A 56,359-nucleotide genomic window follows, 5' to 3' on the forward strand; every position below is an offset into this window, starting at 1 on the left:
TGCTCGCGATCAGCGGGGACGTTCCGGCGGTGACGATCCGACTGTTGGCGTGGGCCCGCAGGCTGACCGTCCCATCAGGATTGGTGATCAGGTCGAACGTCTCGTTCTTGCCGTTCGTGGCCGAGTCGGCGATCAGCGCGGAGGCCCCGGTGTTCGCCGCGTCGACGTAGTCCCGTTGGCGTGGGCTTTCAGGCTGACCACGGAAGCGGTCGTCGGCACGCCGGTGACATTGTCGGCGTATCCGGCCGTGACCAGGCTCGCCTGCACCGCGTTCTCCGTGGCGTCCGACGGATAGCCGGTCGTGACCGCGCCTTCGAAGAACTCTCCGTTGCCCCAGATGCTGTTGTCCCCGCCGGTGCCCAACTCGATGGAGTTCTGTACCTTCATCGGGTTGTAGCCACCGGGCGGCAAGGGTCCCGAATAGGACTGGGTCAGGCCGCCTCGCTGCCCGTTGCCGTATTTCAGGGCGAAGTTGGTCGTGCCGTTGTTCTTCTCCCACGCGGAGAGGAAGGAGCCGTACTCCCCGGGGATCGTCGACGGATTGGCGCCGGTGTCGCTGAAGAACATGCCGTTCTCGAGGTCGCCGCCCACCCAGGGACCGGGTCCGCTGCAGTTCTTCGTCCAGCAGTCGGTGCCGTAGTAGATGGCGTTCATGGTGGCGTTGCCGTCGTCGGTGTCATTGGCCTCGGCCGAGCCGAAGTCGAAACAGCAGCCGTTGCTCGTGATGTTCGACGAGGTCAGCATGTAGATGCCCTCGGGCTGCGAGCCGGTCGGCACGTTCTTGGCGTTGTTGATGCGATATCCCATCCCCTGCGCGTTGAACAGCGCCCCGAAGGCCGGCCGGCCGCCGACCGTCACCGGCAGCGCCATGGCGGGCGTGCCGATGTCCGACCCGTTCGGACCGGGGCCCGGGATCCCGCCCGAGCAACCGGAACACGACGTGCCCGGCGAGACCGGCATGTGGTTGCCGTTGGCGGTCTGGTCGTACAGCTCGGAGATGGTGCAGGTCGTCCCGGAGCAGAACGAGACCTGCGGTGCGGAGTCGACCACCCCGCCGGCGGCCGCCAGGCCGATGTTCAGATGGCTGCCGTCCGAGGCCCGCTGGATCTGGTACAGCGGCCCGTTGTAGGCCGCGAACAGGGCCCGGGTGGTGCTGTACGCCGCCGCGCACGGCGTACCGCCGGCGGCGTAGATGTCGCACGGCAGCGTCGGCGCCGCGGCGGTGGCCGCGGTGGAGGTCGCGGCCGCTGCGGACGCGATCACGGCGAGCACCATCAGCACGCACGCGGCGGCCCGCCACGCACGCCGCCGAATTGCGATCAGAAAGGACATACACATCTCCGTCATGGCCGGTCGGTCGGGTGGAGAACTGGGCACGCGCGGCGGTTCGGCGGCCGGCGGGTGCGGCGCGTCGGGCCCCCGCGGCCAGGTACGCACCGGACACCCCGCGCGGCGACCGACCGCACACCGTCGGGAACGCAGGTGCCGGGCGCGGGAGAGCGGGCGCAGCCGGCGGGCACAGGCCCCGCACCCGGTCCGCGCAAGACAGGGGCGTCAGTGCGTGGCGATTCAACTCCTGCGCCCCGGGGGCGTCAAGGGATCCGACGTCTGAAGGAAATACGTCCGGATCAAGGAGTATGGGCCTGGAAAACGCCGTTGCGTTCCCTTGGACAGCGGTCGAAAGGTCCGATCACGCAGCCGTCGGCGGGGCTTGCTGGCGGCCTTCATGCACCCGGCCCGGGGGAGGACAACCCGCGGCCCGTCCCGTGCCCTACGTGCTCGGGACGGCCGCGGGCGGGCGGACCGAGGAGTAGTACAGCTGCCCCTTGCCGAGCGGCTGCGCCTCGACCCGGCCGCGCCACAGGAGCAAGCCGTGCCTGCGCTCCCAAGAGGCGGTGTAGGCGGCGTTGCACATCCAGCCCGCCACGAGCGACAACGGCCACAGGGACACCCACGGCTCCCAGACCAGGGAGCCGATCAGGGTCGGCACGAGCAGGGTAGCCAGGAACCTGCCGTCGAAAAGGTGATGGCGCAGGGCGTCGTCGGCAGGCAGGACCGCGCCGGGGTCGTCAAGGGCGACCGCCGAGTCGAACGCGCGCTTCTCGATGGGGATCTCGGCCGCCAGCACGAGGAGGACGAGGCCGGCCGCTGGCCACGTGAACTCCCACTTCCACGTCAGCGTGGGAAGTCCGCGAACACCGAACGCCACCGCCGCACTGACAACGGCGGCGCACACCGCCGAGCAGACGCCCATCAGCTCGTGGTGCAGATGTCTCTCCATCGCCGTCCCCCCGACGCCGCTCGTGCCCGACGGTTCCAAGTCTCCAGGTTTTCACCGGCCGCGCAGCCGAATCGGCGCCACGGGTGCTCAGCTCAGGGCCGGCTGCACGGTGAGGGTGCCGGCTGCGCTGTCGAGGGTCGCCCAGGTGCCCAGCGGCAGTGTCGGCGGGTGGTCGCCGTGGCCGATGGGCAGGCCGCCGAGCACGGGGATGCCGAGGTCGCCGAAATGGTCCCGCAGGACGTCGGTGACATCCCAGCCGCCGTCGTGCGCTGTGGCCGCGTCGTGCGCGAAGCCGGTGAACTGGCCCAGCGCCACACCGCGCAGTCCTTGCAGGGCGCCGCTGCGGGCCAGTTGGGTCAGCGCCCGGTCGACCAGGCGCAGTTGGCCGAGGGGGTGTTCCAGGAACAGGATCGCCCCGTCCAGCCGGGGCAGGCCGGCGCCGGCTTCGGTGCTGAGCGCGGTGAGCAGGCCGCCGAGCAGGATGCCGTGCGCCGTCCCGCCGACGCCGACGGCGGCGGTGGCCTCGCCCGGGTCCCGGCGCAGTGTGACCGCCTGCGGGGCGGTGAGTGCCTGCCGCAGCCGCCGCACGGTGTCCTCGTCCAGCACGTCGTTCCCGTGGGTCAGATACGGGCCGTGCAGGGTGGCCAGGCCGCAACGCCGCCACAAGGCGAGATGCAGGTGGGTGCAGTCGCTGAAACCGATCAGGGGTTTCGGGTCCCGGCGTACGGCCCGGGTGTCCAGCCGGTCGGCGATCCGATAGGCACCCGCCCCGCCCCGGGCGGCGAACACCGCCCGCACACCGGGATCGGCGAACGCCGCGTTCAGATCGGCCAGGCGGTCCTCGTCCCGGCCGGCCATCGGTCCCCACTGGTCGAATACGTGCTGTCCCAGCTCCACCCGCAGCCCCCATGACGCGAGCGCCGCCACGCCCCGCTCCACATCCGCACGCCGGGGCGGGCTGGACGGCGAGACGACGCGTACCCGGTCGCCGGGTCGCAGTCGGGGGGCCCGCAGCATGGGCGGGCGGGCCGGGACATCCATGGTGCGATGGTCGCACGGCGGCTCGGCCCGCAACGCAGCCCGCCGAGGTCGCCGGCGTCGGGGCAGCCGGCCGGCTGGGTGGCTGGCCGGCCGGCTGGGTGGCTATAGGGCAGTGTGCGGCGGCATGGCACAGTAGCGTTATGCCTCGTACCAATGCGCGTATAGTCCTCTTGACGTCCTATCTGCCGAATTACCAGCTTTTTGAGACCTGGGCGGGGCGGCACGGCCACCAGATCGTCCTGGTCGTGACGCCCTCGGGCAGCACCGACGGCCGCTACGGCGACGCCGACCTGGTGGGCGGCCTCGGAAAGGGTGCCAGTCTGCTGATCAGCGGAAAGCTCCGGACGGTTGTCGCGCCGGTGATCGCCGCGCTGGCCCCCGATCTGGTGATATCCGCGGCCTTCTCCCGCCTGATCCCGCAGGAGATCCTTGACATCCCGACCTACGGCGCGCTGAATCTGCACCCCTCGGTGCTCCCGGCCGGCCGGGGCCCCAACCCGATGCGGCTCGTCTACGAGGGAGCCGAGACCATCGGGGCAACCCTCCACCGGACCGAAGCCGAGTTCGACACGGGCGCCGTCCTGAGCCAGCGCGAGCGGCCGCTGCCCGACGATCCGAGCGGACCGGCGCTGCTGGCGGGGTGGCTGGCCATGTTCGCCGAGGTCATCGAAGAGGGCACCGCCAAAGCCCTCGCCGGGGAGCCGGGCACACCCCAGGACCCCGCGCGCGCCTCCTACGCCCCCGCCTTCACCGCGGCGGAATGCTCGGTCGACTTCACCGAGCCGGCCGCGGTGATCTGCCGCAAGGTGGCGGCCCTGAATCTGCTGACCCCCCGCGCGGTGGTACGGCTCCCCGACTACGAGGGCACGATCCGGCAGGCACGGGTGGCGGCGTCCGGCGGCGGGGAATCCCCGGGAACGGTCCTGACCCGGCACACCGACGGGTGGACCGTGCAGGCGGCCGACCACGCGGTTCGCCTGGTCGCCTCCTAGGCCGTGTCTGACAAATCCCGCCTGCCCCGCGACGCCTGGCACGCGCGCTCGCTGCGTTGTCGGGGTCGTCCGAGTAGCCCACTACGAGGACGACCCTCCGCCTTGCGATCGCACGCACCAGACGCCGCGGGGCCCCGCCCTGCGGGCGGACGGCGCTATTTGTCAGACACGGCCTAGCGGCGCGCAGCCACCGCCCGGCACCGCCCTGCCTGCCCCGGGAGGTCAGCGGTAGGTCAGCGGGAGGCGCTCACCGGTGGCCGAGATCCGCGGGCGGACCTCAGCTCTTGACGGCCTCGGCGATCCGCAGGGCGACTTCGGCAGGCGTGACGTGCGCGGTGTCGATGACCTCGGCCGCCGCGTGCAGCCAGGTGCGGGCCGCCTCGGCGTAGGGCTCGAGGTATTCGAGACGGAACGAGGAAGGGCCGAGATCGGTGTCCCCCTCGATCCGCCTGCGGAGGGTGTCCTGGTCGGCGTGCAGGACGAAGTGCCGTACCGGGATGGCATGGTGGGCGAGGCCCGTGCTGATCTCGCGCCAGTACTCCTCGACCAGGACGGTCATCGGCATCACCAGAGTGCCGCCGGTGTAGTCGAGCACGTGGCGGGCGGTCTCGACGACGAGCGGCCGCCACGGCGGCCAGTGCTGGAAGTTGGTCGTCCGGGGCAGCCCCGGGCTGATGTCCATGAGTGTCTCGCCGACCTTCTCGGCGTCGAACACCCGTGAATCCGGGATCAGTTGCTGTACGAGAGCGCTGGTCGTCGTCTTGCCCGCGCCATGGGTGCCATTGAGCCATACGATCACGGGACCCAACGCTAGCGCCCTGCAGGCCGCGGAAGCGCCGGCAGGAGGAATCCGGTACGGCGCTTCGGCGTTTTCGGCCGCCGCCGCGGCTACGGTGTCCGGCGGCAGCCCGCGAGCAGGCGGGCGACCATCTGCTGCGCGTCGGCGCGGTCGTAGTCGCCGCCGAGGATGCACAGATTCCCCACGGCTCGCAGCAGCGTGTACGCGTCGAGGTCCGGGTCGAGTTCGCCGGCCGCCGCGCCGGCGTCGATCAGCGTCGCGCACGCGGGCACCAGTTTGTCGAGCATGAGCGTGTGCAGATTCTGCAGGCTCGGGTCCTCGGACCGCAGCGCGGCGCCGAGGCCGTGCTTGGTGACCAGGAACTCCACGAATGCGTCGATCCACCGTGTCAGCGCCGCGGCGGGGGAGCGCTGCTCTCGCAGCAGCTCCGGCGCGAGTGCGGCGCACGCGTCGACCTGGTGCCGGTACACGGCGGTGACGAGATCCGCCCGGGTGGGGAAATGCCGGTAGACGGTCCCGAGGCCGACGCCGGCGCGTCCGGCGATGTCGCGGATGGGCGCCTGCACTCCCTGGTCCACGAACACGGCCGCTGCCGCTGACAGCAGAGCCTCACGGTTGCGCTGCACTCCCGCTCGGCGCGTCCCGGACGGTTCCGGCACAACGTTCTCCTTTGTTCGCGGAACAATGTTCCGCTAAGCTGGCGGAACGGCGTTCCGCTCCATTGTGGCAGAACCGCCAACCCCAGAGAAGCCGAGGTCACCATGCCCACTGTCACTGTGCCCACCACCCGGCTCGGCCGGCAGATCACCGCGGTCAAGCCCGTCACCGTCCCCACATCCGGCCGCGGCACCGAGCTGCAGGTCAAGGTCACCGCCCCGGTGTCGGGCGAAGACCTGCCGGTCATCGTGTTCTCCCACGGCAACGGATGGTCGCTGGACGGCTACGAACCCCTCGTCGACCGGTGGGCGGCCGCCGGGTTCGCGGTCGTGCAGCCGACCCACCTGGACTCCCGCCGCAACGGCATCGGATTCGACGACCCGCGCTTCGGCACCATCTGGCGCGTACGCATCACCGACCTCCACGCGGTCCTCGACAACCTGGACGGGATACTGGCCCGGGCCGGCGGCCTGGACGCCCGGATCGGACCCGGCCGGATCGCCGCTGTCGGGCACTCCTGGGGCGCCCAGAGCGTCGGCGCACTCCTCGGCGCGCGCGTCGTGGACGCCGACGGCGTGCCGGGAGAGGACTTCTCCCACCCCGCGGTCACGGCCGGCGCACTGATCGCGGCGACCGGAACCGGCGAGACCCTCACGCCGTTCGCAGCCGCCCACCTGCCGTTCATGAAGCCGGACTATTCCACCATGACCACCCCGGCCCTGGTCGTCGCCGGTGGCAAGGACCAGTCGGCGCTGTCCACCCGCGGACCGGACTGGTTCACCGACGCCTACCGTCTCAGCCCGGCGCCCAAGAGCCTGCTCACCGTCACCGAGGGCGAGCACACGCTCGGCGGCGTCGCCGGCGAGAAGGTCGCCGAGACCACCGATGAGGACCCGGCCCGTGTCGCCCTGGTCGCGGACGCGATCTCCGCCTACCTGCTGGACGCCTTCGGGCTCGACGGCGCCGCCTGGGCCGCCCTGCGGGGCGCCACCGCCGAGGACAGCGCCTGGAGCATCCGCGGCAAGTGACCCCGCGCGCCTGAGAGGGGGTCAGGGGATCGTCAGGGCCGCGCCCGGCGCGCCCTCCTGGCCTCGGGCGTCCCGGTCTGCTGGGCGAGATGCTCCAGGGCCCGCGCCTTGGGATCGGACAGCTCGCCCACCGGTTTGAGGGACCGCCACAGCAGCGCGGACGCGTAACTGCGGTACGGGGACCACGCCTCAGCGGCGCTTCGCACCTCGCCGGCCGTGGGCGGCTGCGCGCGGCGCCACTCCTGGGCGACGGCTTGGCGGATCCCCATGTCTTCCGGCGGCAGGACGTCCGGGCGGTGGAGTTGGCGCATCAGGAATGCCTGGGCGGACCAGCGGCCGATGCCGCGGATCGCGGTGAGGGCTTCGAGCACGGTTGTGTCGTCGTCCTTGTCCATGGCCTCGACGTCGATGCTGCCGGTGGTCTGTGCGTGGGCGAAGTCGAGAAGGCACTGGGTCTTCGTCTGCGGCAGGCCGAATCCGCGCAGTCGGTCGGCTCCCAGCCCCAGCACACCCTCGGCGGAAGGGATGCCTCCGGTGGCGTCGGCGATGCGGTCGAACAGGGTGAAGCCGGCGAGAGCGGAGGTCCGCTGTCCGACGATGTGCAGGACCATGGCGGCGAACCGGCTGGAGCCGGTGCGGCCTCCGTCGTGCCACGCGAACGGGTTCTGCGGCCCGTAGGTATCGATCAGCCGGGCGAACACCGGTTCGCTGTCGGCGAGGTAGGCGTGGGCGGCGGTGGCGGTGGCGGTCATGAGCGGTGCCCTTTCTGGCCGTGGCCCGTTACGGGACGTGGCAGCGCGGCGGGTGTCGTTCGGCAGGCGCCGCCCGTCCCGCTGCCGCCGGGTTCCGAGGTCCGGGTTCCGAGGTCCGAGGTCCGGGGTCCGGGGTCCGAGGCGGGGTCTGCTGCCCCTGGCGGTCCGTCGGTCGGGTCAGTGCGGGGTGCGGTCGTAGTCGGTCAGGCGGCGTTGCAGGTCCGGGTAGGGGGTGGCGGCGGGGAGGTCCGGGTTGCCATCGCGGACGGCGGTGGCCGCGTGCGTGGCGGCGTGGATCGCGGCCCGGTAGGGGAGGGAGCCGGTGCTGATCCGGCGTACTCCGAGCCGTCCGAGGTCGGCGACAGTGAGGTCGGGGATGACGAGGACGTTCAGCGGTACCGGGATGTTCGCGGTCAGTTCCCGCAGGACGGCCGGGTCGCTCGCGCCGGGGACGAAGATCCCGTCCGCGCCGGCTTCGACGTAGGCGTTCGCGCGGTGCAGTGTCGCTTCGAGGCCGGCGTCCTGGTTGAGCCAGTAGGTGTCCACACGGGCGTTGACGAACAGGTCCGGTGACAGTTCCTTGACGGCGGCGATTTTGGCCGCGTGGGCCTGCGGAGCGATGAGCCTTTCCGCGGTGCTGTCCTCGATGTTGATGCCGGCCACGTCCAGCCGGGCGATGTAGGCGGCGACATCGCGGGGGTTGTCGGCATAGCCGTCCTCCACGTCCACGCTGATGAAGGCCGGCAGCCGGGCGAGCTGTCGGGCCAGCGCCAGGTTGGCGTCCTTGCTGGCACGCGCCCCGTCCGGGCGGCCGAGGCCGGAGGCGACGCCGAAACTGGTGGTGCCGATCGCCTCGAAGCCGGCATCGACGAAGGCCAGTGCCGACGGCACGTCCCAGGCGTTGGGCAGGACCAGCGGAGCATCCCGGTGGTGCAGTTCGTGGAACGTCATGGCGCGTTCTCCTTCGGCGACCTGTGAATGGTTTGCGTTATATGTCCGAGTTTAGGGGCGCGCCCCGTCGCTCCACGTCCGCCCCGCGTCGCACCGGTCGGCCCGATCACCTGGGCCCGAGTCGGCGCCGTGGAAGCGCGTCGAGAGCGGCGGTCAGCGCTCACCCTCGGCACGTGCGTCAACCTACGGCGTGCGGTGAACGGCTCATGGCCGCGATGCCGGCGGTCGCCACCAGGCCGTACACAGCGGGCGCGAAGAACACATGCGGCAGTCCGAGCAGCCCCACGCCGAGGCTGCCGGTGAGTCCGCCCAGCGCGCTGGCGATCGCGGTCGAGCTCATGAAGACGGCCGAGGCGGTCGCGACGGCTTGGGGCAGCAGGCGTTGGGCGACGATGATTCCCAGGGCCGCGAACACGCCCCACACCCCGCCCATGAAGATCTGCCCGGCGAACATGCCGATCGCGCTGCCGGTCAGGGCGAAGCAGAGGTTCGCGCAGACGCCGAAGGCGGCGCCGAACACCATCAGGCGCATCATCCCGATCCGGCGGGCGACCACCACGGCCACCGGCATCAGGATCAGCTCGATCAGCGGCTGGATGCCGATCACCGCGCCACTGACCGCCGTCGGGAGGTGCAGGTCGTTGTGCATGTAGATCGTCAGATAGCCGTACTTGATCGGCTCGCCGGCGTAGACCAGCACGTACAGCCCGGTGAACGTCAGCAGGGGCAGCACGGCCCGCCTCCCCAGGCGCCGCCCGGGGCGTTCGGCCGGTGGTTCCGCTTCGGACACGGCTGTCGGCTCGGCACGCGATCCGCCACGGCGTTCACGCGCGAAGCCCATGGGGACGATCTGCGCGAGAGTGCACACCCCGGTGGCCAGGAGCATCGCCCGCGGACCGGCGGCGGTCGCCAGCAGCGAGCCGGCGACCGGGCCGACGATCCAGCCGGCCGTCAGCGCCATGCGCACGACCGAGACGACCTCGTCGCCCACTGAGCTGCCGGCGGCCTGCAGATCGTCATGCACCGCGGCGAACAGCTGCGAGCCGGCGGCACCGGAGAACGCCAGCACCACGGCGCTGATCACGAAGGGCATCCACACCTGGTGTGCCAGCGCCATGGCGGACCAGCCGAGAAATCCCGCCAGGGCGCACAGCCGGAAGAGCCCCAACCGTCGGCCCGTACGGTCCGAGCGGGCGCCGATGAAGTATCCGGCGACAGGGGCGGTGATGCTCGTGAGGTAGTACAGGCCGGCCGTGGCCAACGAGACATGCAGGTCGTCGACGAGGAACAAGGTGATCTGCGGTGCAGCGGCAGACGTGCCCAGCCCGGACAGGAACAGCGCGACGGTCGCGCCGCGGTGCAGCGGCGAGTTCCACACCGACCGCAGTGCGGACGGAGCGGCCGCGACATCGGCCGGTACGGATGACAAGGCAGGCTCCCGGGGGATCGGGTCACAGGAGGCCACACCGTATCTTTGAACATAACGAACAGCAACAGTGTTCGTTGTCTCATGGCGGGGACGGGCCTTGTGTTTGGACTGCGGCTGGCCCGAAACCGGGAGCCGGACCACAGGCCGCCGGCGCACCCACGCGGCATCGGCGGGCGTCACGGCCGCCCGGGGCGCGGCAACGTGCCACTTGTAGGCTGCCGTTCCGCGAATGTCACCTCCGGAAAGCTGGTAACTCTCGTGACCACACTGCGTTTCACTCTTCCCCCGGCGCAGAACTGGGCCCCGGTCATCGGGGCCGGCGTCATGCTGGCGGTCGCCGGCGGGGCGGCCGCACTCGGAGGTGTCGGCTTCGCCATTCCCGTCGCACTGATCGCCCTCATCTTGCTGGTGGTCTACTTCCTGGTGATGTTCGGCTCGTACGGGCAGTTCGACGAGGACGGCATACGCTCCCGGCGGGGCATCTTCCGGAACCATCTGACCTGGGCGGAGGTGCGCGAGGTGAAGCTCGACCCCAAGTCCGGTCAGTGCCTGATGGCTTACAAGAACCACGGCCGGCCCTTCAAGATCGGTGCCCCCGTCAGTGGCGGCTTCTCGCAGGACCCGCAGTACCGGGCCAAAGTCGCCCAGATCCTGGAATTCACCCGGAGCCACCTGGGATGAGCCCCACCGGATGTCCCCGGTGGGGGCGGCCGAGCCGAGAAGAAGCCCGCCGCCGTTCCGCTGCACGGAAGGTCGTCTTGCCGCGGCGGTGTGATCCAGTGATGCTGGGCCGATGCCAGGACAGCGCAGGCGGCGCCGACGACAGGACCAGGGGCGCCGGGACACCAGTGGGTCGGCTGAGCCGACCGACCACCTAGCGCTTGAGCCCTGGTCGTGGCGGATCCGGACCCGGAGCCCGCCCCTGGCTCGGGGTCGCCCCGATCATCGATCGTGTGGCTTCGGGGCGGACCGCGCCGGCCATCGGCGCCGCACTGATGGGATCCGACCGTTACCGTTCAGGCGCACGCCCGCCGGCCTTCCCGTGTCAGGCTTGCCAGACCGACAACTGTTCGACTCTGGAGCGTTCATGGACTCTTCCGCCGGTTCCGCGTCCCGGCGCGGACCACTGCTGGCGGTGACCTGCGCCCTGGGAGAGCCGAGTGTCGTCACTGTCACCGGTGAGGCCGACCTGGACGGCCTCACCCTGCTGCAGGACGCGGTGGACCGCGCGCTGCGTCACCATCCCCATCTGGTCTTCAACCTGGCCGGTGTGGCCTTCGCGGACTCCACCTTCCTCAGCCTGCTCGTCCAGACCCGGCTGACCGCCCTGGAACAGGGCGGAAGCGTGCGTCTGCTCGCACCGAGCAGCAGCGTCCACCACCTGCTGAGCCTGACCGGCGCGCTCGCCCTGTTCCCGGTGATCACCCCCGAGCAGCTCAAGCAGCCCTGAGCGGCGCCCCGCAGGCCGGTCGGCCGTGATCCGGCGGCCGGCGCGGGCGCCGGCAGGGCGCCTGCCGCGGCGAGGTCGGCCCACACCTGCTTGCCGCCGAGGTAGGGCACCACGCCCCACGATCCGGCCAGCCGGTCCACGATCACCAGTCCCCGCCCACCGGCCGCCCGCGGCGACGGAACGGGCTGGGCACGGGAGTCGTCCCGGACCATGATCCGCAGGCGCCGCGCGTCGAAGATCAGCGTCAAGCCCACCACGCCACCCGCGTACCGCAGGGCGTTGGTCACCAGTTCCGACACCAGCAGGGCGACCGCCGCGTCGTCCGGGCGCCAGCGCGTCGGCCACGCGAAGCCCGACACCTGCTCACTGGCCCAGGTCCGGGCCCGCCGCACCTCGCCCGGGGCCGTGGACACCGCGAGGAATCGTTCAACCACCACTGGTCACCGTCCTTCCACCTTGCTGGACTACCGGCAGGGGGCGGACCGGTCGCGTCTCACTACGGAGCCTGCCCCCGGTTCACCACCACATCAGCTTCGGGCCGGCAGGGTCTTGGCACGGTCTTGGTCCGCAGCCTAGGTCGCGAGGCCACAGCTTTGCTACAGGCGGCCGCGCGGCGGCTTCCGTGCGAGTCCCCGGAAAGCGGCCGGGGGTGCCGGCGGGGAGCGCAGGGGCCACGGGGCGCCGCTGCCCGGCCACCTGGCGCTTCGAGGTCGACCACCGACACATGGCAGACGCCGCCCACCGGCTCGTAAGCTACATCCGCAGCACCGTACGGCTACTGGAGCCTTCCGGTGCGGCAGGCGGCAGCAACGTCGGTGGCACAGCGGATCCCGAGCGACTGAGGCCCCATGGCACGGAGTTCGGCTTCGGAAGGACCGCACGTGGTGACAGAGCGTGATCTTGTGATCGGTTACATCGACGATCTCCACGCGGTCGGTGTGGCCGTGCGAGCGGCCATCACCCCGCTCGAACGGCTGGCCGACGTGCTCGGCCTGGTCCGTTCGCACCGGATCATCAGCGGGAGCGGTGAAATCGGCGCCTACTCCTACCGGGTTCACGGAGCTGGCTGCCTCTTCATCACCGACAACGGCACCGAGATCGACGTGGACTTCGCAGCCGACGGCAGGGAGATCTTCGATTTCTGGCGGCTGCGCTGCTACGGGCGGAGTTTGCCTGAGCCCCATGACCCCACTGAGGAGGACCTGCGGTCCGCGGTGGAGTCGCTGAAGCCACCGCTGGTCGAGGTGCGGCCGGGGTGGTTCAGCGTGGCTGAAGCCGGGGCTTCGGCGCGAGGCCGGGCATGACGGCCGGGAGCGTGCAGCCCGACAGGACGCACCCACGCCCGCGTCGGGCCGCTCAGGAGTGGCCGCACGGCGCCGACAGCGGGACCGGACCGAAGCCGGTGTGTCCGGCCCCGACGCCAAACTCAACTTCGTGCCGAACGACATGACGTGACGCCGGCGATCCGCTGCTGGACGCGATCCCCCGAGTGTGGGGGTTCGGGGATGTCCGCGCAGCAAGCCCGAGCGCATGTCCGCCGACCGCGGCTACCGCTACGCCAAGTACCGCCGACACCCGCGACGGCAGGGACCGGGCCGCCGGCCCCTGCGAAGCAGCCAGCGCACCCCGACCCGGAGAAGGGATCTCCCGGCCCCGCAGCACGCGTGGGCGCTCTGGCTGCGCCGGGCGGCCGGCGATGTGCCGGGTTCTTCCCGCGTGGGGGTCTCAGCGGGCGCGGGCGAGGAAGACGTCGGTGGCCTGGAGCAGATCGATTCCGCCGCCGTGGGCGTCGAGCAGGCGGCCGGCTTCGGCGAGGGCGGCTTCACGGCGTGGGGAGGGCAGGTTGCGGTAGGCGGACAGCGAAGTGAGGTAGCCGAGGTAGCGGTCGGTGTCGTACCGCAGATTCTCCTGGAACCGCACCGAACGCCGGTCGCTGAAGCGGCCGTCGCGGCGGCACTCGGCGTCCGGCCAGGCCTGATCCCAACTCCCGGGCTCGCCGCCGCCGATGTCGGAGGCCAGGAAGCGGTGCGGCGACCCGGTGACCCCGTGGCGGTCGCCGATGGCGGCGAGTTCGGCGCGCAGTCCGGCGTCGTGTATCCCGTGCGGGTTTCGGACCAGCGCTACGGCCCCGCCGGGTGCGAGCGCGGCGTGGACCAGGTCCCAGCGCCGGTCGTGGTCCACGAAGTGCCAGGAGGAGGCGGCGAGCAGCAAACCGTACCGCCGCCCGCCGGACTGCCACTGCTCGAAGTCGCCGACCTCGACCCGGACGTTCGGATACCCGGCGGTGTTGCGTCGCAGCACCTCGGCCATGCGCGCGTCGGGCTCGACGCACACCAGCGGGATCCCCCGCGCGGCGAACGGCACGGTGGCCTTGCCGGTACCCGCGCCGACTTCCACTGCCGCACGGTCTCCGAGTGCCGCATACGCCAGCACCTCCGTGACCATCGCGTCCGAGTAGCCGGGACGGGCGGCATCGTAGAGTTCGGCCACCTCACCGAAGACCCTGCCACGAGCCGTGCCGGCGTCGTCCTCCGGAGCCATGAGCCCCCCTTCGACTTGCTGATCCGCCGGCGGCCACCTTACTGACCGCGCTTCGTCACGGGCCGCCGCCGAAGTACCGCGGCCGGTCGTGGACGGCGTGCCGTCGCAGCCGGATCGGGACTGCCACGGCCTCGGATCGCGGGGCCGCCTGCGTGCTGACCGCGTACAGAATGACCGCGCGCCGGGAGACCGGCCGGGGCCGGTGCCGAGCGGCCGTGCCGCGCAGCACCCCGGGTGTCGGTGGTGGCTGGAAGGCTGGTGTTCATGGATGCCAGGTGGATGCAGCGGCGGGTGTACGGAACCGACCACGACGACCCGGACCCCGGGCCGCGGCTCGGCCACGAATACGCCGAACTCGTGGGCGGGGCCCTGGACGGGCTGCTGCTGGACGTGACCGGCTGGAGCGATTCCGAGCGGACCGGCGGCGCCGGGCTCATGACCGAGATCGGCGCGTACGGTCCCGGCGGAAGAGCGTGGTATCGGCCCCGCGCGGGCGACCCGTCGTTCTGGGAGTGGGACGCTGACAGCCCCTGACCCTCTTGTCCCGGCCGGTCCGTGCGGTCCGGCCGATTCCGCCTCGCCGGGGCCGGGCTACTCCGCGTCGGGGCAGCGCAGGCCGGTCCGGCGGGAGAGCGGGGCGGGGCGCGGGGGTGCCCAGGTCCAGCACGGGCCTGCTCGAGGGTCTGCAGGCCGGGGGATTTCGTGCACCGCGCGGTGCCGGCGCGACGCGCGTTCCGGGCGGGGCCGATCTCGGGTCGGAAGCGGACGGGCTGTTCGACCTTCCGGGCCGGAGCGCCTTGCGGCTCGGTGGGCACCTGCTCGTACGGCTGCCCGTCGGTCGGCTCGCCGAGGGTGGCCGGTACGTCGGGCGGGGGAGTCGGCGGCGGCCAGGAGGGCCGGGAGCCGGCCGTGCTCGCTGCCTTGGCTCGCGGTCCTCGTCGCCCGCGCGGCGCCGGCGCGGACGCCTCAGCCCATTCCCACCCTGGCCTGCCGCTGCGGCAGTTCCGTCGACCCGCCGGCGGCTTCCTCCGCGACCCGCTTGCACACCTGGCAGTCGGCGTGTGGCCGACGTCCGAACGGACCGGCTGACGGTCGCGGGAAGCCGTGAGCGCGCCGACCGTCGTTCTGTGGACGTGAGTTGGCGGTTCATCGCTTCCGCCGGCAGTAGAGGGCGTAGAGATACATCGCCAGCAGGAGCAGGAGAAACACCAGGACGCACACGAGTGCCCCGTGGGTGGAGTGGACGTACTGGCCGAGGCCCCGGCCGCGTCCACTCACGGCGAGTGGATGCCGCGCTGTATCTGTCACGCCGGACGTTTTCCCCCGTGGAGCGGGTTCAGTGCTACCTGCTCGCCGCCCCGGCCACGAAGGCCCTCGGTAGGGAGCTGCGCCGCCAAGCCGTCCTCGCCCGCACCGGCAACCGAGGCGCCACCGCGAAGGCCGTCGCGGACGGACTGTGGCAGCGGCTCGGCGACCACGGCAGAAGCGTCACGGCCAACGAACGGGACCGCCTGCGCCGGGTCAGCGCGCTACGCGGCCACAGCCCGTCCGACTCCCATCCGCCGAGCCACCTACGCTGCGCCCGGATCGCCGCGGGCCTGCAATTCCCCGCCGCGGTCACCCTCGCCGACGCTGACCCCGACGCCGTTACGATCGACACGGAACGCTCCGCACCCGCCGCCCGGCTGGCCGCCGCGACGCTCCGCGACATCCATCTCTGACCGCGGCGGCGCCTCTGCCGCATCCCGCGCGGGGGTCCCCGGTGTGTTTCGTCAAGCCGAGCGAGGGCGGTTGGTATGACGGTTGGGGATCGGCTGGGGCGGACGGCGGTGCACTATGCCGTTGTTGACGGGGATGCGGCCGGACTGAGCGTGCTGCTGGCGAGCGGGGCAGACCCGGGGGCGGTTGATGCTTCTGGCTGGACGCCACTGCATTTTGCCGCGCAGGCTCAGGATCTCGATGCGGCCGAGGTGCTTCTGGGCGCTGGTGCATCCGTCGACGCGGTGGATCGGCAGGGCAATACGCCGTTGTGGAGGGCCGTGTTCTGCTGTCGTGGGGACGGTTCGATGATTCGGGTGCTGCTGGAGGCCGGTGCCGATCCCAGCCTGGTGAACGCGCACGGGATCAGTCCGCGGTGCACCGCGACCACCGCGGCCGGCGACTGAAGCGGTTGGCTGACACCACGGCCCGGCCGGGGCCAAAGCAGTACAGGGGATGGCCCATGGCAGCCTGAGCCGTCGTCAGACCCCCGGTGGTGCCGCGGCCCGGAACCGCTCCTGGTGGACCGGCTCGGACAAGGGCTGCCACTCCCGCCTGATCAGCCCGTAGACCCACGAGTCGGAGACCTCGCCGTTGACGACGCAGTCTTCCCGCTGCGTCCCCTCCCGCACGAAGCCGAGTTTCTCCAGCACGCGGGCAGAAGCCACGTTGCGCGTATCGGTCTCGGCCTGGACGCGGTTGAGGTCCAGCGTGCCGAATGCCCACCGCAGCAGAGCGCGCGCGGCCTCGGTCGCGTAGCCGTGGCCCCACGCGGCATTGTCGAAGCAGTAGCCGAGCGACGCGCTGCGGTAGTCCGGATTCCACCTGTTCAGACTGCACCAGCCGATGAACGCCCCGTCGGAGAGACGATCCACGGCCAGCCGCGCCCCGGTGCCCTCCTGCGCCATCCGTCGGCAAGCCGCGATGAACCCCTCGGCGCGTACAGGTTCGCTCCACGGTGGCGCGTCCCAATAGCGCAGTACGTAGGCACTGCTGTGCAGAGCGAAGAGGTCGTTCGCATCCGCGTCCTCGAAGGCACGCAGTCGAAGGCGGGCGGTGTGCAGCGAGGGAGTGGGCAGCGACGTCGTCATGTTCCCTCCCCTGATCGGTGGCCGCCCAATCAGACATCCGATGCGGGTCGTTCGCAACGGGTTTCTCGGCGGGGCGGGGCGAATGACGTGTCCGCCCATTGGCTCGACCGAGCGCCGCCGACAGGGCGGCACTTGAGGTGATGCCCGGTTCGGCCTTTTCGTTGGGCTGAGCGGCTCGCCTCGCCTGACACCGCCCCCCGCCCCGCGCCGCAGCGGACGTCGGCCGCAGGTTGGCAGACCCCGGCCCTCCGCCCCGCCGACCTGGAGTCGGCGGGGCGGCCGTTACGTCGCCCGGGGAGGGTCAGATGAGACTGGCCAGGGCGCCGCGGATGACGCGGGTCACGGCGTCGGGCTGGGAGATCATGATGACGTGGGAGCCCTCGATCTCGGTGATGTCGGCTCCGGCGCGCTGGGCCATCGTGCGCACGACGTCGCTGCCCGCCGCGAGGTCGGCGGTTCCGACGGCCGCCCAGACCGGCAGGTCGCTCCGCCAGGCGGCCGGGCCGTTCTTCTCCTCGAAAGCGGCGGCCGCGATGGGCCGCTGGGACAGACCGAGCACGTCCGACTGCAGTTGCGGCAGGTCAGCGGTGAAGACCGCGCGGAACCTCGCGGGATCGATGATCAGCTCGGTTGCGCTCTCCCCACCGCCGGTCGGGTACTGGCTCGGCTGGACCGCCGAGGTCAGGACGCTGTCCTTGGAGCCCGCCACGATGTCGGCCAGGGCCTCGCCCTCGTCGGGTGCGAAGGCCGCGACGTAGACCAGGCCGACGACGTTGGTGGTCTGCGGGACGGCGTTGGTGATGATGGCGCCGCCGTAGGAGTGTCCGACCGCCAGCACCGGGCCGGGGATCTGGTTGATGACGCCGGCCACGTAGGCGGCGTCCACCGCCACGCCGCGCAGCGGGTTGGCGATCGCCCGCACCGGCACGCCGGCGGCCACCAGCCGCTCGGTGACGGCCGCCCAGCTGCCGGCGTCGGCGAACGCGCCGTGCACCAGGACGACGGTGGGGGTGGTTACTTCGGTCATGGCTGTTCTCCTTTGAAGGTGTGACGGATATGTCTGTTCCGGACAGCGCCGGGCCCGGGTGCGGCGGCGAGCGCGCAGGGCCGCGGCCGGCGCTCAGCCGGCCGTGCTGGTGGCGGCGTCCTCGATCACCCGGGTGGAGACGCCAGCAGGCGGGAGGGAGCACGCATGGCAGAACTCCTGGGAAAAGAGGACGTGATGCGGTGATCAGCAGCCGGCCGGCCGGTGGGATCAGGAAAGCAGCCAGCGGCCCCCGGGAGCCATGCAGAACCGCACGCAGAAACCGTTCCTCGTCGAGGATCTTGGGCTCGGGGCCCGCGGGGGCGATCCGGCGTCACCCTCCCGCTCTGTGCGGGACGCGGCCCCGGACTGCGTACCGGGCGGGGTGCGACCGCCGTTCGGCGGTGCATATCCTGCGGCTGACACGGCTGTTCTTGACCGGCGGGGGATGACGTGCGGGAAAACCGCCCTTTCGGTGTGCTGCTGCGCGATTTCCGGCAGCGGGCCCGGTGGACGATGGAGGAACTGGCCCAGGCATCCGGGGTCAGCGCGCGAGCCATCAGCGACATGGAACGCAGCCACAGCCGTTCGCCCCAGCAGCGCACCCTGACCGCGCTGGCCGAGGCGCTGCGCCTGCCGCCCGCCGAGAGCGCCGCCCTGACCGAGGCCGCCCGCTCCGGCCGCGCACGGGTGCCGTCCCAACTTCCGCCGGATCTGCGGGGTTTCTGCGGACGCCGGGCCGAACTCGACAGGGCCTTGTCGCTGATGGGAGGCGACGGCTACCGGCCGCAGCACGTGGTGATCGGCGCCGTCGGCGGCATGGCCGGCATCGGCAAGACCACCCTCGCCCTCCACTGGGCCCACCGCCTGGCCGGCGACTTCCCCGACGGCCAGCTCTACGTCAACCTGCGCGGCTTCGACCCCACCGCCGGCGTCATGGACCCCGCCGAAGCCCTCGCCGGCTTCCTGACCGCCCTCGGCGTCGCCCCCCGGCACCTGCCCGACACCCTGGAAGGTAAGTCGGCGCTGTTCCGTGCCAAGGTAGCGGGCCGCCGGGTCCTGCTGGTCCTGGACAACGCGCGGGACAGCGACCAGGTTCGCCCGCTGCTGCCCCGCACCGAAACCTGCCTGACCATCGTCACCAGCCGCAACAAGCTCACCGGGCTGTCCGTGGTCGAACAGGCGATCCCCATCGTCCTGGACGTGTGGAGCCGGGACGAAGCCGTCCAGGCCCTGGCCCTGCGCATCGGACCGGAGCGCTGCGCCGCGGAACCGGCCGCCGCCGCCGAGATCGTCGGGCTGTGCGGACGCCTCCCGCTGGCCGTGGCACTGGTCGCCGCCCGCCTCGACGGCGCCCCCGGCTCACCCTCGCCGCCGTGGCCCGGGAACTGCGGGATCTGGAAGGCGGCCTGGAGGCGTTCACCGACCCGGACACCGTGGACGTGCGGGCCGCGTTCTCCTGGTCCTACACCGCCCTCACGCCCGACGCCGCCCGGCTCTTCCGGCTGCTGTCCGTGCACCCGGGACCGGAGACATCCCTGGACGCGGCCGCCTCCCTGGCCGGCGCCGAACCGGTTCGCACCCGCCGCTGGCTGCGGGAACTGGCGCACGCCAACCTCATCGTGGAAACTCCCGAGGGCCGCTGCACCCTGCACGACCTGCTGCGCGCCTACGCCGACGAACTCGCCCGCGCCCAGGACCCCGCGGCTACCCGCAACGGAGCGTTCCGCCGGCTCCTCGACCACTACCTCCACACCGCGAACACCGTCATCCACGCGCTGGGCCTGGGCTCGTTCATCCCCCTCGTACTCCCCGCGAAAACCGAGGGCACGGTCACCACCGAGATCACCACAGCCGAGCAGGCCGCCGACTGGCGCGCCACCGAGTTCCCCGGCCTGCTCGCCGTCCAGGCCGCCGCCGTGGAGGCCGGCCTGCACGGCCACGCCTGGCAACTCGGCTGGACCGTCAAGGACTACGCGCCGGTGCGCGGCCACTGGCACAGCCTCATCGAAGCCGTCGAACGGGCCTCGCGCGCCGCCCGCGCGGCGGGCGCGGAACCCCGGTACCAGGCCGAACTGCGCCGCCAGCTCGCCACCAGCCACACCCGGCTGGGCCAGCACGAGACGGCGCAGCGGATCCTGCTCGCCGTCCTGGACGAGTACGCGGCGTCGCACACCGAGACCGCCCGATCCCACAATCTGCTCAGCTGGACGCACGGACAGCGGGGCGAGCACCGCACCGCCCTGCACCACGCCCGGCAGGCGGTGGCCGGCTTCGGCGCCGACGGCGACACCGCCGCCCAGGCCCGGGCGATGAACGCCGTCGGCTGGTACCACATCCTGCAGGGCGAGTACGAACAGGGCCAGGCCGCCTGCGAACAGGCGCTGACGCTGCTGCGCCCCGACGACGTCGTCAACCTGGCCGGCACCTGGGACAGCATCGGCCACGCCCAGCACCACCTCGGCCGCTTCGAGCAGGCCGTCGGCTCCTATCGGCGCTCGCTGGAGCTGTACAAGAACGCCGGCCGCGATGAAGTGGAAGCCGAGGTGCACGATCACCTGGCCCGATCCCTCCACCGCCTGCACCGCAGCAGCGAGGCGCGAGCCGCCTGGGCCACCGCCCTCACCCTCTACCCCGACGAGAACAGCCCCGAAGTCGCCGAGATCCGCGCCCGGCTCGCCGAACTCGACACGGCGGCCCCGGGACCGGCCAGCCCGGCCCCTACCGGGCCGAGCTGAACATCAGCACGGACACGCCGTACCTGGTGGACAGCCTGCCGGTGTCCCTCACCGTCTCGCTCCCCGCCAGCTGGGGCAAGATCAGTGGCACGGTGCTCGGTGCCACCGCCTCCGGCGCCACCTCACCGCTGGCCGGAACGACCGTCGAGGTCGACTTGAGGGTGGATCCGACCCCGACCGGGCGGGCTGGACGAACTCACGGTTCGGCTCGGAACAGATCTGCTGGAGTCGGCGCCGAAGGGGTACAAAGGTCGGAGAGGCAAGACGACGAGTTCCTGGGGTACTTCCGGACCTCAGGACCTTCTCCCCGCCCCGCCGACGCGCCGCCTGACCCGACCGCGTACCGGTCGTGCGGCACTCGCGCAGCAGTACGGGAGCGCTCCCCTTGAAACCCACGGTCGCGAGGAAGCCCATGCCGCCAGCAGACCCTGCCGCCACCCTGCCCGCCGCCAGTCCCCTCGGCATCGGCGCCCGCCTGGACCGGTTGCGCTGGAGCCGCGCCCACACCGGCCTGCTCATCGCCATCGGCGCCGGCTGGCTGTTCGACTCCCTGGAAATCAACCTCGTCGGCAATGTCATCAGCCCGCTGTCCAAGCACTTCCACGCCAGCACCGACCAGTCCTCCCGCATCTACTGGGTCTGGCTCATCGCCATCATGTTCGGCGCGCTCGTCGGCGGCCGCCTCGCCGACGCGTTCGGCCGCAGACGCCTGTTCGTCTTCACCCTGCTCTGGTACAGCGCCTTCACCATGCTCACCGCGCTGAGCCCCACCCTGAACATCCTCTACGGACTGCGCTTCCTCACCGGCCTCGGAGTCGGCGCGGAATACGGCATCATCACCGCCGCCATCACCGAGTTCATGCCGTCCCGGGTACGCGGGAGAGCCTCCGCGGCCGTCATGAACTTCTGGCCCATCGGCGCCATCGCCAGCGGACTGATCGCCTACATCCTGCTCAACACCTTCTCCCTGCCCGACACCGTCTCCTGGCGCTACGGCTTCGCCCTCGGCGGGATCGTCGCCCTGATCGTGCTGTTCTTCCGCCGCCGCCTGCCCGAATCCCCCCGCTGGCTCGCCTCCCAAGGACGGCTCGCAGAAGCCGACGCCATCGTCCGCACCCTCGAACAAGCCGCCGGCATCGATCCACGTGCCCACGCCGCCACGGCCGCCGCCGAACCACCCGCCGTCAACGCCCGCCAGGCCCTCCAAGAGCTCGTCCGCCGCTACCCCGGCCGCCTCGCCCTGGGCTGCGCACTGGATTTGTCCGAAGCCTTCGGCTTCTACGGCCTGTTCGCGGTCCTGTCCATCGTCGTGCTGGAAAAAGTCCACTACACCGACGGCCAGATCCCCTTCGTCTTCATCCTCGGCAACGTCGGCGCCCTCATCGGCGGCATCGCCATGACCGCCGGCTTCGACCGCCTCGGCCGCCGGCTCACCATCGGCACCTACTACACCCTGGCCGGAGCCAGCGTCGGACTCCTCGCCCTGGCCACCGACACCGGCAACAAGACCTGGGTCCTGCTCGCCTTCATGGTCGCCAACGCCTTCGCCACCGGAGCCTGGACCGCGGCCTACCCCACCTTCACCGAACTCTTCCCCACCCACCTGCGCGCGGTCGGCGTCGGCACCTCCGTCGCCGTCGGACGCATCGGCGCCGCCTACGGCACCCTCTACCTGCCCAGCCTCGCCGAACGCATCGGCCCCACCGCCAGCTACCTGCTCATCATCGCCTTCTGGGCCGTCGGCGTCATCGCCATCGCCATCTGGTCCGCCACCGGCGGAATCGAAGCCGCCGGCAAACCCCTCGACCTCGTCAGCACCGTCGCCCACCCCACCGGATGACCGCGTACGCCTGATCCCGCCGACGTCACTCGCCGCCCCTCGGCCCAGACCCGGTCCCGGCCTTCGGGCGACGCGCCCGGCTGCCCGCCCGGCCTTCCAGACCGATCGTCGCCCGGCGCCGGGGCGGGACCGGGGCGGTCATCCGCAGGGTCCCGGGATGGAGGTCGGGCCGGGGGCCGCATCGGGGGCGGGAGCCTGCAGGAGGGCGGAGAGCCGGTTGAGGGCGGCGGGCTGGATCCAGTAGTACACCCATGTGCCCCGGCGCTCCGAGCCCACCAGCCCCGCCTCGCGTCGCCGACCTGGAGGCGTCAATCGCCTTCTACAACAGGCTGTTCGGCGCCGAACCGGCCAAGCGCGCGAGGGTTACGCGAACTTCGCCATCGCCACCCCGCCCCTCGAACTCGTCCTGATCGAAGGAGCCCCCGGCGAGGAGACCCGCCTGGACCACCTCGGCGTCGAGGTGGAGACCACGGCGGAGGTGACCGCCGCCACCGACCGCCTCAAGGACGCCGGCCTGACCACCGTCGAGGAGAACGACACCTCCTGCTGCTACGCGCTCCAGGACAAGGTCTGGGTCACCGGCCCCGGCAAGGAGCCCTGGGAGGTCTACGTCGTCAAGGCCGATGCCGACGCCCTCGGCAGCAGCGCCCCGAACCGCGGCGACGCCTGCTGCGGGACCCGCGAGCGGACCGCCGACGCCGAACCCGCCGGCCCGCGGATTCCCCGCTGACTCCGAACTCGCCCTGGCCGCAGTCGAGATGGGCCGGTGGCAGCGACCACGAAGGCCGCCGCCGGCAGCCCGGCCCAATACATTGAACGCAGCGACGCCCACTCCCGGTACACCTCTTTCGCCCGCGCGGAAGCAGCTTCGCCAGGAGGGCATTCCGGTCTTTACCGGATCGGTCGGCGACGCATACGACAACGCGCCGATAAAGTCGACCACCGGCGATCGGCCGACTCCATAGCCGGCCCCTTTTCATGCCTCCCTGACTGCCTGGCCTTCTTGCGTCGTTTTCCCATCGTGTCGGGGCGGCATCCTCCGATTTGCTGACGGCGTCACAGTAAGATGAAACGTCAGTTCTGCGCAGACGTGAGGCGGGTAGTGTTGTGAACAGCGATGAGGACGCTGCCGCGGCGGGGGAGGCCGCCAAGCACCTCGACGCATTGCTGAAGCACATCAGGCACGCTGTCGGCGCTCACATCGGGGTCATTTATCTCCTGGTCCCTGAGCGGCAGGTACTGAAATTGACCACGGTGATCGGAGCCCCAAGGAGATTGGCGCTTCCCTGGGCCCGGCTGGCCATGGCGGAGCCGGCCCCCGTGCCCGCGGCGGTGCGATCACAACGCCATGTGTGGCTTCCCGACCAACAGGAGTTCGCCCGTCGCTTTCCCCGTGCCGCTCTCGCCTTTCCTTACTCCGTCGCCCACTATGTCGGCCCGCTGGTCGCCGATGGAGTGTGCTGGGGCGCCCTCAATCTGTTCTGGCCGGGGAGCCGCGCGGAGGGACTGCCGGCCGCCGATCGGGAGCGGATCATTGAGACGGTCGACCAGATGGCCGAGGTGTTGCGGGATGCCGCCGCGCGGGGCCGGCCGGTGCGTCCGCGGAAAGAGCCTCTCGTCATCGCGCCGCCGCCGGCACCGCACGCTGAGCCGGCGAACTCCTTGGTGGAGCGCTTTCCCTACGGTTTTTTCGCGCTCGACGTGCACGGTCGAATGACCTTTCTCACCAGCCGGGCCGTCCAGTTGCTGGGTCGCGATCTCGCCGAGCTGCTGGACTCGGAACCCTGGGACGTGCTGCCCTGGCTGAACGACCCGGTCTACGAGAACGCATTCGTCGGTTCGCTCATCGGCCGGCAGCCCACCAGTTTCTCCGCCCGCCGGCCGGACGGGGCAGTGCTCTCGTTCCTCCTCTACCCGGACGCGACGGGCATCAGCGTGCGCGTCAGGCGCGAAATTGCCCCCGTCAGCGAGCAAGAACCGAGTGAGGACATCCCACTCCACGGGCCCGCCCGGGCCGGCGCCCTCTTCCACCTCCTCCACCTGGCCTCAGCCCTCACCGAGACAACGGGCGTCAGCGAGGTGACCCAATCGGTCGTGGACCAGATGCGGCCGGTCCTCGGTGCGGAGGGACTGGCGCTCGTTGTGGCCGACGAGGGGAGGGTGCGGGTATTGGCCGCATGCGGTTTCCCGTCCGGGATGCTGGAGCATTTCAACGGACTTCCGATGGCGACCCCGAGCGCGGGCACACGGACCATGGAAACCGGCATCCCAGCCTTCCACCCGACCACCACCGACCTGGTCAGGATCTATCCTCAGCATCAGCACTACCGGGAAATGGGCGCCTTCGCCTTCCTGCCACTCACCGTCTCGGGCGGCGCGTTCGGCCTCCTGGTGCTGGGGTACTCCAAGGCGCGGAACTTCAGCTCGGACGAACGCGCCGAACTGACGTCGCTGGCCGGGATGATCGCCCAGGCGTTGGACCGGGCACGGCTCTACGATGCCAACGCCCATACAGCGCGAGGTCTCCAAGAAGGGCTGCTGCCGGGCCACTTGCCCCAAGGGCCAGGGCTCGAGATCGTCGCACGGCACCTTCCGGCCACGCACGCGTTGGAGGTGGGCGGCGATTTCTACGACGTCATCCGCCTCGTCGACGGAACTGCGGCCGCCGTGATCGGCGACGTCCAGGGGCACAGCGTCCAGGCCGCGGCCCTGATGGGCCAGATCCGCACCGCCGTCCACATCTACGCAGGACTGGGTGTGCCCCCCGAAGAGGTCCTCGCCCGCACCAACACCTTCCTTTTGGAGCAGAACAGCGATCTGTTCTGCAGCTGCCTCTACGCACAGATCGACGTACCGGGGCAGCGCGTCCGGCTGGCCTCCGCAGGCCACCCGCCGGCGATTCTCCGGCGCAGCACCGATGACGCGGAGGTTCTCGACCTGCCTCCTGGATTGCTCCTCGGCGTGGAGGGAGGGATGCGCTGGCAAACCGTCGACGTACCCCTGCCGCCCGGCGCCGTGCTGGCCCTGTACACCGACGGCCTCGTGGAGCGGCGCGGCACCGACATCGGATTCTCCATCGACCGCCTCGCGCAGCAGTTGGCTCGGGCGGACGACCAGCCGCTGGACTTGCTCGCCGACATGATGATCAAGCACGCCCAGGAGACCGCCGTCCCGGAGAACAGCGACGACATCGCGCTGCTGCTGTTGCGGTGCGGCACCGGGGCCGGCTCCTACGACGGCTGATGGGTAATGCCGCCGCGGCCATCTCCGCAGCCCTGGCCCGGCCCCCTACGACCAACGACGACTCATGGCAGGCCGCGCATACTCCGTCTCCCCGTCGAACCACGAGGTGTCGATGTCCATGGCCATCTCGCGGAAGTCGACGGTGAGGCCGCCCTTTGCGGCGTGATCGCGCGCAATATCCAGCATTGCGGGACCGCTGTCAAGACAGAACGTTCTCCTGTTTGCTAGGCTCGCCCTCCATGAGTCGGATCACAGAGGGCGGCAGCACCTCGGAGGCACGAGCACGGTTGCTCAATACGGCAACCCGGATCTTCTACGCGGAGGGGATCCACTCCGTCGGCATCGACCGGATCGTCGCGGAGGCGGAGACGACCCGTGCCACGCTGTACCGGCACTTCCCCAGCAAAGAAGAACTCGTCCTTGCCTACCTCGGTCTCGCGGACCGGGGCATCCGCGCCCAGGTGGCCGCCGCGCAGGCAAGCAGCGAGTCGGCACCCGAGCAGGTTCGGGCCGTAGCCCAATCCATCGCCGACGGCATCCGGTCGGACGGGTTCCGAGGGTGTGCGTTCCTCAACGCGGCGGCCGAGTATCCCGAGGCCACCCATCCGATCCACCAAGCGGTCCTGGCCCACCGGCAATGGTTCCTGGACACCGTCACCGACCTGCTGGCACACACGTCGGACCTCCCCGCCGGTCCGGCCGGCCGGCACCTCGTCATGCTCCGGGACGGTGCCATGGCAGCAGGCTGCCTCTTCGACCCGGAACTCGTCTCCGAGACCTTCCTGCAGGGCGTCGAAGGAATCCTTCACACACGCACCGCCTGATCACCCCAGCCGAAACCGGCCGCCCCGGAGCACCGCCATCCCCTATCCCTGCGCCGGCGGACGGTTCATCGGCTCCGTTGAAGGCGGATGGGCGGGAAGATCGGCCACCACGCGGCGCAGCGGCAGCTCCAGGCGTCGTCCGGGGACCGCCCACCGCGCCAGGGAGCGCTTGGCGGCCTGGGCACGGTGGTGAGTCATGCCCGGCAGGTACAGGGCATCGACAAGGAGGGCCGCCGCGTCGGCCGAGTCGATGGCGAGGGTGAAGACGCGCCGCTCGTTGTGGCGGACGCGGAACCCCGCCGTGCCCAGCAGAGCGGCCAGTCCGTCGCGGGCCCGCGGGTTGGGCCACGGCTGGCGGACCGCGCGCAGGGCTGCCATCACCCGCAGCCAGCCGACAAGGCCGGACGCGGAGAGCCCGGACCGGGAGGGCACCAGCGCCGCGAGCGTCCCTCCGGGTCGCAGCACCCGCCGGACCTCCCGGAGCACCCGCGGCAGGGGGGTGACCACCGGCAGGCACATGGCCGCGCATACGGCGCCGACGCTCCCGGTGGCGGCCGGCAGCCGGTCCGCGCCGGCCCGTACCAGCGGTCCGCGGCCACGGCGCGCCGCCACGGCGAGTTCCGCGGCCGAGGAGTCGATGCCCACCCAGTCGGCGTCGGTCAGTTCGTCGCGGGTGGGTGCCGAGCCGCAGGCCAGATCGAGCAGGGTGCCGGAAGTGCCGTGCAGCACTTCGGCAAGCCAGGCGTAGGGGGATGTGTCGGCCAGCAGGAAGAGCTGTTCGGTGATGCCGGGGTGCGCCTGGTGGTAGGCGGCGACGAAGCGCCGCCAGTCCAGTTCGTCCATCCAGCCCTCTCCTTCGGTCCCACCCATGGGTGACCGCTCGCACTGCCCTCTCCATCGCGAACCCTGCCCGGCCGCCTTCTGCATTCCGTTGCGAACACGCCGGAAGCGGACGGATGACGCGGGACGGCCACCGTGCCCGTGATCATGGGGTCGAACAGGGAATGCCCCGACGGTGTCGGCCGGTCTCCCTCACGCGCCCACGACGGCGGACCGACGAGAAAGCCTGAAGCATGAATAGGTACGACCTGGTGGTCATCGGCGGCGGCAGTGCCGGCCTGACCGCAGCGCGCACCGCCGGGCGTTTCGGCGCCCGTACGCTTCTCGTCGAGCGGGACCGGCTGGGCGGGGAGTGCCTGTGGAGGGGGTGCGTCCCGAGCAAGGCGCTGCTGCACGTGGCCGCCGACGTCCAGGCCGCCCGGCGCGCCGCCGCCTACGGGCTCCCGCCGGCGGACGGCCCCGTCGACCTGGCGGCGGCCATGAGCGAGGTGCGGCGGGCGATCGCCGCGATCGAGCCGTACGATGCGGCCGCGGCGCTCGCCCCGCTCGGAGTCGACGTCGCACACGGCACGGCGTCCTTCAGCGGCCCGAGAACGCTGATCGTGGGTGAGCGGGAGGTCTCCTTCCGGTATGCGGTGGTCGCGACCGGCTCCTCGCCGGTTCTGGTGCCCGTCCCCGGCCTGGCGGAGGCCGGACCGCTGACCAGTGACACCGTCTGGGAACTGTCCGAACTCCCGCGGCGCCTGGTGGTGCTGGGGGGCGGTGCGGTCGGGTGCGAGCTGGGCCAGGCGTTCACCCGGCTCGGCTCGCAGGTCACCCTCGTGGAGGCGGCGGACCGGCTGGTACCCCGTGAGGAACCCCGTGCCTCACTCGTGCTGGGGGAGCGGCTGAAGGCCGAGGGCGTCACCGTCCGGACCGGCTACCGCGCGGTGAGCGTCGATGCCGGCGCCGTGCATGGGCCCGGCGGCCCTCTGCCCTACGACGCGCTGCTGGCCGTCACGGGCCGTCGCCCCGCCACCCGGGGTCTGGGGCTGGAGGCGGCCGGTGTCGAGCTGACCGAGAGCGGCGATGTTCGCACCGACGGGCGGCTGCGTACCACCAACCACCGTATCTACGCCGCCGGAGACGTGACCGGCCGTTCTGCCTTCACCCACCTGGGCGGTACCCAGGGCGGGTCGGCCGCCACCGACGCGCTGCTCGGGGTGCGCCGTCCCATCGACTACCGCGCGGTGCCCCGGGTGACCTTCACCGACCCCGAGATCGCCCGGGTCGGACCGACCGCCGGCGAGGCGCGCGAGAAGTACGGCGACACAGTCCGCGTCCACACCTTGGAGAACGACCGGGTCGACCGGGCGGTCGCCGACGGCCGTACCGAGGGCTTCACCACCCTGGTGCTGGGCCCGCGCGGGAAGGTCGTCGGTGCCACGGTGGTGTCTCCGCGGGCCGGGGAGACCATCGCCCACCTGGCGGCGGCGGTGCGTCTGGGCTGGACGGCCGCGGAGTACGCCCGCACCGTGCACCCCTACCCGACCTACGCCGACGGGCCCTGGCACACGGCCCTGGCCGATGTCTACGCCGGTCTGGCCCGGCGCGGCGGCCCCATCGGCGCGCTGCTGAAACTCCGCAGAGGGGCGAGCCGATGATCCTCCGCGACGTTTCCGGGCGCCGTCCACGCGGCGACGGCGCCGAATCCGCTGGCTCCGCTCGGCGCGATGCCTTGGCCCGGGGCTTCCTGCCGTGCACCGCGGCTGTTTCGGCACGTACGCCGCTCAGCCGCCGCGCTGATACGTCCTTGCCGGGGACGCCCTGATGCCGCTGTACGCCCGGCTGCCGCGGCGCGGACCGCGCCGGGCCCGGCCCGCGCCCCCCGCCACCCGGTCGGCCTTCGCGGCTGCCCGGACCCAGCAGGAGAACATGTGATGCCGGTCATCGCCGCGCTGCGAGCCCTCGAGCGTGCCACCCGCCCCTACGACGCCGAGTTCGCCGCGGCCATGCGACGCCGCTGGGCGGAACTTCCCGATGTCGCCAGGACCCCCGGCCAGATCCTGGGCCGGCACGGCGTCGGCTGCGAGGGCACCCATGGCGTCTTCCCCAAATGCAACCTCAAGTGCACCCCCTGCTACCACTCCCGCGACGCCAACCAGGTACGCGTTGACGGCCCTCACACCCACGAACAGATCACCGCGCAGATGGGACTGCTGCGTGAGCTGCGCGGGCCACGCGCCCATACCCAGCTCATCGGCGGCGAGGTGAGCCTGCTCGCCCCCGACGACCACGCCGCCGCGCTGGCGATCATGCGGGACCACGGCCGGGAACCCATGAGCTTCACCCACGGCGACTTCGACGACGACTACCTCACCCGCCTCGCACTCGGCCCGGACGGCACCAAACGCTTTGCCCGGCTGTCCTTCGCGGCACACTTCGACAAGTTCATGTACGGCCGACGCGGCATCGAACGCCCGCCCGACGAGGAGTCCCTCAACCCGTACCGGGCCCGGTTCGCCGCCATGTTCACCCGGCTGCGGCGCGAGCACGGGGTGCGGTTCTTCCTCGCCCACAATATGACGGTCACCTCGGGCAACCTCCACGAGATCGCGCGGGTGATTCGCGACTGCCATGCCATGGGCTACGGCATGTTCTCCTTCCAACCCGCCGCTTTCCTCGGCGACGAGCGCCGCTGGAAGGAGGATTTCCGCGAGGCGACCCCGGACGCGGTATGGGCGGAGATCGAACGAGGTGCCGGAACCCGGCTGCAGTACCGGGTCCTTGAGAACGGCGATGTGCGCTGCAACCGCACGGCCTACGGATTCTACGTCGGCCGCCGGTGGTACCCGTTCCTCGACGGCGACGATCCGCGCGACCTCCGCGTACGCGACGTGTTCTTCCGCCGCTTCGGGAAGATGACCTTCACCGGTACCCCGCCCGCCCTCCTTGCGGTCAGGGTGCTGCGGGTGGTGGCCCGGTACCCGTCCGTGGCGGTGACGGGCCTTGGCTGGCTCGCCCGCACCGTCCGCCGGGTCGGGCCGCTGCGGCTGGTCCGCGAGCGGATGCGGGTGCGTCCGGTCACCTTCGTCATGCACCAGTTCATGGACGCCGATGTCGTCGCCCCGGCCTGGGAGATGATGCGGCGTGGCAAGCAAGCCACCGAGCCCGGGCTGCGCGAGACCCAGGAACGGCTGGCAGCCTGCCACTACGCCATGGCCCATCCCGAGGACGGCACCCTCGTGCCCGCGTGCGTGCAGCACGCCGTGCTCGACCCGGCGGAGAACGCGGCGCTGCGCAGCCTGCTGCCGATCGTCGAGGTCAGTACCCGGCCGGCCGCTCAGCGGTCATGCGACCGAAGGGGAAATCATCCATGCGCATAGGGGTGATCACCGGTTCCGGCAGTTACGACTGGCCCTGCCTGGAGGAGGCGGTCGAGCGGACCGTCACGACCGACCACGGCGCGGTCACCGTCACCGAGGGACGCCTCGGGGCCACCGAGATCGTGCAGGTGTCCCGGCACGGCGCCGCCCATCACCGGCTCTCCAGCCAGGTCGACCACAAGGCGAACCTGGCCGCACTGCTGGCCCGTGCGGTGGAAGCCGTGGTGTCCTTCACCGTCTGCGGCTCCCTCGACCCCGACCTGCGACCGGGCTCCCTGGTGGTCTTCGACGACTTGTACTTCCCGGCCAACCGGCTTCCCGACGGGACCCTCTGCTCCTGGTACGACATGCCCGGAGTGGCAGGCCGCGGCCACTGGATCTTCGACCGGCCCTTCAGCGAGCCGCTGCGCCGGGCTCTGATCACCGCCGCCGGGCAGACCGGGGTTCCGGTCGCGACACGCGGCGTCTACGGGCACGTCGACGGCCCCCGCTTCAACTCACGGGCGGAGGTGGCCGCCCTTGCCTCCGCGGGCGTCAGCGCCGTCAGCCAGACCGCCGGCCCGGAGGTGGTGCTGGCCGGCGAGGCCGAACTCCCCATGGCGCTGGTGGGTTTCGTCACCGACTACGCCAACGGCGTCGCCACCGAACCGGAACCGGTGCAGGCACTGCTGGATCGCATGGCGGAGAGCAGGGAAGTCTTCGCCACGCTGGCCGGGCACGTGCTGCCCGCACCGGGCAGCCTGAGCGGGGCCGGTTTCGTCCACCGGTTCGACGGGTGAGCGCCCCTGCCCGCGGGGATGTCCCCGCGATCCTGTTCATGGCGAAGCCAGCCCGACCGGAAACGGCCGAGGCCCGGCGGCATCGCGGGTCCGCTGCGTCCACCGCCGGGTCCGGACACCCCGAGGGCGCCGCCGCACTGCTGCCGGACCCGGCGCCGCCCGCGCCGACCGCCGCTGCGCCCCAGTTCACGGAGAGCCCATGAACCAGGTGTCGATCATCGTCCCGGTACTCAACGAGGAGGCCACGATCCACGGCGCGCTGAGCCGCCTGCGCCGCGGGTTCCCCGATTGCGAACTGATCGTCGTGGACGGCGGCTCCACCGACGCCACCGTCGAACTCGCCGCGCCGCTGAGCACCGTGATCGCCGGTGAGCGCGGCCGGGCCCGGCAGATGAACGAGGGGGCCCGGCACGCGTCCGGTGACATCCTGTGGTTCGTCCACGCCGACACCGCCGTCGATCCCGACGCCCTGAGCCAGATCAGGGTCGCACTCGCCGACCCGGCCGTCGTCGGCGGCGGCCTCAGTCTCCGCTTCGACCGCCGGACACCCGCGCTGAACTACCTGGCATGGACGTCCAACGCCCGTGCCCGCCGCCTCCACCACATCTTCGGCGACCAGGCCATGTTCATCCGCCGTACCGACTTCGACGCCCTGGGCGGTTTCCCCGCACTGCCCATCATGGAGGACCTGGAGATGTCACGGCGTCTGCACAAACGCGGGGCGCTGAGGGTGGTGCCGGCCACCTCGACGGCCTCCTCACGCCGCCTGACCGCGCACGGGACCTGGCGCATGATCGCCTTCATGCAGTACCTGAAACTGCTCTACTTCGCCGGCGTCGACCCCGAAGCCATCCAGGTCCGATACACCGCGGGCCCCCGCCTCTTCCCGAACGGATCGCTGAGAACGGCGCCGGCCGGCCGCAGTTGACAGCGCCCGCTCCCTTCCCATCGACACCTTGGAGACCGACGCCATGCGCATCGCAGTCTGCGGAGGGCCCTACGGGAATCCGTACGCCCTGCAGTCGTTCGTCGACGATGCCCGCGCCCGCGGCGCCGAGCGGCTGTTCTGCCTGGGCGACCTCGGCGGCTTCGGCGCCGAGGTGAACGCGTTGTGGCCGATCCTCACCGACAACGGTATCGAGTGCGTCGCCGGGAACTACGACGTGGCCGTCGCCCGCCGCGACACCGACTGCGGCTGCGGCTATCGCGACCCGAAGGACAACGAGTACGCCCAGCTCGTCTACGACCACACGCTCGCCACCACCAGCCGTGACTTCGCCGCCCACATGGGCACCCTGCCCACCGAGCTCCGGGAGACGATCGACGGCGTCGACGTCCACATGGTTCACGGCTCGACACTGGCGCTGAACGACTTCTGGTGGGAGTCGCTCCCCGAGGAAGAGCACCGCCTGCGGGTCGACGCATCCGGAGCCGACGTCGTCCTGTGCACCCACACCGGTCTGCCCTGGCAGCGACGCATCGGCGATACCCTCGCCGTCAACGTCGGCGTACTCGGCAAACCCGCCAACGACGGGCGCCGCGAGGTCTGGTACGCGATCCTCGACGTGTCCGACGGGCACGTCGCCGCCGAACTGGTCCCGCTCGCCTACGACTGGCAGGCGCAGGCCCGCTCGATGCGCGGCGCCGGGCTCCCCGAGATCTTCGCCGAGACCATCGAAACCGGCTGGTGGACCACCTGCCTGGAGGTACTGCCGCCGCTCGAGCGCTCCCGGGGCCGCTACCAGCTCTACCGCTCCGTCCTGCCGTCGCGGTTCCGGCCGACCGACGACGGCTGGGGTGACAGCGCGCCGCAGGCCATGGAGGGCGACCGGCCGGTCGTCCCGCTGTTCGGCACCCCCTACTTCCCGTCGCGGTTGTGGATCTACACCAACTTCCACTGCAACCTGGCCTGCCGCTACTGCGCCGTCGCCTCCTTCCCCAAGGCTCTCGCCCGCACCCTGCCCGCCGACACCTTCCGCGCCCTCGTCGACGAAGCCGTACAGGCCGGATTCAGCGAGTTGTACGTCACCGGTGGCGAGCCGTTCCTGCACCCGCACATCACCGGCCTCCTCGACTACGCCTCGGCCGAACTCCCCACCGTCGTCATGACCAATGCCATACTGCTACGAGGCCGCCGCGCGGCTCCCCTCGGGGCGCTGGCCGGCCGCAAGCTCACCGTCCAGACCTCCCTGGACGGTGCCAGCGCTGCCACCCACGACGCGCAGCGAGGGGAGGGCTCCTGGCGACGCACCATGGACGGCATCCGCCACTTGATCGACCTGGGCCTGCCCCCGCGCGTCGCCCTCACCGAAACCACCGGCAACGCCCACGAGATCCCCGCCGTCGCCGAGCTGCTGGCCGGACTCGGCCTGCCCGCCGACCACTTCGCGGCACGGCCGCTGCTGCGCCGCGGGTTCTCGGAAACCGGCGCGGAAATCGGCGCGGACTCCAGCGTCCCGGAGCTGACCGCCACCGCCGACGGACTGCACTGGCACCCGGCCGGCGCCGACCTCGCCACCAGCCCCGACCTGCACCTCGCCCCCGCCGGCACCCCGCTCACCACCGGCCAACAACTCGTCACCGAACGCTTCTTCGCCGCCCGCCTCATCGACGGCACCCTGCCCCGCCCCGTCCACTGCGCCGTCTGACCGCCTCAACAGCTTCCTGCTGCCCTCCGGCTACGAGCAGGCAACCTCTGACGCGGACGAGAACGGCAGCGGGATCGCGCGGAAGACGTGGTCCGGATCGAAACGGCGTTTCAGCGCGAGCAGCCGCTCAGTGTTCGGACCGTATGCGTGCGCGATCTGCGTGACCTCGTCCGTTCCGAGCAGGTTGGGGTAACCGCCCGGTAGCGCCTCGGGCTCGAGGGCACTGCTCAGGTCGCCGGCCCAGGCGCGGTGGTCCGCCGCGCGGGCGTCGCCCGGTTCCCAGAGGGCAATGATCTCGACCATGAGGTGCGGGTCACGGTTGCCGAACGCCGTCCGCGTCACGGGTACCCGTGCCGCGGCGCCGTGCAAGCAGTGCAGGGACACAGCCGAACAGGGCGAGGTCAGGCCGGAGCCTGCGAGGTGCAGCGCGTCGCGCACTCCCGTGGTGAGCGCCGGTACCCAACGAGAACGGATCTCCGCGTGCCGTCCGAAGGGGAACTGCGCGTCGATGGCGGCGAGTTTCTCCGGCATGGTGGTGGGGAGGAGTTGGGAGAGCAAGGGCGTGCCGAGGGTGTCGAGCCGCGCGAGCTCGCGTTCCCCCGCCGCGGTGTCGTCGCCACTCCAGGTGGGCGCCAGGAACACCACGGGGTCGCCGCCGGGACCCGGCAGGACACCGAACTGCACGGTCAGCTCGTCGGGTGCCCCGGGCACGATGTCCGCCAACCCGGCCAGTACGGTCGCCGCCTGGTCCCAGGGGTACATGACGATGCCGGACAGGAGCGTCGGCACCCGGTGCAGGCGAATCCGCATCGAGGTGACGAGGCCGAAGTTCCCGCCGCCGCCGCGCAGCGCCCAGAACAGGTCCGGCTCCCGTTCTTCGTCCACGGAGACGACCGAACCGTCGGCGAGCACCAGGTCGGCGGACAGCAGGTTGTCCACAGCAAGGCCGAAACGACCGCTGAGCGGTCCGTAGCCACCGCCGAGCGTCAGACCTGCCATGCCCACGGAGCCGGCGGTTCCGGTCACCGCCGTCAGGCCGAAGGGCTCAGCGGCGCGCGCGACATCGAGGGCCGTGGCCCCTCCCGACACCTCGGCGACCTCTGCCGCGGGGTGGACCGTCACCCGGCGCAGGTCGGTGAGGTCAACGGTCAGACCGCCGTCGCTCAGTGCCCTTCCGGCCCAGTCGTGGCCGCCGCCTCGCACCGACAGAGGCACACCGAACTCCCGTGCGGCCAGCACTGCGTCGCGGGCCTCGGACGGATCGACGCACCGGACGATCACACCCGGGCGGGAGGCCACAGCGCCGTTCCACAGCTGTCGGGCGGCGTCGTAGCCAGGCCCGGTGGTGACCACCCGCCCAGCGGGGATGGTCCGTTGCAGGGTCTCGACCAGCCGGCCGAGTTGTTGGCGCGTGGCCACAGTCATGACACCTCTCCTTGAACATCTCGACAAAGGCTTGCTGAAAACGGACCTGTGTCAGCCGTTCCGGCTCCCTCCGCGGTCGCCGCCGCGGGCCGGCGACAGGCGTCCACGGCGGCCGATGGGCCCTCGTGTGGGGCCGGGACACGTGTCACCGCGTGCTGCGGGCGGCTTCCTCGATCACGTGCGTGACTACGTCGGGACGGCTGATCATCACGGCGTGGGAGGAGTTGACCTCCTCGGTGTGCGAACCCGCTCGCTCGGACATGAACCGCTGGACGTCGGGAGTGATCGCGTGGTCCTGACGGGTGATCAGGCTCCAGGAGGGCACGGTACGGAAGGCTTCCGCGACGCTGGCGTCGGAGACCGCCCTGGTGTTGGCGGGCCGCTGGACAGCCGCCAGGTCGGCGGCCGCGGTCGGGTCGACATCGCCGACTTCCCTGAAATGGGCCGGGTCGATGGACACGTCCGTACCGTCCGGGACGGGAGTGGAGATCAGCGGGATGGGCGACGAGGACTTGGCAGCCAGCTCGCCCACCGTCTCGCCCTGCGCGGGGATGAAAGCGGCGATGTAGACCAACGCCTTGACATCGGGATCCGAGGCGCCGGAGTTCGTGATCACGGCGCCCCCGTAGGAGTGGCCGACCAGCACCACGGGCCCGTCGATGGTGGCCAGGTAACTCGAGACGTAGGCGGAGTCGCTGGTGAGTCCCTGCAGCGGATTGGCGATGGCTCGGACCGGGTAGCCGTCCTTGCGCAGTCGTTCCATCACCGGTGACCAACTGGACGAGTCCGCCCACGCGCCATGGACGAGCACGACGGTCGGCTTCGGGGAAGACACGTCGCCGGTCGCCACCGCCAAGCTCGGAGCGGAGGCGGCACCCAGCAGGACCAGAGCGCCCGAGGAGAGAGCGCCGGTGATTGCGGCGCGGCGTGCAATGCGGATTCCCATGATGTTTCCTTTCGACAAACGGCCTTGCGCGCGGAGCGTGCATTTCAGTGCAAGAAGCCCTCGTAGTTGCGCTGTTCGAGCTGGCTTTCGATCTGCCTCACCGTCTCCAGGCCCACCCCGACGATGATCAGGATGCTCGTCCCGCCGAACGGGAACTGCTGGCTTGCCCCGGTCACGGCCAGCGCGATGGTGGGCACGAGAGCAATGAGCCCCAGATACAGCGAGCCCGGCCAGGTGATGCGGTTGAGTACGTAACGCAGGTAATCGGCGGTCGGCCGCCCGGCCCTGATCCCCGGTATGAAGCCTCCGTACTGCTTCATGTTGCCGGCGACCTCGTCCGGGTCGAAGGTGATCGCGACATAGAAGAAGGCGAAGAACACGATGAGCAAGGAGTACACGGTGATGTAAAGAGGATGGTCGCTCTTGGACAGATTCTGTGCGATCCAGGCCTTCCATCCTGCATTGCCGTGGGCGAACTGCGCTATCAATGACGGGATGTAGAGAAGTGACGAGGCGAAGATAACCGGGATGACGCCCGCCTGGTTCAGCTTCAACGGAATGTAGGTGGCTGTGCCGCCGTAGGAACGGCGGCCGATCATGCGCTTCGCGTACTGCACCGGGATGCGACGCTGGGCCTGCTCCACGAACACCACAAGGCCGACCAGGACCAGCGCCACGAGAATGACGCCGCCGAACTCGATCCAGCCGTCGGCCAGAGTCCCTTGCTTCTTGATTGCCCACAGGGCGGAGGGGGTTGTGGCGGCGATCGAGATGAACATCAGGATCGACATGCCATTGCCGATGCCGCGGTCGGTGATGAGCTCACCGAGCCACATGACCACAGCCGTACCAGCGGTCATGGTGATAACCATGGTGATGTTCGTGAAGATCGAGCGGTCCGGAACGATCCGGCCGGCCACCGGGCAGTTCTGAAACAGCGAGCCGCTGCGTGCGGTGGCCACCAGGCCGGCGCCCTGCAGGACGGCCAGCCCCACGGTCAGGTAGCGGGTGTACTGGGTGATCTTCGTCGTACCGGCCTGGCCCTCCTTCTTCAGGGCCTCCAGGCGCGGGATGACCACGGTCAGCAGTTGCAGGATGATGCTGGCGGTGATGTAGGGAAGGACACCGAGCGCGAAGATGGTGATCTGCAGCAGGGCGCCTCCGCTGAACAGGTTGACCAGTCCGAACAGCCCCTGACTGCCCGAGGTCTGGTCCAGGCACTGCCGGACCGCCCGGTAGTTGACGCCCGGGAGCGGGACGTGGCTCCCCAGCCGGTACACCACGATGACACCGAGCGTGAAAAGCAGCTTCCTGCCCACGTCGGGCGCCTTGAATGCGTGGGCGAACGCGACGAACACGGTGCCTCCCGCGACCCGACGGGCCCCTCAGGTAGAGTTAACGTTCTGTCTCGCAGCAGTCTCGTCCGTCGCTTCCCTGCTGTCAATACTGAACGTTCTCTCTTGCCTTGCGGTGGCTGTGGAGGTCGCCGGGTGCCTGAACACGCAAAACGGGAGCACCGGAGCGGCCATCGCTCCGGTGCTCCCAACGCAACGCCCGCGCCTCAGGTCAGGCGGTCCGGGAGTCCTCCACCTCGGAGAACAGGCCGGTGAACCCGACCTTCAGACCTGTGAGTTGCTCGAAAAAGGCACCGCCTTCCGGCGTGGTGACGGCCCGGGAGGCGGCGTCGTAATCGTCGAAATAGAGGTCGAGCGTTCGGTGTGCGGGAGTCGGAGTTCCGTCCTCCTTGGGCCACACCTTCGCGGATTCGATTCTCGCCAGCCCGGGCAGGGCGGCGGCACGACGCGCGAGCGCGGGGAACTCGGACTCGAACGCGGCGGCATCGGCCGGGTTGTCGATGATCAACGTAATCTTTGTCTGCATGATTTTCTGCTCCTGACGTTGCGATCGATATCGGCGTGCTTCGGCCATTGATAACGATAGAAGACACATTCTGATACATCGTGAGGTTCCGCTGGCGCGGCGCCGTCGGCCCTCACGACGGGACGAGACATCACACGGACGGTCAGCGGCCGTAGGCCTCCAGCAGCCGTAGCCACACCTCGCTGATCGTGGGAAACGCCGGCACCGCGTGCCACAGCCGGTCCAGCGGTACCTCACCGACGATCGCGATGGTCGCGGCGTGCAGGAGTTCCGCGACGTCCGGGCCGACCAGCGTGAAGCCGACGACCACCTTCCGATCCTCATCGACGACCATCCGGGCGTGCCCGGCGAATCCGTCGGCGTGAAGGGCCGATCCCGCGACGGCGCCCAGGTCGTAGTCGACGACGCGGATCCGGAGCCCGGCGGCCCCGGCGGCGGCCGCGGTCAGCCCCACCGACGCGATCTCGGGTTCGGTGAAGACCACCTGCGGCACCGCGCGCTCATCAGCGGTGGCCACGTGCCGGCCCCACGGGCTGTCCTCGATCGCTTCGCCCTTGGCGCGCGCCACGATGACATCACCCACGGCGCGGGCCTGATACTTGCCCTGATGGGTCAGCAGCACACGCCGGTTGACATCACCGGCGGCGTACAACCACCCGTCGGCCAGCAGCTCTCCATCGTCTCCGACCACCCGCAGCGTGTCGTCCACCGTGAGCCAGGCGCCCGGGGCCAGGCCGACGATGTCGAGTCCGATCTCCCGGGTGTTCGGCGTACGGCCGATCGCCACGAGAAGCTCATCGGCCTCGACCTGCTCGCCGCTGGTGAGCGTGATGCGCACCACGCCGTCACCGCCGCGTTGCACGGATCCGGCCTCCGCTCCGAGGAGCACCCGAACACCGGCTTCCCGCAACGACTCGGTGACCCGTTCACCGGCGAACGGCTCGGCGAGCGGCAGGACACCGTCACGGGCCAGCACGGTCACCGACGACCCGAGACCGGAGAACACCGCCGCCATCTCCGAGGCCACCACGCCACCGCCGATGACGGCGAGCCGCGCGGGAACCGACGTCGCGGCAGCCGCCTCCCGGCTGCTCCACGGCGTCGCCGCCCGCAGACCGGGAATGTCGGGCAGCAGCGCGGCGCTTCCCGTCGCGATGACGACCGCATGACGCGCGGTCAGCGACCTCATGGCACCGTCCTCGCCGGTCACTTCGACGACCTTGTCGGAACTGATCCGCCCCTGGCCGCGGTACAGCGCGATCCCGGCCGAGCTGAGCCAGGACGCCTGACCGTCGTCCTCCCAGTGCGAGGAGAAGGAGTCCCGACGGCGCAGGACGGCCGCGACGTCCAGCCCACCGGTCACCGCCTCACGCGCGCCGGGTACCTGCCGGGCCGCCCGGAGCGCGGCCGCGCTCCGCAACAGTGCCTTGGTCGGCATGCAGGCCCAGTAGGAGCACTCACCGCCGACCAGTTCCCGCTCGACGACAGCGGCGCTCAGGCCGCCTTGCACCACCCGGTCGGCGACGTTCTCCCCGACCGGACCCGCGCCGATCACGATGACGTCGTAGGTGTTGGCATCCATGTCAGCCCCGCTTCGCGGCGCGGCCCAGACGCAGGGCCGAGACGAGGAAGAAGACGGCGCCCGGCACGGCGTAGCCGGCTGCGCTGGTCAGCGAGGGCTTGTCCGCGCCGGCCGAGGCGATGAACGACGCACCGGCCAGGACGGAGATACCGCCGCTGAGAATCATCGGCCACTGGCCGCCCATCGAGCGGCGGGGGACAGCCACGATCAGCTGGACCAGCCCGGCCACGATCGCCCAGGCCCCCCACACGCGCAGTACCGCCGGTATGCCGGACGCACAGGCGATGCCCACACCGATGGCCGTGACGAGACTGACCGCGATGTTCACATACAGCAGCGCGGGCGATCCGCCGGCGCGAGAAACCCTCGCGTCGTAGACGGCTGAACCCACATCGAACAGCGGGTACAGCACGAGCAGGGTGACCACGGCGGGATTCAGCTTCGAAGCCATCGGCAACATCACGGCGGCCCAGACGAGAGCGAACCCGAACCGGACGAAATACAACCGCCGCAGAGCAGAGGCCGCCCCGGTGATACCGGACGGAGCAGCAGTGGTGGTGCTCACAGTGTTCCTTTCAATGCATGGATGGAGAAAGGGGAGCGATGGCGTGGTCCTGCTTGGAGGCCGGTGATCGGGATGGCCGCATGATGTGCCGGGCCGCTGGACTCCACCTCTGCAAGACCGATCGTTCTTTGGCCAGCATGGCAACGGATCGATCACCTGTCAAGAGAGAACGTTCTCCCTCGCATGAGGGGTGTCATCGCCCACTGCCACGGTCTTTCCTGCCTCGGCGGCCGGGGGCAGGCCGAGACGACGCCAGGGCGGGGCGGGGAGCCGATGTGCTCCCCGCCCCGCCCTGGGCTGCTTTCGCCGCTTTCCGCTACCGGGCGGTGAGCCCGTAGACGCCCAGCTCGCTGACGGCCATCTGGCCGCCGGTCTGACCGCCCTGGTCGGGCAGGTCGGCGATGAGCCGGAGATAGCGCGCCGTCACCGGCTTGTCGAGCTGCACACCGGTGAGCCCCGCGCCGGCACCGGTGTGCCGCGCCACGGTGTACCAGGTCGAGTCGTCGCCGGAGACGTCGATGTGGAAGTCGGTGGCGAACTTGCCGTCCGGCTGGAGGAGCGTGACCAGATCGACCGACTGCGGCGTGCCCAGGTCGACCTGCTGGATCCAGCGGTACTGGCCGGTGGCCTGCGCCCAGGTGGCCGGGTCTGCGTCGGTGGCGTACGACGGCAGCGAGTCCGGCTGCATCTTCGCCTGGGTGCGGTCGATGAACAGCGCCTGGGCGGGCGCGTTCAGCGCCAGGTTCGCGTTGCCCGGCACGGGGGCGTACGCGCCGACCTCGCTGATGGCCATCTGGTCGCCGCGCTGGCCCCAGTCGTCGGGCTTGTCGGCGACGATGCGCAGGTAACGGGCCTGGATCGGGGAGGCGAACTGCACGGGGACGGTGCCCCAGCCGGCGTCGTGGACGGTGCCGGCCGTCGTCCAGGTGGCGCCGTCGGTGGAGGTGTCCAGGTGGAAGTCCGTGGCGAAGTGGGGCTCGGGCATCGTGACGGTGGCCGAGCCGAGGGTGGTCGCCTTCGTCAGGTCGACCACCAGCTGCCAGCGGAACTGGCCGCTGGCCTGCACCCAGGTGCCCGGGTCGCCGTCGGTGGCGCTGGACAGCACCGTGCCCGGCTGGAGGGCGGCGGCGCTGCCGTCGGTGAACTGCGCCTGTACGGGCTTGCCCAGGGCGAGGTTGTCCGGGGCGGTGCCTGCGGGCGCTGCTGTCAGATGCGCGTACTGCGGCTCCAGGCCGGCGCCGGCGATGAGGGACGCCGGTACACCGGCGCCGTCGGGGGCGACCTGGGTGTTGTCGAGTGTGAGGTTGTCCGGGGCGCCGCACGGCCAGTCCGGGGTGGTGTTCTCGACGTAGTTGCCGGTGAAGGAGAAGTTCCCGTAGGGGAGGGCGTCCTCCTTGCAGCCGCCCATGGAGAAGGTGCCGTTGGCGAACATGGCGTTGCCCGTCATGGTGATGTTCGTGCTGCCGCCGTCGGTGTAGATGGCGTGGCCGCCGTCCGCCCCGTTGTCGTTGCGGACGACGTTTCCGCTGATCAGCAGGCCGTCGGCGAGCGAGTCGCCTTCCTGGCCGAGGACGTAGATGCCGCCGCCGTCGGAGCGCAGCTGCATGGCGTCGAACACCAGGTTGTCCACGATCTTGTTCCCGCCGGACTCGGTGGGGGTGTGGCCCCAGCCCCAGTTGGAGCTGATGCCGCTGTACGGGACGTCGTTGACCTGGTTGTGCTCGATCACGTCGTCGCGGGTGTAGCTCTGGAAGATGCCGACGCCGCCGGTGTATTCGGCGGCGACGTTGTGCACCCAGTTGTCGGCGACGGTGTTGCGGGCCGGCAGCAGGGACAGGTCCGCCGGGGCCGCGTCGGCGCCGTTGCCGATCTCGACGCCGTTGCCGGAGATGTCGGTGAACTCGTTGCCCTCGATGGTGGAGTCGTCGACGTTGCGGCCCAGTTGCAGGCCGGCCGCGCCCAGATGCTGGAAGGTGCTGCCGGTGATGGCCAGTCCCTGGGTGTGGTCGAAGACGACGTTGCCGGGGGTCATCGTCCAGTTGCCGTAGGGGCAGGTGCCGGGATCGGTGGTCGAGTAGCGGTCGCAGGAGCCCTGCTTGTCCCAGGCGTCGGCGCCGGTCAGCCGCATGTTGGCCTGGACCTCGGAGAATCCGTCGGGTCCGTTGGGCTCGGTCCAGCCGCCGTACGCGAAGGAGATGCCGGTGAAGGAGACACCTGCCAGGGGACGGGCCTCGGTGCCGGTTCCGGACACCAGGGTCTGCAGCCGGGGTATCTCGACGTCCGCGGCGTTGAGGTCCTGTCCCGGACGCGGCTTGTAGTAGAGAGTGTGGGCCGGCTTGTCGAGATACCACTCGCCCGGGTCGTCGAGCAGTTCGCGCGCGTTTTCGACGTAGTCGGGAAGGTTGGCGTTGACGCCGTAGGGCTTCTTGGTCGAGTTGTCGAAGCAGGGCTGGTCCATGGTGACCGTGGTCCCCGCCACCGACGCCACCCCGCAGGACATCTCGGTCCAGCCGACGGTGTAGCCGAACTGGACGTCGGAGATGTTGTGCCAGCTGTCCAGGGTCGTGTCGGAGGTGGTGTAGCCGGTGGCGGTCCGGGTGAAGCTGGTCGGGTCGGCGCCCCGGGCGCGTTCGCCGCGTACTCCGTCGACATACAGCTGGCGCGTGTCGGTGCCGGCCGGCACCACCGCCTGCCAGACGCCGCCCGGGCCCTGCTTCCATCCCCGGACCTGCTCGCCGCCGCTGAGCACGGGGTGCGCGCCGGGCGCCGCCTGGTAGCTGACGCGGTGACCTGACGGCCCGCCGTCGCCCTTCGCGGCGTCGAGGGCGAAGGTCCGGTCGAGCCGGTAGGTGCCGCCGGCCAGGACGACATCGATGTCGGAGTTCGCGGTGCGGCTCGCGGCACGGACGTCGGTCTGGGCGGTGGTCAGCGCGCAGGGATCGTGCGGCGAGCAGGTCGAACCGTGCCCGTCGGGGGCGACGGAGAAGGTGACGGCGGCTCGCGGGGCCGGGTGGGACGGGGCGGCGGCGGATGCCCAGCCGCTGGACAGGAAACCGGCGAGCAGGGCGGCGGCCGCGCCCGCGCTCACGGTGAGACTGCGGCGACGCAGTCCGGTCTTCTTCATGCGTATCACTCCCGGGGCTTCACTGATGCGAGGTGTTCCGGTTGTTCCGGTGGTGTTCCGGTGCGGTGGGAGGCGCTGCGGGGCGCGGCGACGACGCCGGGGGAGGGGTGCCGCGGCCCCGCGCGGGTCAATCCTTGGTGGAGCCGGCGAGCATGCCGGAGACGAGAGTGCGCTGGGAGAACAGGAACAGCACCAGCACGGGCAGGATCGCGACGATGATCGCCAGCGACAGCTCGGGAATGGTGATGTTCAGCCCCGCGCCGGCCACCGGGTTGAACGACGGGGTGGAGGTGAGCAGTTGGTTCAGGCCGACCTGGATCGGGAACTCGTCGCTGTTGGGCAGCACGAGATACGGCAGGAAGAAGTTGTTCCAGTTCCCGACGAAGCTGAAGAAGGCCACCAGGCCGACGACGGGCTTGGCCAGCGGGAGGGCGATCCGGGTGAACAGCTGCCACTCCGAGCACCCGTCGATGCGTGCCGCCGCCAGCAGGTCGCGGGGCAGGCTGGTGGCGAAGTAGATGTACACCAGGTACACCCCGAACGGGTAGAACGAGAACGGCAGGATCACCGACCAGATGGTGCCGATCAGGTGGAAGCGGTTGAGTTCCAGGAAGATCGGCAGCACCAGCGTGGCCGACGGCATGATCATCGTCACCATGGTGGTGATCAGCAGCGTCTTGCGGCCGCGGAAGCGGGTCAGGGCCAGCGAGTAGCCCGCCGGGAGACTGGTCAGCAGCGTCAGGACCAGTGAACCCAGCGAGTAGACCGCCGAGTTGCGCAGCCACACCAGCACCGCGCCGTCCTGGAAGGCGAACAGGTGCCGCCAGGCCGCGCCGATCTGCCGGAAGGAGCCGAACGACAGCGGGTTGTCGTGCACGATCTGGCCCGCGGTCTTCGACGGGGCCAGCAGCAGCCAGACCACCGGCAGGACGAAGAACACCAGCAGCACGCCGAGCAGCAGGGCCACGATCGCGGCCGACACGGCCCGGGACGGGGTGGCGCGCGGGCGCGGCACGCGCGGAGCTGAAGTACTTTGCGTCATTTCTCATCCAACGTGAACATGTTCGAGCGCGCCACCAACAGGCCCGCGCACAGCAGCCCGAGTGCGAGCAGGAAGACGGAGATGGCGGCGGCTCCGTTGAAGTCGCCCTGCTGGAAGGCGTAGACGTACGCCAGCTGGTTGGGCGACCAGGCGGGGCTGACCCGGCCGAGGCTGGCGGTCTGCAGCAGTTGCGGCTCGACGAACAGCTGGGTGCCGCCCGCGAAGGCCAGGATCGTCATATAGGCGATCCACTGCCTGATCATCGGGATCTGGATGTGCCACGCGGTCCGCCAGGGTCCCGCGCCGTCCATCCGGGCCGCTTCCAGCACCTCGTCGGGGATGTTGTTGAGGGCCCCGTACATCACCACCATCCAGCCGCCGGCGCCGGTCCAGAACGCGATCAGCATGAAGATCACCGGCAGGTCGCCGGGGGCCAGGACCGCCGCGAAGCTGTCCAGGCCCATGGCCTTGAGCAGCCAGGACACCGGGCTGACGTCCGGGTCCAGCATGAACAGCCAGACCAGCACACTGGCCACCCCGGCGAGCGCGCCCGGCAGGTAGTACAGGAACCGCAGCAGCGCCGAGACACTCGCCCGCACCCGGCTGCGCAGCACCACCGCCACCAGCACGGTGAGCACGACCAGGACCACCAGCCACAGGACCAGGTAGAGCAGGACGTGGCCGAAGGCCGGCCCGAAGCGGTAGTCGCGGGCCACCTTGGTGAACTGGTTGAGCCCGGTGAAGCTGCCCGCCTCGTTGGTGAAGGCCAGGTAGAAGGCGTAGCAGGTGGGGAACACGCCGAAGGCGACCAGCAGGACCGTGTACCCGGCGACGAACAGGTAGCCCGCCGCACTGCCGGCCCGCCGCCGCGTCATTGCGCGGCGGCGGGGGACGGCGATGCGCTGGGTGGCCAGCGTCATCGGTTGGTCACCTGGTATCCGTTGGTCCTGGCCTCGTCGCTGATCGCGCTCTGCCAGGCGGGCAGCGTGGCGGTCAGCGTCTTGCCCGCGGTCAGTGCGGGCAGGACCACGCTGGACCAGGCGGTCGCGTCGGAGAACTTCGTGTTGGACCAGCCGGTCCACACCTCGTCTGCGGCCTGCCGGAACGGACCGCTGACATCGGTGGCGAAATAGTCGCGGTTGGCGGGGTTGGCCAGCCAGGCGGTGGCCGCCGGGGTGTAGGCGGGGTAGGTCGGCGCCGACGCCTGGTTGTCGTTCGACGTGGTCAGCCAGGTTGCCAGGTCGGTGGACGCCTTGAGGTTGGCGCTGTGCGCGGAGACCATCCACACCCCGCCGCCGACGTTGCCGGTGCTCGGAGCGGTCTCACCGGGCCAGGCCAGCGGGGCCGCGGCGGTGATCTGCCGGGCGGGGGTGTTGAAGGCGGTCTTGAACAGGTACTGGCCGTACCAGGAGGGCCCGTAGGCCATCAGGACCTTGGAGCCGCTGCTCTTGGCGAAGCCCTGGCTGAAGAAGCCCTCGGTGCTGACCGCCTTGGCCGCTATCAGCTTGTCGAGCAGCCCCGACATGCGGGTGCACTTCGGGTCCTGCAGGTCGACCCGCAAGGTGGTGGGCTTGACCAGGTCGAACGCGGGGCACTGGCTCGACCAGAGGTAGGACTCCTGGGAGTTGGTGTCGCCGACCGAGCCGACCAGGTAGCCGGGGTGCTCCTTGGCGACCTTCTCGCCGAGTGCCTCGTACTGCGGCCAGGTGGTGGGGACCTGGTAACCCCACTTGTCCATCAGCGACTTGTTGTACCAGAGCACGACCTGCGCGATGTCGTTGCGCAGGCAGTAGGTGTGGCCGTTGAACTGGCACGGCGACAGCGAACCCTTGGCGAAGCCGTCCAGGGTCTGCTGCGGCACCAGGCTCTGGTCCAGCGGCGCCGCGAACGGTGTGGCGCCCGGCTTGGTGGGCGCCGAGGCCCAGGTCACATCGGTCGGAGTGCCGAACACCACGTCCGGCCAGCCGCTGCCGGTACGGTCGAACAGCTGCACCTTCGTCTGGAGGTAGGTGGAGCCGTCGGCGCCTCCGTCGTACGTGACGATCTTCATCTTCACGTCCGGGTGCGCCTTCTGGTAGGCCTGCACCGCGGGCAGGCGGGTGGAGTCCGCCCAGACGGTGATCTGCGAGCCGGCCTTCTGCGTGACCGGTTTGAACGCCGCGTGGCCCGGCTGGGCGCCGGCGTCCTTGGTCGGTTCCGCGCTGGCGCATCCGGCCAGTACGCCAGCCATGGCCAGGGCGGCCAGCGCGGCGCCGGCCCGTAGCGCCCGGCGGCGCAGGGCGGTTCTGGGAGATCCGGAAGACCTCATTGTCTTGCCTCTCTGTTCTTTCGGCTCATGTGCGACTGCTGTTCAGCGGGGCTGCTCGACGAAGCGCCGGAGTTCGGGTCCGTAGCCGTAGTCGAGCGGCAGGGCGATGCCCGGGCCGGTGGGGGCGTGGACGAGCCCCTGGTCGTCCACATGGCGCTCGCGCACGACGTGCGTGGCGGTGACCAGGGACTCGTAGTAGGTGGTGTTGGAGATGGCCATGCACAGGTGGTGGTTGGGGATGTCCGAGCCGTGCACCTCGGCGCGCACCCGGAACGCGTCGGCGAGGTGCGCGGTGCGCATGGCGCCGGTGATCCCGCCGCGCAGCGTGGTGCCGGCGCGCACACCGAAGGTCGCGGCTCCGGCCCTGATGAAGTCGGCGGAGTTCATGTGGACGCCGTCCGAGGTCTCACCGACCAGGAGCGGCACCGCGACGGACTGGGCCAGGCGCTGGTAGGCGCTGATGCTGAACTCGCGCATCGGCTCCTCGTACCAGAGGTAGCCGGCCTCGGCGAGCGCGTTGCCCAGGAAGATCGCGTCGGGCAGGTCGAAGCCCGCCGACCCGTCGTACATCAGCGGGATGTCCGGGCCCACATGGGCGCGCAGCGCCTGGCACAGCGCCGCGTCGCGCCGCGCCTCGCCCCAGGCGTGGAGTTTGATGCCCCGGTAGCCCAGGGCAAGGCACTGGTCGGCCACGTCGAGGAACTCCTCGGTCGTGGCGAAGGTCGTGGTGGAGGCGTAGGCGGGTATCGCGTCGCGGAAACCGCCGAGCAGCCGCCAGACCGGCTGGTCGTGGACGCGGCCGGCCAGGTCCCACAGCGCGATGTCGATCAGACCGAGGGTGGGCAGCGGGAGTTCGTGGATCCGGTCCAGCTCCCACACCCGGTGCCACAGCCACTCCCGCTGGAACGGGTCGGCTCCCACGAGTTCGTCGCGGAACACCCGGTCCACGAGGTCCCCCAGGGTGACGGCGGCTCCCGGTCTGGCGAACACCGCCACGCCCTCGGCTCCCTCGTCGGTGCCGATGCGCAGAACCGCGCCGTCGCCGGTCGGCGCACTGCCGCTCAGCCCCCGCCGCCAGGAGAACGGCGGGTCTGCCGGGGGAACGTCGATCCGGTGGACTTCGACATGAGTGATCTTCATCCGTGCTTTCTGTTTCTGTGAACGGACCGGCTGGCGGGGGCGGTTGGGGGGAGCGGCGGGGCGTGCCGTTTTGCGGGCGCACCACAGCGGAAACGATTCGTCGCAGGACGGCGCGACGCCGGAGGTGTGGCGCGGCGCTCCGGGCTCGCGGCCCGGACGGGCCGGCAACCGGGCGTGCGGGATCCGCGCCGGGCGGTGGGCCCGGCGGGTGGGCCCGGTGGGGGGCCCGCGGCTTCCGCCGGACGGTCCGCCGGGGGCATCGGTGCCGGGTGCTCCGAGCGGTCGCCGGGGGAGGACTTACGAAGCTGAGGTCTCCGGCGAGTCCTCCTGCCTGCCGTCCGGCCCTCCGTCCTGGGCCCCGCGCGGCTTCCGGGCGGCCGCGCCGCCGACCGGCTCGGTCAGGTTGAACAGCCGGTCGCGGATCTTGCGTTCGACCTGCCGGCGGGTGGTGTCGATGTGCTCCTGCATCAGCTCGGCGGCTTTCTCCGCGCCGCCCGAGGAGATGGCCGCCGCGATGGCGAGGTGCTGCCGGCCCGCCACTTCCAGCGAGCCCGGCACGTCTCCGTGGAAGAGCAGGATGTCGGTCTGCGACATCAGCCGCCGGATCGTGGTGATGCTCGACCGGAGGAACACGTTGTGCGCGGCGATGCCGACCGCGTCGTGGAACTGCTCGTCCGCGGCGGCGAACGCCGCCACGTCTCCGGCGAGCGCGGCGCCGAGGGAGGCTTCCGCGCTCTTGCCGATGGCCCGCACCTCGAGGGGCGTGGCGAGACCGGCGGCCTTTTGCGCGGTGTCGGACTCGATGAGCTGCCGGTAGTCGATCAGCATCATCACGTGTTCCATGCGCGTCGGCTGGAAGTGCGCGAGCCGGTCGTCGTTCAGCGCGCCGGGTGTGGCGGCCACGAAGATGCCGGCCCCGCGGCGGACGGTGAGCCGTCCGATCGCGGCCAGTACCTTGATCGCCTCCCGCGTGACGTTGCGGGTGGCGCCCAGGATCTGGGCGAGTCCCTGCTCGGTGGGCAGGCGGTCGCCCGGCATCAGGTTCTGTTCGGCGATGTAGGTGAGCAGCTGCTCGGCGACCAGCTCGTACCCCGGACGGTAGGGGGCGGCCGCCGTGTCGGGTCCCTCGGACGGGTCAGCGTGTTCGCCAGTCACAGCGACAACTCCTCCTCGGCTCGATGAATCGGATTCATTTGCGCCGTCACTATGACATCCGGATGTCCCGAGGGGAAGAGTCGGGTCAATTTTGCTGCCTTCCGGAGCGGGAGTTCCTGGTCGATCCTGGTCGGAGGTCGCAAGAGGGGCGCCAGGCAGGCCCATTGCGCCGCCTACCGTCCCCGCTTATCGTGCTCGCGGCACGATGAACCTGATTCATCGGCTCCGCGCCGAGCCGCCACGACGACAAGGGAGACCCATGAGAGCCGCACCCGGCGCCGCGGGGTGAACAGCAACCCGCTCGGCCGTACCGATGTCGCGGTCACCGCCCTGGGGTTCGGGGCCGCGCCCATCGGCAACCTGCACCGCCCCGTCGCGGAGCCCGACGCGCTCGCCGCCGTCAACGCCGCCTGGGACAGCGGAATCCGCTACTTCGACACCGCCCCGCACTACGGACTCGGCCTGTCCGAGCGCCGGTTGGGCGAGGCGCTCGCCGGCCACCCGCGACACGAGTACGCCGTCTCCACGAAGGTCGGCCGCCTGCTGACACCCAACCGGGCCCCCACCGGCTCCGACCTGGCCGCGGGCGGCTTCGCCGTACCCGACGCGCTGACCCGGCGGCCCGACTACTCCCACGACGGTGTCCTGCGCAGCCTCGAGGACAGCTTGCGGCGGCTGCGCCTGGACCGGGTGGACATCGTGTACGTGCACGACCCGGACGACCACCTGGACGAAGCCCTGGAGCACGCGCTGCCGGCCCTCGCCGACCTGCGGGACCAGGGCGTCGTCGGCGCCGTCGGCGCGGGCATGAACGCCGTGGCACCGCTGTCCCGGATCGCGGCGGAGGCGGACGTCGACGTGCTGATGGTGGCCGGGCGGTGGACCCTGGCCGACCGGAGCGCCGGCCCGCTGCTCGACCTCTGCGCGCGGCGCGGGATCTCCGTGGTGGCCGCCGCCCCCTTCAACTCGGGCCTGCTCAGCAGGCCGTGGCCGCCCGACGACGCATCGTACGACTACGGCCCCGCTCCCGAGGCGGTGCTCCGCCGCGCCCGAACCCTCGCCGAAGTGTGCCGACGGCACGGCACGGTCCTGCCGCACGCCGCCATCCGCTTCCCGCTGCGCCACCCCGCCGTGGCCTCCGTCGTGGCGGGCACCCGCACCGCCGCGGAGGCCACGGCGGCCGCCGGCTGGGCGATGTCCGACCTGCCCCCCGACGCCTGGGCGGAGTTGGACCCGCTCACCCCGTGACAGCGCCGCGCGCCCTACCCGATCCCGGAAGAGGCCCCCCGTGCCCGCCGCGCCGAGGCCAGGTCCGGCACCTCGGGCCCGGCCCCGGGGCGGGGCAGACTGCTGGTATGACCGAACGAGACCGCCCAGACGCTGCCAGCACATCCCGCACGGATCCCGCCGCGCAGGGGTTCACCTATCGCGAGGTCGGCGGCACCGCGCCCGGCGGCCGGTTGCCGCCGGGCTACCGCCACCTGCGGTACCGCACCCGGCTGGGAACCGGCCGGGAGGTGTTCGACGCGGCCGGCCGACAGGTCCTGACCTGGCGGATGCACCGGGCCCTCGGGGTCCGGCTGACGGCGAGCGCGCAGCAGGCCGCGCCCGGGGTCCGCGTACGGATGCTGCTCGGCCGCGGCAGCGTCGGGCCGGTGGCCCCGTGCGAGGTGGTGTGGGCGGTGGCGGACCAGAACCGGATCGGATTCGGCTACGGCACGCTGCCGGGCCACCCGGAGCGAGGCGAAGAGGCGTTCCTGGTGGAGCTGGCGCCCGACGGCGCCGTCTGGTTCACCGTCACCGCCTTCAGCCGGCCGGCGCTGTGGTACACCCGCGCCCTCGGCCCGCTGGTCCCGCTGTTCCAGCACCTCTACGCCCGCCGCTGCGGCCAGGTCCTGCGAAAGCTCCGAGCCGGGTCCGCAACCTAGTGCGGTGACCGGACAGGTCACCGCACTGGCTAGGAGCTGTCCGGCCGATCATGCGGCTGCCGCCTCACTTGTCTGTTGTGTTACGTATGGGGCGGGAGCACGACGGTCTGTCGGACGCGGACTGGGAGCGGCTGCGGCCGTTCTTGCCGGTGAGCGCCGACCCGGCACCGAGCCCACGGGTCCGCCCCCGCGCGGCATCGGGTCCGCCGAACCACCGTGCAGCCATAGCCCGACATCAGCGGCGGACAGCCTGTAGCACTGGGGTGCGGCCCGGTGCAGGATCACGTCGTGCCGGAGCGGGCGACCCAGCCGGGGGCGCATCGCCACAGCCGCGAGCAGGAGCGCGGCGCCCAGCGCGACCTGGGTGATGACGGCCCGGCCGAGCACGATGAGCAGCACTCCGGCGAGGGCGAGCAGCACGGTGACCAGGTGGACCGCGACGGCCAGGGCGTAGCCGGCGATGCGCGCCGCGTCCAGGCGCGGGGCGGTGACACCCTTGTCGGGCCAGTCGCCGTACAGCTGTTCGCCGTATCGGGCGGCCACCTCGTGCCGGCGTGCCTCCAGCCGGCCACGCGGGGGGCGGGTCGGTGTTACAACCGCAGGCCGCGCACCAGGTGACGAAACGGGCGTCGACGGGTGTGGGCTCCCCGCAATCCGGGCACCGTGACGCGCTCGTCCCGGCCAGCTTCCCGGATCCGGACAGAGCGGTGTCGTCACTGGTCAGGGTCCCCCAGGGAAGATGGCAGCCGGGAGGTCGCGGCGCCGTACTGTATTGCACCCGCGGGCCAACTCCTCTCGATGGGTGGGCCCGCAAGGGGGGCGACGCACCGGCCGGATGATCACCGGCTGCACCGCGGTCCGTACCCCCACGGTGCTCAGGGGGTACCGAACCGGCATGGCGTCCACCCCGGCAGCCGTCCCCTCGTGGGAGCCGTCGCGTGTCCGGGGAGGGCCACCGTGGCGGTTCCCTGGGGGGAAGGGCGCCCCCGCCGCTGGGCGGGGGCACCTCGCAACAACCAGTTCAGCTGCAGGTCGCGGAGCTGTCGATCCGCACGGCGTTCAGCGAACCGCCGGTGACGTAGAACGTGGTCTCCGGCGGCAGGCAGGCGGTGGTCCCGCCCACCCAGCGGATGTACGCGATGTCGTCGTGACGGCTGTTGACCACCGTTATCGGAGCCGCGGGCACGGACGGCAGCGGCTGCCAGGTCGACGTGACGTCCTGGAACTTGCCGCCGATCTTGCCGTTCTCGATGAAGCACACATAGGGATACGGGCACGTCACCGCCGGGGCGACGGTCCCACTTGTGATGAACGACCCCCGGGCTTGGGGCGCCGCGCTCGCGGTGGCGGTTGAGCCCACCGTCATCGCCGCGACCGCGGCGGTCGCCAGCACCCCTGATGCGAGAGCTCTGGTTACCCTCATCGTTCCTCCTCAGTCGGTGGCCGGTCGGTCTCGCGATGCGGGTGCGCCGCGCCGCCCGGCTTGCGTCACCGAGTGTGCGAGCTCATCCCGGTCATCTGCCAGGCGCACGGCGGCATTGAGCACTTGGTGGGACGTCCACCCGTTGACCTGCCGGAACGTCCCCGCGGTGGAGACGACGCTGGGACGCAGTGGGCCGACGTGGGCGGCAGGAAGCTCCGACGCCCGCGTTCGAGCGCCGCCCACCCTCGGGATCCGGCTCAACTTCCGCGATCCGAGCAGGTCCCTCGCGGGTCGGGGCACGGGCGCGGATCCGATTCCAGTTGGGGGTGCGGGCGTTGGGTGGGTCGCGGTGGCCACGGATGGGCAGTTGGCAGGGTCCGGTGGGTCGGGTGCCGCGGCCGGAGCGGTGCCGGCGTTGACGGGGGTTCGTGTCGGCGCCGGTGGCCGGCGGAATCCGGGCGAGTGCAAGCGTCCGGGCTTTCGCCGGACCGGCACGATCGAGCACGGCATCCCCCTGGTTCCGCAGATCGAGGGAGTGACAAGCCGGCTGCTGTTGCCTGGGGACCAGATCGGTCCCGAGGAAGCCGCTGCCGCCGATGATCAGGGCTTCTAGCTAGGCGTCGAGGCTCAGCACCATGCTTGGCCGGTCCATGACGTGGTCGTCGCGCAGGGGCCGTACCGCGGTGCCGATCGCGAAGAACTCGGTGGTGTGCGACGCCCATGTGTGGGCGTGCCGCCGCTGCTTGACCGCCACGATCCCCTCGGCGTCGAGGTCCTCCGCCTCGGCCCGCATACGGCTCGTCGCCAGTTCGCGTGCACTGCGGAGAGCCTGCGAGAACTGCTCGACCTCGACGTTGCGGCCCGCATTGGCCATCACCTGGCCGAGCCGCTGACGCGCCATGTGATGGACGCACGAGCCCATGACCATGCCGAGGGGCGCGTGGCCCGACCGGATCAGCGTCCAGAAGTCCTGGCCGGACAGATGCGACGTGAACGGCTGGCTCTTGTTGTTGAGCCAGGTCCCGGTACGGCCCGGGTCCGCGCCGTCCGCCTTCACCGCCGTACCGACGGCGGTGAACTCGGCCGCGTCCGAGGCGAATTCCTTGATCTCGACGTCCAGCCGCACGCCGCCGACGCCGTCCGCGCCCAGCTCGCTCGCCTCCGCCGTCATGCGGTCCATCGCCAACTCGCGGGCGTGGTACATCGGTGGCAGGCCGCCATGAGGTGTCAGGCCGCCATGAGGTGTCAGGACGCGATGACGTCGATGTAGTCGATCTTGTTGTTGCTCGAACCGCTCGCGTTGGCCACGGTCAGCCGCCCGTCGGAGACGGTGACCTGCGCGGTGCCCTCGACCCAGTGCGCGGCGGCGGTGGGCGTACCGGAGACGACGACGGTGCCTTCGGCGGTGAGCCGGTAGGCGCTGTCGGTGTGGTCCGGGTCGCCGCTGACCACGTGGACGGTGTAGCGGCCGTTCGGCACGGCGAGCTCCCAGACGGTCGCGCTGCCGGGCCGCTGCATATGGATCAGGGTGGTGTAGCGCTGGTCGGGGGCGGTCGCGGAGGTACGGCTGCGGGTGTTGGCGGAGTTGTCGACGTTCCAGCCGTAGCTGAGGCCGCCGGACCTCGGGCCGTAGGCGGCCCCGGTATCGGCGGCGTACCCGATGGGTAGGGGCGAGCCGGCCGGTGCGAAGTTCACGGTGGCGGCGAAGACCGGGCTCAGCAGGAAAGCGTGCGGGCTGCCGTTGTGGAGCCCTGCGCCGACGATCTGACCCCGGTCGTTGATGCCGTTGGCCCTTTGCAGGTCCCAGCCGGAGCCGGCCGGGAGCAGGCTGTTCAGCGTGCTGAGTGTGCCGCCCGGCTGGCGCAGCCAGGCAACCGGGGCCGCACACGGCTGGCACTGCGGGTCGGCGGTGCCGACGATCTGCCCGCTGGCGTTGATCGCGCTGGCCTGGTTGTACTGGATCGCGTCGACGGTGCCCAGGTCCGTCAGCTCGCCGTTGCGCCACAGCGCCGCGTCCTGCCCGCCGGCCGCGGCGGGCAGGGCCACCGTGCCGACCACCTGGCCGGAGACGTTGACCGCGCTCGCCCCCGCGCCCCCGCCGCCGGGCAGATACGGGAGCATGGTGAGGGTGCCGGCGTGCCAGGTGAACGCGGGGCCGCCGACCACCTCGTCCTGCGCGCTGATGCCGGTGGCGGCGTTCAGGCTGTCCGGCGGGCTCCCCAACTCGGTCGGCTTGCCCGCCTGGTCGTAGAGGATCGCCACCGGGCCGTCCTCGGAGTCGGCCGGGCGCTGGCCGCCGGCGACCCGGCCCGCCGGGTCGATGGCGTTGCCGACGCCGAGCCGGTTGGTGACCGGGCCGCCGAGGTCCTGGATCACGCCGCCCGCGCTCCACCGCACCGGGTACCCGTACCCGCCGGGCAGCCGGTCCGCGGTTCCGGCGACCTGGCCCGCGTCATTGACGGCGTTCGCCCGGCTGTTGCCGCCGCCGGCCTCGGTGCCGAGGTCGGCCATCGTGCCGCTGGACCACTTGAAGGCGTGCTGGGTGACGTTGGGCGTCACGTCGGAGTAACCGACCACCACCCCGGCATTGTTGACGGCGGTGGCGACACTGGCTGTGCCGCTGCCGAGGGTGCCGAGATCGGTAACGGTGTACCGGGCGGCGGGCGCGGTCGCCGAGGCCGGTAGGGCGAACGACAGCGGTGCGAGCAGGACGATGCAGACGACGGCGATGCGTGGCGCGCGTACGGTGGGGCGTCGGCCGGACGGGGGCATGACTGGCCCTTCCACACAGGAGTGTCGGGTGCCCCGGGGGCTAGGTGAGAGAGCGCTCTCCCATGGGGGCACCACGACATTCGTGCCCAACCCACGACATGTCAACGCCGCAGCCGGACTTGCCTCCGGCAGCAAGCTCGGCCCCGGGTCCGCCGTTCCGGGGCGGCCTGCCGCCTGGGGCCCGGAACAAATCGTTCGGCATTGAACGACGACCCGCGTAGGGTGCTCCGGTTACCTGGGTGGAGGGCGGGCTGCAGGCGTGGCGCGGAGGAAAGTGACGCGGGACCAGTTGGCGGGAGCGGCGCAGGCCGCGCTGGGTGGTGGGCGACGACTGGACGCGGTCGAGCGGGTCGCCGGCGGCACCACGAAGGGCGTGTACCGGCTGACGATGGACGACGGCATGACGGCCATCGCCTATCTGTGGGGGGACTCCGAGAACTACTGGCCGGCCACCGAGTACGACGGCGACCTCGCCGACCCGTTCTCGCCCGGCGTCGGGCTCGAGCTGTTCGAGGCGGCGCATGCGCGGCTGAAGTCGCTGGGCGTTCGGGTCCTCGAGGTTCATCTGGTCGACCGCGACCGTACCTTTTACCCGGCCGACCTCGCGATCGTCGAGGACGTCCCCGGCGGGGACCTGATGGACCTGAGCACCCGCGACCCGCGGGCCGCGGAGCCCGCCATGGCGCGGCTGGCCGAGAGCCTGGCGGTGATGCGCCGGCACCGGGGTCCGTCCTTCGGCAAGGTGGCCCTGATCGACGCGGGCGGCACGTCACGGCCGGCCTCGTGCGAGCAGGCCGCGCTCGCTTTCGCGCTGCGCTGCCTCGCCGAGGCAACGGCGCGCGACCACCGGATCGCCGATGCCAGCGAGGAGGTGGAGGAGCGCCTGCGTCAACTGACCGCGGCGGTGCGGCCGCGCGCCGAGTATTCCGTCGTCCACGGCGAGCTGGGTCTGGACCATGTCATGGTCGACCGGGACGGTCATCCCGTCGTGATCGAC

General features: G+C 71.1%; 50 protein-coding genes and 3 pseudogenes (1 of these 53 cut by a window edge). 22 read left to right on the top strand and 31 right to left on the bottom strand.

Annotated elements, in window-relative coordinates:
- Positions 1-132: 132 nt before the first annotated feature.
- The 3 genes from GA0115240_RS27010 to GA0115240_RS27020 form a co-directional block, all read right to left on the bottom strand.
- A complete protein-coding gene (locus tag GA0115240_RS27010) occupies positions 133-1,332 on the bottom strand; it encodes an arabinofuranosidase catalytic domain-containing protein (protein ID WP_093740580.1) in 1,200 nt (399 codons plus the stop codon).
- Positions 1,333-1,771: 439 nt separating this feature from the next.
- The gene (locus GA0115240_RS27015) at positions 1,772-2,281 is read right to left on the bottom strand and encodes a hypothetical protein (protein ID WP_093740582.1); all 510 of its coding nucleotides are present in this window, start codon (positions 2,279-2,281) and stop codon (positions 1,772-1,774) included.
- An 87-nt stretch (positions 2,282-2,368) separates the two neighbouring features.
- Positions 2,369-3,322 (bottom strand): S66 peptidase family protein, encoded by a 954-nt coding sequence (locus GA0115240_RS27020; protein WP_202451785.1) that lies wholly within the window; start codon positions 3,320-3,322, stop codon positions 2,369-2,371.
- A gap of 170 nt (positions 3,323-3,492) precedes the next feature.
- Between GA0115240_RS27020 and GA0115240_RS27025 the strand changes: the two genes are divergently transcribed.
- Entirely contained in the window at positions 3,493-4,314 is an 822-nt protein-coding gene (locus tag GA0115240_RS27025) for a methionyl-tRNA formyltransferase (RefSeq protein ID WP_161302484.1), read from the top strand.
- 277 nt (positions 4,315-4,591) lie between these two features.
- Here the strand turns inward: GA0115240_RS27025 and GA0115240_RS27030 are convergent, their stop codons facing one another.
- Both GA0115240_RS27030 and GA0115240_RS27035 read right to left on the bottom strand, forming a co-directional pair.
- Entirely contained in the window at positions 4,592-5,113 is a 522-nt protein-coding gene (locus tag GA0115240_RS27030; protein WP_093740586.1) for an ATP-binding protein, read from the bottom strand.
- 89 nt (positions 5,114-5,202) lie between these two features.
- The gene (locus GA0115240_RS27035; protein WP_093740588.1) at positions 5,203-5,772 is read right to left on the bottom strand and encodes a TetR/AcrR family transcriptional regulator; all 570 of its coding nucleotides are present in this window, start codon (positions 5,770-5,772) and stop codon (positions 5,203-5,205) included.
- A gap of 102 nt (positions 5,773-5,874) precedes the next feature.
- Between GA0115240_RS27035 and GA0115240_RS27040 the strand changes: the two genes are divergently transcribed.
- Positions 5,875-6,798: an alpha/beta hydrolase family protein gene (locus tag GA0115240_RS27040; RefSeq protein ID WP_202451787.1), complete on the top strand. Its 924-nt coding sequence runs from the start codon at positions 5,875-5,877 to the stop codon at positions 6,796-6,798.
- A 32-nt stretch (positions 6,799-6,830) separates the two neighbouring features.
- On the opposite strand, the gene GA0115240_RS27045 is transcribed toward GA0115240_RS27040, so the two are convergent.
- From GA0115240_RS27045 to GA0115240_RS27055, 3 genes are all read right to left on the bottom strand, one after another.
- The gene (locus GA0115240_RS27045; protein WP_093740590.1) at positions 6,831-7,550 is read right to left on the bottom strand and encodes a DNA-3-methyladenine glycosylase family protein; all 720 of its coding nucleotides are present in this window, start codon (positions 7,548-7,550) and stop codon (positions 6,831-6,833) included.
- Positions 7,551-7,727: 177 nt separating this feature from the next.
- Positions 7,728-8,501, bottom strand: a complete 774-nt coding sequence (locus GA0115240_RS27050) for an isocitrate lyase/PEP mutase family protein (protein ID WP_093740592.1) — start codon at positions 8,499-8,501, stop codon at positions 7,728-7,730.
- Between the two features lie 178 nt (positions 8,502-8,679).
- Entirely contained in the window at positions 8,680-9,930 is a 1,251-nt protein-coding gene (locus tag GA0115240_RS27055; RefSeq protein WP_202451788.1) for an MFS transporter, read from the bottom strand.
- Positions 9,931-10,188: 258 nt separating this feature from the next.
- Here GA0115240_RS27055 and GA0115240_RS37715 point away from each other — a divergent pair, with 258 nt between their 5' ends.
- The 3 genes from GA0115240_RS37715 (at position 10,189) to GA0115240_RS27070 (ending at position 12,684) form a co-directional block, all read left to right on the top strand.
- Positions 10,189-10,611 carry a hypothetical protein gene (locus tag GA0115240_RS37715; RefSeq protein ID WP_202451789.1) on the top strand — a complete coding sequence of 141 codons (423 nt, stop codon included), beginning with the start codon at positions 10,189-10,191 and terminating at the stop codon, positions 10,609-10,611.
- A 406-nt stretch (positions 10,612-11,017) separates the two neighbouring features.
- Entirely contained in the window at positions 11,018-11,380 is a 363-nt protein-coding gene (locus GA0115240_RS37270) for an STAS domain-containing protein (RefSeq protein WP_161302488.1), read from the top strand.
- Positions 11,381-12,228: 848 nt separating this feature from the next.
- The gene (locus tag GA0115240_RS27070; protein WP_093740600.1) at positions 12,229-12,684 is read left to right on the top strand and encodes a DUF6896 domain-containing protein; all 456 of its coding nucleotides are present in this window, start codon (positions 12,229-12,231) and stop codon (positions 12,682-12,684) included.
- Between the two features lie 421 nt (positions 12,685-13,105).
- Here GA0115240_RS27070 and GA0115240_RS27075 read toward each other — a convergent pair whose 3' ends face one another.
- Positions 13,106-13,921 (bottom strand): class I SAM-dependent methyltransferase, encoded by an 816-nt coding sequence (locus GA0115240_RS27075; RefSeq protein ID WP_093740602.1) that lies wholly within the window; start codon positions 13,919-13,921, stop codon positions 13,106-13,108.
- 264 nt (positions 13,922-14,185) lie between these two features.
- Between GA0115240_RS27075 and GA0115240_RS27080 the strand changes: the two genes are divergently transcribed.
- Positions 14,186-14,455: a hypothetical protein gene (locus GA0115240_RS27080; RefSeq protein WP_093740672.1), complete on the top strand. Its 270-nt coding sequence runs from the start codon at positions 14,186-14,188 to the stop codon at positions 14,453-14,455.
- 612 nt (positions 14,456-15,067) lie between these two features.
- On the opposite strand, the gene GA0115240_RS38660 is transcribed toward GA0115240_RS27080, so the two are convergent.
- The gene (locus GA0115240_RS38660) at positions 15,068-15,199 is read right to left on the bottom strand and encodes a hypothetical protein (RefSeq protein WP_256070000.1); all 132 of its coding nucleotides are present in this window, start codon (positions 15,197-15,199) and stop codon (positions 15,068-15,070) included.
- Positions 15,200-15,246: 47 nt separating this feature from the next.
- Here GA0115240_RS38660 and GA0115240_RS27085 point away from each other — a divergent pair, with 47 nt between their 5' ends.
- A complete protein-coding gene (locus GA0115240_RS27085; protein ID WP_093740603.1) occupies positions 15,247-15,642 on the top strand; it encodes a hypothetical protein in 396 nt (131 codons plus the stop codon).
- 75 nt (positions 15,643-15,717) lie between these two features.
- Positions 15,718-16,086 carry an ankyrin repeat domain-containing protein gene (locus GA0115240_RS27090; RefSeq protein ID WP_093740605.1) on the top strand — a complete coding sequence of 123 codons (369 nt, stop codon included), beginning with the start codon at positions 15,718-15,720 and terminating at the stop codon, positions 16,084-16,086.
- Positions 16,087-16,161: 75 nt separating this feature from the next.
- Here GA0115240_RS27090 and GA0115240_RS27095 read toward each other — a convergent pair whose 3' ends face one another.
- Together GA0115240_RS27095 and GA0115240_RS27100 are read right to left on the bottom strand one after the other, a co-directional pair.
- Entirely contained in the window at positions 16,162-16,770 is a 609-nt protein-coding gene (locus tag GA0115240_RS27095; protein WP_093740607.1) for a GNAT family N-acetyltransferase, read from the bottom strand.
- Between the two features lie 301 nt (positions 16,771-17,071).
- A complete protein-coding gene (locus GA0115240_RS27100) occupies positions 17,072-17,797 on the bottom strand; it encodes an alpha/beta fold hydrolase (protein WP_093740609.1) in 726 nt (241 codons plus the stop codon).
- A 474-nt stretch (positions 17,798-18,271) separates the two neighbouring features.
- Between GA0115240_RS27100 and GA0115240_RS39420 the strand changes: the two are divergent.
- The 3 genes and pseudogenes from GA0115240_RS39420 to GA0115240_RS27120 all read left to right on the top strand — a co-directional run.
- Positions 18,272-19,126 (top strand): annotated as a pseudogene (locus GA0115240_RS39420) (helix-turn-helix domain-containing protein); the annotation flags it as partial.
- Positions 19,127-19,170: 44 nt separating this feature from the next.
- Positions 19,171-20,532 (top strand): tetratricopeptide repeat protein, encoded by a 1,362-nt coding sequence (locus GA0115240_RS27115; protein WP_093740613.1) that lies wholly within the window; start codon positions 19,171-19,173, stop codon positions 20,530-20,532.
- Positions 20,533-20,944: 412 nt separating this feature from the next.
- On the top strand, positions 20,945-22,372 hold the full coding sequence (locus tag GA0115240_RS27120; RefSeq protein WP_093740615.1) for an MFS transporter: 1,428 nt from the start codon (positions 20,945-20,947) through the stop codon (positions 22,370-22,372).
- 138 nt (positions 22,373-22,510) lie between these two features.
- Here GA0115240_RS27120 and GA0115240_RS38665 read toward each other — a convergent pair.
- Positions 22,511-22,663 (bottom strand): annotated as a pseudogene (locus GA0115240_RS38665) (ArsR/SmtB family transcription factor); the annotation flags it as partial.
- Between GA0115240_RS38665 and GA0115240_RS27130 the strand changes: the two are divergent.
- Together GA0115240_RS27130 and GA0115240_RS27135 are read left to right on the top strand one after the other, a co-directional pair.
- Positions 22,624-23,102 (top strand): annotated as a pseudogene (locus tag GA0115240_RS27130) (ArsI/CadI family heavy metal resistance metalloenzyme). The pseudogenes GA0115240_RS38665 and GA0115240_RS27130 overlap by 40 nt on opposite strands.
- A 377-nt stretch (positions 23,103-23,479) precedes the next feature.
- Entirely contained in the window at positions 23,480-25,615 is a 2,136-nt protein-coding gene (locus tag GA0115240_RS27135) for a SpoIIE family protein phosphatase (RefSeq protein WP_093740617.1), read from the top strand.
- Between the two features lie 45 nt (positions 25,616-25,660).
- On the opposite strand, the gene GA0115240_RS37275 is transcribed toward GA0115240_RS27135, so the two are convergent.
- Positions 25,661-25,801: a hypothetical protein gene (locus GA0115240_RS37275; RefSeq protein WP_161302490.1), complete on the bottom strand. Its 141-nt coding sequence runs from the start codon at positions 25,799-25,801 to the stop codon at positions 25,661-25,663.
- A gap of 53 nt (positions 25,802-25,854) precedes the next feature.
- Here GA0115240_RS37275 and GA0115240_RS27140 point away from each other — a divergent pair, with 53 nt between their 5' ends.
- A complete protein-coding gene (locus GA0115240_RS27140; RefSeq protein WP_093740619.1) occupies positions 25,855-26,439 on the top strand; it encodes a TetR/AcrR family transcriptional regulator in 585 nt (194 codons plus the stop codon).
- Positions 26,440-26,481: 42 nt separating this feature from the next.
- On the opposite strand, the gene GA0115240_RS27145 is transcribed toward GA0115240_RS27140, so the two are convergent.
- Positions 26,482-27,282, bottom strand: coding sequence for a class I SAM-dependent methyltransferase (locus GA0115240_RS27145; protein WP_161302492.1), 801 nt, complete (start codon positions 27,280-27,282; stop codon positions 26,482-26,484).
- 230 nt (positions 27,283-27,512) lie between these two features.
- On the opposite strand from GA0115240_RS27145, the gene GA0115240_RS27150 reads away from it, so the two are divergent.
- The 5 genes from GA0115240_RS27150 (at position 27,513) to GA0115240_RS27170 (ending at position 34,071) form a co-directional block, all read left to right on the top strand.
- The gene (locus tag GA0115240_RS27150; RefSeq protein WP_093740623.1) at positions 27,513-28,922 is read left to right on the top strand and encodes a dihydrolipoyl dehydrogenase family protein; all 1,410 of its coding nucleotides are present in this window, start codon (positions 27,513-27,515) and stop codon (positions 28,920-28,922) included.
- Between the two features lie 276 nt (positions 28,923-29,198).
- A complete protein-coding gene (locus tag GA0115240_RS27155) occupies positions 29,199-30,644 on the top strand; it encodes a radical SAM domain-containing protein (RefSeq protein WP_093740625.1) in 1,446 nt (481 codons plus the stop codon).
- Positions 30,635-31,423, top strand: a complete 789-nt coding sequence (locus tag GA0115240_RS27160; RefSeq protein WP_093740626.1) for an MTAP family purine nucleoside phosphorylase — start codon at positions 30,635-30,637, stop codon at positions 31,421-31,423. Before GA0115240_RS27155 ends, GA0115240_RS27160 begins: the two co-directional genes overlap by 10 nt.
- Before the next feature lie 199 nt (positions 31,424-31,622).
- Positions 31,623-32,351 carry a TIGR04283 family arsenosugar biosynthesis glycosyltransferase gene (locus GA0115240_RS27165; protein WP_093740628.1) on the top strand — a complete coding sequence of 243 codons (729 nt, stop codon included), beginning with the start codon at positions 31,623-31,625 and terminating at the stop codon, positions 32,349-32,351.
- Between the two features lie 43 nt (positions 32,352-32,394).
- Positions 32,395-34,071, top strand: a complete 1,677-nt coding sequence (locus GA0115240_RS27170) for a radical SAM protein (protein ID WP_093740630.1) — start codon at positions 32,395-32,397, stop codon at positions 34,069-34,071.
- Between the two features lie 30 nt (positions 34,072-34,101).
- On the opposite strand, the gene GA0115240_RS27175 is transcribed toward GA0115240_RS27170, so the two are convergent.
- The 12 genes from GA0115240_RS27175 to GA0115240_RS27230 form a co-directional block, all read right to left on the bottom strand.
- Positions 34,102-35,496 (bottom strand): FAD-binding oxidoreductase, encoded by a 1,395-nt coding sequence (locus tag GA0115240_RS27175; protein ID WP_093740632.1) that lies wholly within the window; start codon positions 35,494-35,496, stop codon positions 34,102-34,104.
- 145 nt (positions 35,497-35,641) lie between these two features.
- Positions 35,642-36,442: an alpha/beta fold hydrolase gene (locus tag GA0115240_RS27180; protein WP_093740634.1), complete on the bottom strand. Its 801-nt coding sequence runs from the start codon at positions 36,440-36,442 to the stop codon at positions 35,642-35,644.
- A 44-nt stretch (positions 36,443-36,486) separates the two neighbouring features.
- Positions 36,487-37,800, bottom strand: coding sequence for a preprotein translocase subunit SecY (secY, locus tag GA0115240_RS27185; protein WP_093740636.1), 1,314 nt, complete (start codon positions 37,798-37,800; stop codon positions 36,487-36,489).
- Between the two features lie 208 nt (positions 37,801-38,008).
- Positions 38,009-38,371, bottom strand: coding sequence for a hypothetical protein (locus tag GA0115240_RS27190; protein ID WP_202451790.1), 363 nt, complete (start codon positions 38,369-38,371; stop codon positions 38,009-38,011).
- A gap of 94 nt (positions 38,372-38,465) precedes the next feature.
- Entirely contained in the window at positions 38,466-39,905 is a 1,440-nt protein-coding gene (locus tag GA0115240_RS27195; RefSeq protein WP_093740640.1) for a dihydrolipoyl dehydrogenase family protein, read from the bottom strand.
- A 1-nt stretch (position 39,906) separates the two neighbouring features.
- Positions 39,907-40,470 (bottom strand): hypothetical protein, encoded by a 564-nt coding sequence (locus GA0115240_RS27200; protein ID WP_093740642.1) that lies wholly within the window; start codon positions 40,468-40,470, stop codon positions 39,907-39,909.
- Between the two features lie 316 nt (positions 40,471-40,786).
- Positions 40,787-43,594: a discoidin domain-containing protein gene (locus GA0115240_RS27205; protein WP_093740644.1), complete on the bottom strand. Its 2,808-nt coding sequence runs from the start codon at positions 43,592-43,594 to the stop codon at positions 40,787-40,789.
- Positions 43,595-43,721: 127 nt separating this feature from the next.
- On the bottom strand, positions 43,722-44,636 hold the full coding sequence (locus GA0115240_RS27210; protein WP_093740646.1) for a carbohydrate ABC transporter permease: 915 nt from the start codon (positions 44,634-44,636) through the stop codon (positions 43,722-43,724).
- Entirely contained in the window at positions 44,633-45,556 is a 924-nt protein-coding gene (locus GA0115240_RS27215) for a carbohydrate ABC transporter permease (RefSeq protein ID WP_093740648.1), read from the bottom strand. The genes GA0115240_RS27210 and GA0115240_RS27215 overlap by 4 nt, the downstream gene beginning before the upstream one ends.
- Positions 45,553-46,944 (bottom strand): ABC transporter substrate-binding protein, encoded by a 1,392-nt coding sequence (locus tag GA0115240_RS27220; RefSeq protein ID WP_093740650.1) that lies wholly within the window; start codon positions 46,942-46,944, stop codon positions 45,553-45,555. Before GA0115240_RS27220 ends, GA0115240_RS27215 begins: the two co-directional genes overlap by 4 nt.
- A 42-nt stretch (positions 46,945-46,986) precedes the next feature.
- Complete coding sequence (locus tag GA0115240_RS27225) at positions 46,987-48,084, bottom strand: enolase C-terminal domain-like protein (protein ID WP_093740652.1); 1,098 nt, start codon at positions 48,082-48,084, stop codon at positions 46,987-46,989.
- A gap of 297 nt (positions 48,085-48,381) precedes the next feature.
- On the bottom strand, positions 48,382-49,239 hold the full coding sequence (locus GA0115240_RS27230) for a FadR/GntR family transcriptional regulator (RefSeq protein ID WP_256070001.1): 858 nt from the start codon (positions 49,237-49,239) through the stop codon (positions 48,382-48,384).
- A 285-nt stretch (positions 49,240-49,524) separates the two neighbouring features.
- On the opposite strand from GA0115240_RS27230, the gene GA0115240_RS27235 reads away from it, so the two are divergent.
- Both GA0115240_RS27235 and GA0115240_RS27240 read left to right on the top strand, forming a co-directional pair.
- A complete protein-coding gene (locus tag GA0115240_RS27235; RefSeq protein WP_093740656.1) occupies positions 49,525-50,487 on the top strand; it encodes an aldo/keto reductase in 963 nt (320 codons plus the stop codon).
- A 107-nt stretch (positions 50,488-50,594) separates the two neighbouring features.
- A complete protein-coding gene (locus GA0115240_RS27240) occupies positions 50,595-51,167 on the top strand; it encodes a DUF1990 family protein (RefSeq protein WP_093740658.1) in 573 nt (190 codons plus the stop codon).
- Between the two features lie 48 nt (positions 51,168-51,215).
- Here the strand turns inward: GA0115240_RS27240 and GA0115240_RS36365 are convergent, their stop codons facing one another.
- The 4 genes from GA0115240_RS36365 to GA0115240_RS27265 form a co-directional block, all read right to left on the bottom strand.
- Positions 51,216-51,710 (bottom strand): hypothetical protein, encoded by a 495-nt coding sequence (locus GA0115240_RS36365; RefSeq protein WP_141708979.1) that lies wholly within the window; start codon positions 51,708-51,710, stop codon positions 51,216-51,218.
- A 478-nt stretch (positions 51,711-52,188) separates the two neighbouring features.
- The gene (locus tag GA0115240_RS27250) at positions 52,189-52,590 is read right to left on the bottom strand and encodes a hypothetical protein (RefSeq protein WP_093740662.1); all 402 of its coding nucleotides are present in this window, start codon (positions 52,588-52,590) and stop codon (positions 52,189-52,191) included.
- Between the two features lie 613 nt (positions 52,591-53,203).
- Entirely contained in the window at positions 53,204-53,794 is a 591-nt protein-coding gene (locus tag GA0115240_RS27260; protein ID WP_093740666.1) for a heavy metal-binding domain-containing protein, read from the bottom strand.
- Between the two features lie 41 nt (positions 53,795-53,835).
- Positions 53,836-55,362, bottom strand: a complete 1,527-nt coding sequence (locus tag GA0115240_RS27265; protein ID WP_093740668.1) for a hypothetical protein — start codon at positions 55,360-55,362, stop codon at positions 53,836-53,838.
- 274 nt (positions 55,363-55,636) lie between these two features.
- Between GA0115240_RS27265 and GA0115240_RS27270 the strand changes: the two genes are divergently transcribed.
- A protein-coding gene (locus GA0115240_RS27270) for a phosphotransferase family protein (RefSeq protein ID WP_093740670.1) crosses the window boundary here: on the top strand, positions 55,637-56,359 show its 5' portion. It continues 258 nt past the right edge of the window; 723 of the gene's 981 nt are visible here — the first part of the coding sequence; the start codon lies at positions 55,637-55,639; its stop codon lies beyond the right edge, outside the window.

This window comes from Streptomyces sp. DvalAA-14, from assembly GCF_900091855.1.
Classification (GTDB): domain Bacteria; phylum Actinomycetota; class Actinomycetes; order Streptomycetales; family Streptomycetaceae; genus Actinacidiphila.

Coding starts and splice junctions, on each gene's coding strand:
- GA0115240_RS27020 (WP_202451785.1), bottom strand. CDS start 3,322: ATGGATGTCCCGGCCCGCCCGCCCATGCTGCGGGCCCCCCGACTGCGA.
- GA0115240_RS27220 (WP_093740650.1), bottom strand. CDS start 46,944: ATGAGGTCTTCCGGATCTCCCAGAACCGCCCTGCGCCGCCGGGCGCTA.
- GA0115240_RS27040 (WP_202451787.1), top strand. CDS start 5,875: ATGCCCACTGTCACTGTGCCCACCACCCGGCTCGGCCGGCAGATCACC.
- GA0115240_RS27160 (WP_093740626.1), top strand. CDS start 30,635: ATGCGCATAGGGGTGATCACCGGTTCCGGCAGTTACGACTGGCCCTGC.
- GA0115240_RS27260 (WP_093740666.1), bottom strand. CDS start 53,794: ATGTACCACGCCCGCGAGTTGGCGATGGACCGCATGACGGCGGAGGCG.
- GA0115240_RS27195 (WP_093740640.1), bottom strand. CDS start 39,905: ATGGATGCCAACACCTACGACGTCATCGTGATCGGCGCGGGTCCGGTC.
- GA0115240_RS27010 (WP_093740580.1), bottom strand. CDS start 1,332: ATGTCCTTTCTGATCGCAATTCGGCGGCGTGCGTGGCGGGCCGCCGCG.
- GA0115240_RS37270 (WP_161302488.1), top strand. CDS start 11,018: ATGGACTCTTCCGCCGGTTCCGCGTCCCGGCGCGGACCACTGCTGGCG.
- GA0115240_RS27215 (WP_093740648.1), bottom strand. CDS start 45,556: ATGACGCTGGCCACCCAGCGCATCGCCGTCCCCCGCCGCCGCGCAATG.
- GA0115240_RS27180 (WP_093740634.1), bottom strand. CDS start 36,442: ATGGGAATCCGCATTGCACGCCGCGCCGCAATCACCGGCGCTCTCTCC.
- GA0115240_RS27050 (WP_093740592.1), bottom strand. CDS start 8,501: ATGACGTTCCACGAACTGCACCACCGGGATGCTCCGCTGGTCCTGCCC.
- GA0115240_RS27225 (WP_093740652.1), bottom strand. CDS start 48,084: ATGAAGATCACTCATGTCGAAGTCCACCGGATCGACGTTCCCCCGGCA.
- GA0115240_RS27150 (WP_093740623.1), top strand. CDS start 27,513: ATGAATAGGTACGACCTGGTGGTCATCGGCGGCGGCAGTGCCGGCCTG.
- GA0115240_RS27070 (WP_093740600.1), top strand. CDS start 12,229: ATGGCACGGAGTTCGGCTTCGGAAGGACCGCACGTGGTGACAGAGCGT.
- GA0115240_RS27240 (WP_093740658.1), top strand. CDS start 50,595: ATGACCGAACGAGACCGCCCAGACGCTGCCAGCACATCCCGCACGGAT.
- GA0115240_RS27140 (WP_093740619.1), top strand. CDS start 25,855: ATGAGTCGGATCACAGAGGGCGGCAGCACCTCGGAGGCACGAGCACGG.
- GA0115240_RS27250 (WP_093740662.1), bottom strand. CDS start 52,590: ATGAGGGTAACCAGAGCTCTCGCATCAGGGGTGCTGGCGACCGCCGCG.
- GA0115240_RS27210 (WP_093740646.1), bottom strand. CDS start 44,636: ATGACGCAAAGTACTTCAGCTCCGCGCGTGCCGCGCCCGCGCGCCACC.
- GA0115240_RS27175 (WP_093740632.1), bottom strand. CDS start 35,496: ATGACTGTGGCCACGCGCCAACAACTCGGCCGGCTGGTCGAGACCCTG.
- GA0115240_RS27090 (WP_093740605.1), top strand. CDS start 15,718: ATGACGGTTGGGGATCGGCTGGGGCGGACGGCGGTGCACTATGCCGTT.
- GA0115240_RS27100 (WP_093740609.1), bottom strand. CDS start 17,797: ATGACCGAAGTAACCACCCCCACCGTCGTCCTGGTGCACGGCGCGTTC.
- GA0115240_RS27155 (WP_093740625.1), top strand. CDS start 29,199: ATGCCGGTCATCGCCGCGCTGCGAGCCCTCGAGCGTGCCACCCGCCCC.
- GA0115240_RS27075 (WP_093740602.1), bottom strand. CDS start 13,921: ATGGCTCCGGAGGACGACGCCGGCACGGCTCGTGGCAGGGTCTTCGGT.
- GA0115240_RS27205 (WP_093740644.1), bottom strand. CDS start 43,594: ATGAAGAAGACCGGACTGCGTCGCCGCAGTCTCACCGTGAGCGCGGGC.
- GA0115240_RS27190 (WP_202451790.1), bottom strand. CDS start 38,371: ATGGCCGAAGCACGCCGATATCGATCGCAACGTCAGGAGCAGAAAATC.
- GA0115240_RS27045 (WP_093740590.1), bottom strand. CDS start 7,550: ATGACCGCCACCGCCACCGCCGCCCACGCCTACCTCGCCGACAGCGAA.
- GA0115240_RS27120 (WP_093740615.1), top strand. CDS start 20,945: ATGCCGCCAGCAGACCCTGCCGCCACCCTGCCCGCCGCCAGTCCCCTC.
- GA0115240_RS27165 (WP_093740628.1), top strand. CDS start 31,623: ATGAACCAGGTGTCGATCATCGTCCCGGTACTCAACGAGGAGGCCACG.
- GA0115240_RS27170 (WP_093740630.1), top strand. CDS start 32,395: ATGCGCATCGCAGTCTGCGGAGGGCCCTACGGGAATCCGTACGCCCTG.
- GA0115240_RS27265 (WP_093740668.1), bottom strand. CDS start 55,362: ATGCCCCCGTCCGGCCGACGCCCCACCGTACGCGCGCCACGCATCGCC.
- GA0115240_RS37275 (WP_161302490.1), bottom strand. CDS start 25,801: ATGCTGGATATTGCGCGCGATCACGCCGCAAAGGGCGGCCTCACCGTC.
- GA0115240_RS27095 (WP_093740607.1), bottom strand. CDS start 16,770: ATGACGACGTCGCTGCCCACTCCCTCGCTGCACACCGCCCGCCTTCGA.
- GA0115240_RS27145 (WP_161302492.1), bottom strand. CDS start 27,282: ATGGACGAACTGGACTGGCGGCGCTTCGTCGCCGCCTACCACCAGGCG.
- GA0115240_RS27080 (WP_093740672.1), top strand. CDS start 14,186: ATGGATGCCAGGTGGATGCAGCGGCGGGTGTACGGAACCGACCACGAC.
- GA0115240_RS27015 (WP_093740582.1), bottom strand. CDS start 2,281: ATGGAGAGACATCTGCACCACGAGCTGATGGGCGTCTGCTCGGCGGTG.